Raw genomic sequence first — 56,239 nt, forward strand, 5'->3', positions numbered from 1 at the left:
GCATCTCGGCGAAAAGCCCGGAGCCGAGGCCGGTACGCTTGATTGTCTTGAGATAATCCTTCGGAATGATCATGTCGGTGTCGACATTGACGATCGGCAGCGGTGCCGCGACGCCGGTGAGGGTGGTGAATTTGTCCATGGTGATCTTCCGTAGCGCCAGCAATTTTTGCTGCGACCGCTTTACAGCAAGCGACGGGCGATTCAAAGCCTGTCGAGAAGGATCGACCAATTGCCGGTCCTAATCAGCCCACGCAGGGGAACGAACATGACCGCTCGCTATTTCTTTGCTCCGCAGGACACGGTCGGCGTCCCGGTCGTCGGCAGCGAAAAGCTCTATCCGGTCGGCCGCATCTTCTGCGTCGGCCGCAACTATGCGGAACACGCCAAGGAAATGGGCCACGAAGTCGACCGCGAGGCGCCTTTCTATTTCACCAAGCCTGCCAGCGCCATCGTTGCGAGCGGCGGGACAATTCCCTATCCGCCGGGCACCCAGAATTTCCATCATGAGATGGAATTCGTCGTGGCGCTGGGCGGCTCGGCCTTCCGCGTTGCTGAAGCGGAGGCGATGGGTGCCGTGTTCGGTTACGCTTGCGGGCTCGACCTGACGCGCCGCGACCTGCAGCAGGCGGCGAAGGACAAGGGCCGGCCCTGGGACCTCGCCAAAGCCTTCGAACATTCCGCCGTGATCAGCCCGATCACGCCCGCAAGTGCGTTTGGCGCCATCGGCGCGCAGCGCATCCATCTCTCTGTCAACGGTGAGATACGCCAGGATTCCCGGCTCTCCGACCTAATCTGGAGCGTGCCCTCGCTGATCAGCCACCTGTCACGGTACTATCACCTGCAAGCCGGCGACTTGATCTATACCGGCACGCCGGCCGGCGTTGGCAAGCTCGTAGCCGGCGACAGGCTGGAGGGCGGTATAAACGGACTGGGACCGATCGCGCTGACCATCGGCCCGGCGGAGTAGGGCGTCTTAGGAACCGCAGGCGCTCAGTCTGCCGTTGCGCGCGGGAAAAACGCCGTCGGTATCCGCACCGGTTCATGCGGCTGCGACATGGCCTGTGGGCGCATCAGCATCGTTGCAATCTCCTCGACATAGCGGGCCTTGTCGTAGCCGATCGAGGCGATAGGATATGCGTCGAAGCTGGTAAGCGAGAGGTTGTCGAAACCGTAGAGCCGGAAGCGTTCCGGCCGGTTGCCGGGAAAGTCGGCGCGCCGCGCGTCGAGCACGCCCATTGCCATGGCGTCGGAGGTGCAGAACAGTGCCTGCGGCGGGTTTTTGCATACCAGCGCCTCGGCCGCTGCGTGGCCGCTTTCGTAGGAATAGTCGCCCTGCGCCTCGCGCACGACCGAAATGCCGTGGCGTGCAAAACTCTTGCGATAGGCGGCGATACGGATGTGCTCGACTTCCGACGACGGCCGTCCGGTGAGCAGAGCAACCTTGCTGACGCCCTTGCCAGCGGCATCCGCGACAGCCGCCTCGATGCCGACCGCCTCGTCGGGGATGACCGCCGGCGACAGCCGGTCATGCCTGCCGTTGAGCATCACGACGTGGTCGGAGCGGAACATCTCGCGCATGGTCGCCGCATCGGCGAAGTCGGAAAACACGAGTGCGGCGTCGACGTGATAGGCGATGCCGCGCCGCAAAAACTCCTCGACCCGCGCTACCGAGCCGACGCGCAACAGGATCACCTGCTTGCCCGCCGCCTGGACGCGGTCGATCAGCCGGTCGAACAGGTCGAGGTCGGAGAGATCATGAATGTGATTGACCACCACGGCGACCAGATTGACCGATTTCGAGGTGAGGCTCTGCGCCAGGAAATTGGGCTTGAAGCCAAGCTCGGCGGCCGCCTTCAGCACGCGCTCGCGCTTGTCGGCAGACACCGGGCGCGGCTCCGGCGAAAGCGCTCGCGAGGCGACTGCGCGCGACACGCCGGCGCGCTCCGCCACATCGGCGATGGTCAGGGAGCGAGGCGGATCAGTGTTCATGTGGACGGCTCAACGCGACCGTGCCGCGGCAATGGTGGCGCGCACGCCCTCTTCCGAGGTGACGCTGTTGGTATATTCGCGCTCAAGGTCGGTGCCGCCCATGCCGATGGTCGGGTTGCGGAAACGCATGCCGCTGGGTTCGTCGCGCAGCGCGGCGAAATGCACTTCCTCGACGCCGGTGGTGTCGATGACGTGGGCGATGTTGCGTTCGTTGAGCCCGCCGCAGCCCATGACGACGATGCGCCCCGCGGCGGCCGTGACCGTCTCGGCCAGCACGTCGAGCCCTTCGATCGCGGTGTCGTGTCGTCCGGAGGTCAGCACCCGGTCAACGCCGGCCCGCACCAGCGCCTCGATCGCCTCTTTGTGGTCGCGGGTCATGTCGAAGGCGCGATGGCAGGTCACCTTCATCGGCCGGGCCGCATCGACCAGCGTCCCCATGCGCTGTTCGTCGATCGTGCCGTCGGGGTTCAGGCACCCGGCGACGACGCCCTGGACGCCGATGTCGCGAAACGCCTTCACGTCCTCGATCATCGAGCGGAACTCGATGTCGGAATAAAGAAAATCGCCGCCGCGCGGGCGGACCATGACGAAGAACGGAATTTTGGCGAGACGCTGGGCCTCGCGTACCACCCCGAAGCTGGGGGTGAGCCCACCTTCGAGCAGCGAGGCGCAAAGCTCGACACGGTCGGCGCCGGCGTTCTGGGCGGCAACGAGGCCGTCGGTGTTTTCCACGCAGATTTCGATGGCGCGGAGCGGATGAGCGGTCATGAACGAATCCTATGGATAAAACATGGCCCGGCGCCCCAATAAGCCGGGCCACGCAGGGTTAGTCTATTACCAGAGCGGGTTCAGAGCCGGCGGATTGGCCGTCTCACCCCACCACTTCTTGTAATTGGCTTCATAGGCGCCGGACTGGATGTAGTCGGAGACGAACATATCCAGCCAACGCACGAACTCCGGATCGCCCTTGGCCACCGCGATGCCGATCGGGTCGTTGGAGTATAGACCCTCGATCGTCACCAGCGACGGGTTTTTCGTCGCGAGATAGTCGAGCAGCGAGGAATCCTCGATCGCCGCGTCGACGCGCTTCTGCTGGAGTTGCAGAACGCCGTCCGGCGCGAACTGGTCGACATAGACGAGTTCGGCTTCGGGCACCGCCTTCTTGATGAAGGTTTCGCCGGTGGTGCCGCGGCCGACGACGATCTTCTTGCCGGCAAGATCCTTGAGCGTCTTGATGCCGGAATCGGCCTGGACGATGACACGCAGGCCGGCGCGGTTGTAGGGGATGGTGAAGTTGACGCTCTTCGCCCGCTCCAGCGTCGCCGAGGTGTTGGCGACGACGATGTCGAGCTGGCCTGAGACCAGCATTGAGATGCGGGCGTCGCCCGAGACGTCGGTGAACTCTACCGGCACGCCGAGCTTTTCGGCAAGCATGGTGGCGACATCGACGTCGTAGCCGACCGGATTGTTCTGCGGATCGCGAAAACCGATCGGCTCGCCGCCGAGCGACACGCCGATGCGCACCGTGCCGCGCGAGCGGATATCGTCGAGCATGCCGGCCAGCGCCGGAAGGGCCGTGCCGGCGACGAAGGCCAGCGCGGCAAGGGCAGTCAGAAGTCGTTTCATGGTGCAGTCCTCTCTGGATCAATATTGTTATGCGTCGCTCGCTGCCCGGAGTTCCGGCCCGGACATCGATTCCTCCCAGAGCCAGTAGCGGATCTCTCCTTGGCACCGGAAATTCACGACCTTGTAGTTGCCATGGGCGTCGACGGCGTGGATGACCACGCCTCCCAGGAAACCCTCGGTCAATTCGGCAAGCTCGTCGACGGCGAGTTTTATCGCGTCGCCCAGCGGCCGGCCTAGTTTCATGGCAAGTACGATCGAGCGCGCGGTGGCGCAGCGCATGGTCATCTCGCCGGTATGCGTGCAGGCGGCGGCGCCGTAGCGGCTGTCGGCGTAGAAGCCGGCGCCGGGGATCGGGCTGTCGCCCAACCGTCCCGGGTACTTCCACGCCCAGCCCGAGGTCGACGTCGCCGCGTGGATGCCGCGCTCGGCGTCGGCGCTGAGGAAGACGGTGGTGTCGCGCACCCGCTCGGGATCGGTGATCGCTGTGCTCAGCGGCGCCAGCGGGATGTTCGGGAATTTTTCCAGTTCGCCAGCCGAAAATTCCTTTTCCAGCCGTTCCCACCAGACCCGTTTGCTGTCTTCGAGCAGCATGTCAGTCAGCGGAAAACCGATCTCGGTGGCGAAGCGGCGCGCGCCGTCTCCGGTCAGCACCACATGCGGCAGGCGCTTCATCACCTCATGCGCCAGCGCGGTAACATGCAGCGTGTCCGGCACCGCGCCGACGGAACCGACGGCCCGCGTGTTGCCGTCCATCACCGCCCCGTCGCATTCCATGACGCCGAGCATATTCGGCCAGCCACCGTAACCGACGCTGCGCACCTTCGGTTCGGCCTCGACGCGGCCGATGCCGGCCACCATGGCGTCAAGGCTGGCGGCACCGGCCTTCAGCATGTCGATGGCGAGCGGAAAGCCCGGCCAGGCCTCGGCATTTGCAAGCAACAGCATTCAGTCTTTCCGCATTTTTGACAAGAACTGTGCGACGCGCGGCTGCGCCAGGCCGCCGGCCGGATCGAAAAAGTCCTTGGTTGGCAGGTCGACCAGCAGTGTCCCCTTTTCGAGGAAGACGACTCGGTTGGATATCTGCCGGGCAAACTCGACCTCGTGGGTGACGAAGACCATGGTCGTGCCTTCGGCCGCGAGCTTCGCCAGGATGGTGAGCACCTCGGCGGTCATTTCCGGGTCGAGCGCGCTGGTCACCTCGTCGAGCAGCAGGTAGCGCGGCTTCATGGCGAGCGCCCGGCAGATGCCGACACGCTGGCGCTGGCCGCCGGAAAGCTGCGCCGGATAGGCGTCGGCGCGGTCTCCGAGCCCGACCGAGGCGAGCAGCGCGCGACCGTCCACCTCCGCTTCGGCGCGCGGCCGCTTCAGCACCTCGACCGGCGCCAGCGTGATGTTCTGCAGCGCAGTCATATGCGGGTAGAGGTTGAAAAGCTGGAACACCGTGCCGGAGCGTTTGCGCGCCTCGGCGAGTTCCTTCGGCTTGCTCACGTCGAACTCGTCTACGGTGATGCGGCCGGCGTCGAGTTTTTCAAGGCCGTTGATGCAGCGGATCAGCGTCGACTTGCCGGAGCCCGACGATCCGAGGATCGACACGACCTCGCCGGGACGCACTGTGAGATTGACTCCGTTCAGCACCGTCGCCGCGCCGAAGGATTTCTTGACGTTTTCCACCTTCAGCATGTCAGAGACCTCTAAAGGCGCTGTGCGCCCTGAGCCGGTCCTCGAAGCGCGTGCCAAGCGTCGCGACGAGTTTTGCGGCCAGATAGTAGAGCAGCCCGACCACCGACCAGACGATGAAGGGTTTCAGCGTGCGCAGGTTGAGGATGTTGCCGATCTTGGTGAGGTCTACGACGCCGATCACCGAAATCAGCGAGGTGACCTGAAGCTGGTTGACCAGCAGTGCCACCAGCGGGCCGACCGAAAAGGCCGCGGCCTGCGGCGCGATCACATGGCGCAGCACCTGCCAGCGTGTCAGCCCGAACACACGCGCCGCCTCGACCTGCTCGCGGGCGATCGATTCGATCGCTGCCACGATGATGACATAGACGAAAGCGGCCGTGTTGGCGGACAGCGTTATGACCGCCGCCTCGACCGGCGTTACGTTGACCTTGAAGAAGGCGGGGAAGCCGAAAAAGACCAGGAACAACTGCACCAGCACCGGCGAGTTCTTAAGAATCTCGGCGAGAAAGCCGACGAGCTGCGTCAGAGCCGGTACGCGGTAGAAGCGGATCACCGCCCAAAGCGCGCCGATGACCAATCCGATCAGGGAGGTCGCCAGGAAAAGGCCGATGGTTGTGGCGAGGCCCTGCGCTAGCAGGACGAGGTCGTAGCTTGTGAAATCGCTGTAGCGCATCAACCGACGGGCTCCAGCATGTCGCGATTCAGCCGGCGGTGCAGCAGTCCGATGCCGATCGAGACGAGCCAGGTGAGCGCCGCATAGACGACGAGCAAAACGACATAGATCTCGAACGGCCGGAACGTGTCGGAGGCGACGATCTTGGCCGAGCCCGTGAGTTCATTCAGCGTGATGGTCGACAGGATCGACGAGGTGAGGATCATGTTGATCAGCACCGAGCCCAGCGGCCGCACCGAGGTGCGGAGCGCGATCGGCAGCACGATGCGGGTAAATGTGGTGCGCTTCGACAGTCCGCTGACCTCAGCGGCTTCGAGAATGCCGTTGTCGATGGCGAGGATGCCTGAGCGAATGACGTCGGACGCATAGGCGCCGCCGGCGATCGACAGGGCGATGACGCCGGTGGTGAAGGCGTCGATATAGATGCCGATCTCCGGCAGGCCGTAGTAGAAAAAGAACAACTGCACGATGAACGGGATGTTGCGGAACAGGTCGACATAGACGAAGGCCAGCCGCCGCACCCAGCCCGCCGCCGAGGTGCGGGCGATGGCGACCAGCATGCCGAGAATGACGCTGCCGATCAGCGACAGGATGCAGGCCTCGACCGTCAGCAGCGCGCCCTCGGCCAGGAAGCCGAGATGCGGGAGCAGGATAGTCAGGTCGAACCGCACGTGTCCCCGGATGTTCGAGTGAAACCGGTTTCAGTGTGCGTTTTTATCGAAATGCTGTCAATCCGCCACCAATCGATGCCAAGCCCGTTTGGTCAGATGACGTTCAGCTCGCGGAACGGCTTGTTGTCGCGGATTCGTTCGTAGCCGAAGGCGGAGGCGTCGGCCGTGCGATAGCCGCCATGGACGATGAATTCCGCGACCGCCTTTCCGACGGCCGGCGCCTGCTGCAGGCCATGGCCGGAAAAGCCGTTGGCGAAGAGGAAATTTTCGACCTCCGGGTGCGGGCCGATGACAGCGTTCTGGTCGAGCGTGTTGTAATCGTAATGGCCCGCCCAGGCGCGGGTGGCCTTGATCGCCTCGAAGGCCGGGATACGGGTCGCCAGCACCGGCCAGATGACCTCCTCGAAAAGCGGCCAGTCCGGGTCGAAATCGGTGGGATCGGCCGGCCCGTCCGTGTCCTCCGGCTCGGCGCCGCCGGTGATGTAGACCGAGCCTTCAGGCCGTACATAAATGCCCGAGGGGTCGACCAGCAGCGGCATGTCGTCGAAGCGATCCCGCGCCTCGAACACGAAGACGCTGCGCTTGCGCGGCTCGACCGGCAGGACGAGCCCAGCCAGCGCCGCCACCTTGCCGGCGTTGGGACCGGCGGCGTTGATGACGACGCCGGCCTCCAGCCGCTCGCCATTGTCGAGCGTCACGCCGGTAACGTGTGCGCCGTCGCGGTCGATGCCGGCGACGGCGGCTGTGATGAAGTCGATGCGCCTTGTCCGCAGGGCCTTGCGGAACAACATCAGCAGCGCGTGCGCGTCGAACCAGCCTTCGCCAGTCCGGCCCCAGGCGCCTGCGACGATGCCTTCCGGCGACAGCCAGCGAAAACGCCGCGCGAGGTCGCCGGCCCTTTCCAGCAGGATGTCGGCACCCTCGGCGGCCTGCGCCACGTGGTTGGCTTCCAGCACCGGAAGCCCTTCCTCGCTCGCCAGGATCAGATATCCGTTCTCGCGGAAGGTTATGTCGGCGTCCGCGCCGAACACCTGCTTCAGCCGGCGGAAGAGGCCCAGCGTGAACTGCGACAAGCGGATGTTTTCGGCAATGGAAAACTGCTGGCGGATCGAGGCCGCCGAAAGCGTCGTGGCGGAAAAGGTGAACTGAGGATCGCGCTCGACCAGCGCGATGGAGCCGGCAAAACCCTCCTCACGCAGATAGTAGGCGATCGAGCTGCCGACGATCGCGCCGCCAACGATGACGATATCGTACGCTGCCATGGTCTTCCAAAAATCCGTTCCGTTCGCTCTACCAAGCAGCAACGGCCCTGCGAGGCAAGCCCTTGCAAGGGCCAGCGTAGCGGGGCAAGAAGGCCAGATGTCCATGACCGCCGGCCGGCCCTTCCGCTCCGTTCTCTATATGCCCGCCAGCAACACCCGTGCACTGGCGAAGGCGGCCACGCTCGGTTGCGACGCGGTGATCGTCGATCTGGAGGATGCGGTCGCGCCTGGCGACAAGGATTTGGCGCGGCGCAATCTGAAGGACTGGTTTTCGGCGCGCGACGCGAAGCCGGCGGTCACGATCATCCGCATCAACGCGCTGTCCACCGAATTGGGTGCCGACGACCTTTCCCTGGCCCGCAGCCTGGAGCCGGAGGGGATCCTGCTGCCCAAGGTCGATACGCCTCGCGATATTCTCGAGGCCGGCGACGCGCTCGACGAGGAGGCAACGCCGGAGACGACGAAATTATGGGCGATGGTCGAGACGCCGAAGGCCATGCTCAATCTGGGCGCCATCGCGGAACTTGGACGCGACCCGGCCTCACGGCTGGCGGGTCTTGTCGCCGGCACCAACGACCTCGCAAAGGACACCGGCGTGCTAGTGACGCCGGACCGCCGCTATTTGCTGCCGTGGCTGATGCAGATCGTGCTGGCGGCCCGCGCCGGCGGGCTTGTTGCGTTGGACGGCGTAATGAACGAGTTCCGCGATCTCGACGCTTTCGGGCGCGAATGCACTGAGGCCGCCGCGATGGGCTTCGACGGCAAGACGCTGATCCATCCGGCGCAGATCGAGCCGGCCAACAAGGCTTTTTCGCCGTCGGATGCGGCGGTGGCCGAGGCGCAGGCGATCGTCGAGACATTCGCGCTGCCGGAAAATGCCGGCAAGGGCGTGATCTCTCTTGATGGCCGCATGGTCGAGCGGCTGCATCTTGCGCAGGCCGAACGCTTGCTGGCGCGTGCCGGGCGGGCTTGAATTCGGCGGCCCGGAGCGTAATTGATTACCTGACCCGTAGGAGAGGCACCGATGAAGCTCTATCGTTTCCTGACCGGACCGGACGATGCCAGCTTCTGCCACAAGGTGACGGCGGCGTTGAACAAGGGCTGGCACCTGTTCGGCTCGCCGACCTATTCCTTCGACGCCGAGACCAAGACGATGCGCTGCGGCCAGGCCGTGGTGAAGGACGTCGAGGGCCGGGACTACGAGCCGGGCATCAAGCTCGGCGATTTTTAGCCGGATAATATTTTGCGCGATCACCGTTCGCCGCGCAGGAAAGCTGCAAAAGCCTCGGCATAGTCGGGGTGCCAGCGCGACAGCGGCGGGCGGTTCTCGACGATGTCGCCGGCCGCCCAGCGGATGCGCTTCTCGTCCAGCGCGCGCGGCACGTCGTTGTCCGGGCACAGGATGTAGAAGTCGCCGCGCCCGAGGCTTTCGAGCAGGAAGTCGACCGTCTGCTCCGGCGTCCACGCACCCGCCGGCTTTTCGGTGCGGCCGCCGGCCGCCAGCGGCGTGAAGACGAAACCCGGAATGAACAGATGCGCGCTCACCGGGCAGTGTTTTGTGTTGCGCAACTCGTGCTGCAGCGCCTCGGTGAAGGTTTTCACGCCGGATTTGGAGACATTGTAGGCCGGGTCGCCGGGCGGCGTGGTGATGCCCTGCTTCGAGCCGGTGTTGATGATGAGGCCCGGTTTGCCGCGGGCGATCATGCCCGGCGCGAACACGCGGCTGCCATGGATGACACCCCACAGGTTCACCGCGATGACTCGCTCCCAGTTTTCGATCGGCCCGAACAGGGCGCTTCCGGGCTGGATGCCGGCGTTGTTCATCAGCACTTCGGCGCCGCCGAAGGTTTCGGCGACCCTGCGCTCCAGCGCCACGATGTCCTCGACGCGGCTGACGTCGGTCTCCACCGCCATTACGTCGTCCTTATTGGCGGCGGCCAGGATCACCTGCGCGCGCGCATCGGCGATCCGCTTGGCGCCGATGTCGGCGATGCAGACTTTCAGGCCTACGGCAGCGAATTTCTTCGCGGCCGCCAGTCCTATCCCGGAGGCGCCGCCGGTGATGACGGCGACCGCGCCGGGAACGATTGCGGGATGGGACATGGAAAATTCCTCGCGAAGGCTGGTCAATGGGAAATGTGCTGACAGTGTTTTGGCACGCCTGGGCAAACGGAAACAACAGGCAATCCGGAGACAGCATTCATCGTCGCCAGGCCGCGAAAATATTCGCGCGGGCTATTGATCCCTTTCTTGTCACGTCCTGCCGCGCGGTTTCAGGACGTGTCCGGAGACTGCAGTATCCAGCAGGCAAGCCCGTGAACGACGTCCAAGACTTCGTGAACGTCGTGGGTGGGTTTTTGGCGCCAGCCGGGCGGCCGGCCGGGTTTCAGCGGCTCTATCCGCTGAAACCGGGCCGTGACGCGATCTCGGTGAGGCCGAACGCCCGCTCCGTCGCGGCCTGCGGCCTGCGCGGTTGCGCCGCCGGCCGTGCTGTCTCGCGCAGTCGCGGCGTCGCGAGCTTCCCTCCTCCGCGCAAGCACGGCATCGCGCCGCGCCTTCCAGCGGGCAAAGCGTTTTGCCTGACCGGGCAGGTCGTCCAGCGCCCTGCCGAGCGCATCAAGGCGCAAGGCAAGGCGCGCCGCATTGACCGGGTCGTCGCGTGACGGCGCGGGAGGAAGGGAGAATGGCTCGGCGACGCCGTGAAACAGGATGCGCGGCGCGGCGTGCGCGGGCACATAGCGATGATATTGGCGGAACGGGTTTCGCAACGGATCGAGCAGCGGCAGGCTGAGCCTTTTCGGGCGGGCGGCACGGAGCGCGGCGGCGTGCCTTGCCGCGGCGGCGCGCCTGAGATCGTCCCGCGACAGGGTGACGGCGATGCCAAATCCGCGCAGCACCGGCTCCGCCGGTTTGGGTTTTGGTTTTCGCGGACGCAGCGGCGGCAAGGTGACCACGAGGTGACGCGCCGCCACGACGATCAACCTTCGCGCCGCCGCTTCCGCCGGATGCAGCAGCTTGCATATCGCGCGGTGGAGATGGCGGGGAAGGGTAAGTGCCGGGGACAGTTTACTTTTTTCGGCCCGTGCTGGCCTTGAAGCGACCGCGCCTTTCTGCCGAAACAAGGTAAACTGTCCCCCAGCGCCAACGCCCCCAGCGCCAGACCCGGCTGCAGCATCAGGCGTGACGACCGCGCGCAGCCCGGCCATGGCAACGAGCATGGCGAGGATTTTCTTGAGCGCTTCCCGGTTCTTCTCGATCGCCGCAGTCCAGTCCATCTTCAGCACAGCCGTTCCCTTTCCCGACACGGGCGGCGAGGATTATCGGCGAGGTCTGGCGGACGGGGATAACTTTCGAGGAAAATAATCCTGACCGATGCGCACGAGGGGAGGGCCGGGAAGCTGTTGGCTAATATTTCCCTAGCGATTTCAGTACCATGCCAAGGTCTGCCTGCTTACATTGTCCGTGCTGCCCTCATCTGTCCGTCGGCATCTTCTCCCCATATGGAGACGGGAGAAGGGCGCCGAGGGCACCGGTTTCGCCGATCTGGGAGGTGGACGATTGGCGAAATCCGGGCGGGCGAAGTCTCTCCGTCTACGGGGAAAGACGCCCGGCAGAGCTGTGCGGGGCGGCGCGGACGGGCCAGGGGGCCGACTACCATATCGCCCAGACATTCCACTCGGCCCATTGGTTGACTTACCCCGGCGGTTTGGCCCGGATTCGTGAGCCTTGACGATAACGTTGCCGTCGAACTGAAGCAGACGGGACGCGAGACTATTTCTCGACGCCGTCCAAGGCTGCCCGGAATTTTGTCAGTTCTTCGTCCGGGATTTTTGCCGTCTCGCCCTCGCCCGGAAAGCCGCCGGAAGCCACATCGGCGCGGAAACCCGAGAGTGCCTTCACCCGCTCGTCGCGCACCTGCTGATGCAGCGAGGCGAGGTTGCCCCAGGCGCGGGCATGGCGCGGCAGGCGTTTGGCTTCGCCGCAAATGTCGGAGGTAAAGAGAAAAATGACGTCGGCGTCGGGGCCAGAGCCGAGCGACACGGTGACCAGGCCGGTGCGGCGGTTGAGTTCGGCCATCACGGCCGCGGGGATGACCTCACATTCAACGGCGAAGGCGCCGGCGTCCTCCAGCCGGCGGAACCGGTCGAAGAGTTCCAGGGCTTCGCCTGTGGACTTGCCGACGGCGCGCACGCCGCCAACCCAGGTCGATTTGCGCGGTACGAAGCCGAGATGGCCCATCACCGGAATCTGCTCGGCCGCCAGCATTTTCACCGTGTCCCAGCCACGCCCGGTGATGACCGCGTCGGCGCCGGCGACGATGGCCGAAAAGGCGGTGCGTAAAACTTCCTCGGCCGTGATCGCGTCGGCGAAGCCGAGGGCGGCGGTGACGAAGATTTTTTTCGAGCCTTCGCGTACCTTCGCAATATTGGCCGCGCGGCAGACCACCATCTCGATGCCCGCGACCTCCGCGGCAGCAGCTTCGTCGGCGGTCTCGGCGGTGACCTGCGCGACGTGCCGGCCGCTGCCCTTAAGGGCGCGCAGGCTGGCGACGGTGACGCTGCGCTCGACCTCGCGGCCGCCGAAATCGAAGATGCGGGGCATTGCGATGATCCCTCTCGTTTCTTCCAACACCCCTCATCCGACCTCGCTTCGCTCGGCCACCTTCTCCCACAGGGGGAGAAGGTCGGTGCCTGGCACTTTCGGCTCCTCAAATCCCCAACGCCGGCGATTGGCAGTGGCGCCGATGCAGCGCATTCCCTTCTCCCCTTGTGGGAGAAGGTGGCCGAGCGAAGCGAGGTCGGATGAGGGGTGTTCCAGCCAGGCATCAACCCGGACAAGCGAATCGGAGCTTCAATCCGTTACTTCATCTTCTTCGCATAATAGTCGGGTGCCACCACGCCGGGCTTGGAAAACCATTTCGACACGTCGACGCCGGAATAGAGCAGGATGTTGCCCCACGGATCGAAGGCGCCGGTGCGCACGATGACTTTTGCCTTGGCCGCCATCTCGCCCAAAATCGTCTCGTGCTTGATCGGCGCGTGCTCGGCATCGGCGAACAGGCGTTTCACCTTTTCAAGCAGCGGCGCGTTGTGGACCGGCAACGTGTCGGCATAGGAGACCTTTTCGGCGATCAGGTTTTCGGCGATCGGCGTGAGCACCGTCTCCAGGTCCGGCACATCGGGCGAAATCGCGAGATCGATGCGCCAGGCGCTGGACGGGATCGGAAAACCGGCGTCGCAGATGATCATCAGGTCGCCATGGCCCATCGAGGCGATGGCGTGGGAAAGCTCGGCATTGAGCAGCTTGTTGCGGTTCACGGTTTCTCCTTCCATGTGGTTTCAAGCGCGCGGGCATACATGGCGTCGGCGCTGGCGCGGTCGGGCAGGCCGGGGATGACCCCGAGTTTGGTGCAGGCGATGCCGCCGCAGACGACGCCGAAGCGTACCGCATCGACAATATCGCGTCCTTCGGCAAGCGCGACGGCGAAGCCGGAATTGAAGGCATCGCCGGCGCCGGTGGTGTCGACCACCTCGACCGGCACGGCGGGAACCATGACGTCGAGATCGTCGGTGAGGATCAGAGCGCCGGCGCGGCCGAGCGTCACGACGACGTTTTTCACGCCGCGGCGGCGCAACTCGCCTGCCAGTTCGCGCGACGAGCGCGGATCGTCGGCGGGCAAGCCGAGCAGGATGCGCAACTCGCTCTCGTTGGGCGTCAGATAGTCGACGGATGCGAAGATGCTATTGGGCAGGGCGCGCGCGGGAGCTGGGTTGAGGATGGTCCTGGCCCCGTGTTTTCGACCGAGTTCCATGGCGCGCGAGGCGGCTTCTGTGGGCACTTCCAGCACGGTCATCACGACATCGCTGCCGGCGATCCGGCTTTCAGCAGCATCGACTGCCCCGGCGTCGAGCAGTTCGTTTGCACCCATGTCGAGAATGATGAAATTCTCGCCCTTGTCGTTGAGGATGATGAAGCCGACGCCTGTGGCGCGTTCGGTGCGCGTCAGCACGAATTTTGTGTCGACGCCCTCGGCGGCGTAGAGGTCGGTCGCGATGCCCGCGAGCTTGTCCGTGCCGATATAGGCGACGAGACCGGACGAGGCGCCGAGCCGAGCCGAGCCGACGGACTGGTTCGAGCCCTTGCCGCCCGGCCCCATGTCGAAGTCGGTGCCGAGCATGGTCTCTCCGAAGATCGGCAGTTTTGGCGCCCGCATGGTGAGGCCGACGGCAAAACTTCCGACGATGGTGATGTTGGGTTTGGTCATAATTCGCTCATCGCCAAAAAATGGGAATCATGTCGGCAAAGCTAGGAAATCTGGGGACAGTCTACTTAATTCCGCTTGCGTCAACCCAGAAGCGCCGCGTCCCTCCGCGGAATTAAGTAAACTGTCCCCAGCACTCACACCGCCTGGGCCGCGAACTTCCCGTACCGATTTCGGGTTTCCGAAGGAACTATCTAAAGCCGCCCCCGGATTTCTCATGACGCCATCGCCCGCGCCAGAATACCCTGCTCGTCGATGCCGGCGCCGGTCAGCTCGCCGGAGATGCGGCCGCCCCGCATCACCAGCACGCGCTCGGCATTCAGGATCAGCTCTGGTATCTCGGACGAAATCATGACCACGGCGACCCCCTCGCCGGCAATGCCGCGCAGGATCGAATAGATCTCCGCCTTGGCGCCGACATCGATGCCCCGCGTCGGCTCGTGCAGGACGAGCACGCGCGGGTTGGTGACGAGGCTGCGGCCGAGGATGATTTTCTGCTGGTTGCCACCGGACAGCGTCGCCAGCTTCTGGCCGAGATGCGAGATGCGCGCGTCGAGCCGCGCCACTTGGGCCCGGGCCTCGCGGCGGATCGCACCGCGACGCAGGAAACCCGACATGGAAAAGCGCGGCAGCGAGGCCGATACGACATTGTCGGCGACACTCATGGTGAGCAGGCCGCCGGCACCGCGCCGGTCAGCCGGCACGAAGGACATGCCACTGCTTATCGAGGCCAGCGGATCGGCGGGGCGCAGCTCGGCGCCGTCTATGGCGACGCGGCCCTGGCGCTCGACCAGCCCGAACAGGGCCTCACCCAGTCCGTCCTTGCCTGAATCCGGCAGGCCGCCGATGCCGAGGATTTCACCGGCTCGGACGCTGAAAGACACGCCATCGAGGCCGGGTGCGAAAAGGTCTTCCACTGCGAGCACCACGTCCGCGCCGTCGGAGCGGCCTCCGGCCTGCATCGACCACGGCACGGTGGCGCCGAGATCACGGCCGACCATGGCGCGAATCAGGCGGTCTTCGGAAACCTCGTCATTATCCATAGTCTCGATGGTTCGGCCGTCGCGCATGACGGTGATGCGGTCGGCGATGTCGATTACTTCGCTGAGGTGATGCGAGACGTAGATGACGGTGACACCGTCGCCACGAAGCTGGCGGACGACCTCGAAGAGGCGATCGCTTTCGCGTTTGGACAGCGCCGAATTGGGTTCGTCCAGCACCAGCAGCCGGGCGTTCTGGCGGATGGCGCGGGCAATCTCGACGAGCTGCATCTCGGCAACAGACAGCCGGCTAATTTTCGTGTCCGGATCGAGCGTGCCCATGCCCAGACGGGTGAGCGCGGCCCGCGCCTCGCGCCGCATTTTTTCACGCGGGACGAAAGACGTCACGGAGCGGGCGGCCATGTCCGACATCATGATGTTGTCGGCGATGGTGAGCGTCGGGCACAGCGCCAGTTCCTGATAGACCACGGTGATGCCGACGGCGCGGCTGACCAGCGGGGACGAAATCACGGTTGCCTTGCCGTCGACGAAAATCTCGCCGCCGTCCGGCTGATGGTCGCCGGCCAGAATGTTCATCAGGGTCGACTTGCCGGCGCCGTTCTCACCGATGACGGCATGCACCTCGCCGGGGCGGAAATCGATGAAGATGCGGTCAAGCGCCAGGACGCCGGGGAACCGCTTGGTTAGCCCGGCAATCCGGACAATCGCATCTTGGGAGGATGGATGGGGCATGGGCTTTCTGCGAGGGAGCGGCCGGCTTACCCTCCCCCTTGAGGGGAGGGTCGGCGAGCAAATGGAGCGAAGCGGAATGAGTGAACCGGGGTGGGGTCGCCTAAGGTTGGCGCACTGCCGCGCGTACCCCACCCGGCCGCTTCGCGGCCACCCTCCCCTCAAGGGGGAGGGAAATGCCGGCGCTTATTTCTTCGCCACCTCGCCAATATTCTCCTTGGTGTAGATGCCGACGCCGGTGTCGAGGTTGTCGATCGTCTCGCCCTTGATGAATTTCGCGAGCAGATCGACGGCGGCAAAACCCTGCTTCTCCGGCGCCTGGTCGATGGTCGCCTGGATGTTGCCGCTCTCGACGAGGCCGACAGTCTGGTCGAGCAGGTCGAAGCCGACCACCTTGACTGTGTCTGCCTTCTTGTTGCGCTCGACCCAGGTGCCGGCGGCTGGCGTCGAGCAGCATTCCAGCGACAGGATGCCGGTGACGGTCGGGTTGGCGAGCATGGCGTTCTCGATCGCCGAATAGATCTCTTGCGGGTCGGTGCCGGTGTTCAGCGTCTGGATGACCTCGATGCCGGGCTCGGCGGCCAGCGCCTCTCGCGCGCCCTTCTCGCGGTCGAGCGACCACTGCGCGGCGGCGTCGATGGTGGTGATCATCACCTTGCCCTTGCCGCCCAGCGTCGTCGCCATCAGCTTGCCGGCCTCGCGGCCCGACTGGACGAGATCCTGGCCGGCGAAGGCGAGGCGCTTGGAGTCGGGATTGTCGGTGTTGAAGGTAACGACCGGAATGCCGGCGGCGAGAACGCGGTCGATCAGCGGCGCCAGCGCGTCGGTGGAAACCGAGGAGATGGCGAGGCCGTCCATCTTGCCCATCAGCGTCTCGATCTCACTGATCTGGCCGTCGGCGTCCGCGCCGACCGGTCCGATGAAACTCGCGTTGACCTTGTCGGCCTCGGCCGCCTTGGCGACACCCGCCTTCATGAACGGCGCGAACTCGTTGGAGACGTCATGGTAGGAGACGTAGATGTCGAGAGGCGTGCCGGCCGCGGCCTTCGCCTTGATGCGCTCAGCCAGCGGGAAATCCGCAGGCTTGGATTCGGCATGGGCATATTGCAGCGGCAGCAGGCTGAGCGCCGCGGCCAGGATTGCGTGTCTTGCTTTCATGGGTAGTCCTCCCTTTTTGAAACAGATGATCGAGATCAGCCGCGCTTACGCATGGTCCATTTGTCGATGCCGACCGCGATGATGATGACGAGGCCGATCATCAGTTCCTGCACGAAGGGCGACACGCCCATCAGCACGAGGCCGTTGCGCATGACGCCGATGATCAGCACGCCGAGAATGGTTCCGAGGATGGTGCCCTCGCCGCCCGACAGTGAGGCGCCGCCGACGATGGTCGCGGCGATCACGTCGAGTTCCAGCCCAAGGCCTGTGCGGCCGGCCTGCCCACTGGGCAGGAAGGCGAGGGTCAATATGCCGGCGAAGGCGGCGAGCACGCCCATCAGCACGAAGGCCCAGATTTTTACCGTATTGACCGAGATGCCGGAAACCCGCGCCGCCTTGGCGCTGCCACCGACGGCGAAAACGCGAAAGCCGAAATTGGTATAGGACAAAATGATCCAGGCCAGCGCGGCGATGACGATGAAGAAAACGAGCTGCATCGGCACGACGCCGAACAGATAGCCCTGGCCCATATAACTGAAGGTTTCGAGCACGCCGGCGTCTGCGCCGTTACGAACGTTGACGGTGACCGGCTGGCCGTTGGTGAGGATGAGCGCCGCGCCGCGCACGATGGAAAGCATGCCGAGCGTGGCGATCAGCGATGGCAGGCGGCCATAGGTGGAGAGCACGCCGTTGATCAGTCCGATCACCACTCCGGTGAAAAGTCCGACGGCAAGCGCCGGCATCAGACCCCAGCCGGCAATGATCAACATGCCGGTGGCGAGGCCGGAGAACGCGTAGGTCGAACCGACAGAGAGGTCGACCTCGCCGGAGATCAGCACGAAAGTCATGCCGACAGCCATGATGCCGAGCAGGGAAACCTGCCGGCCGACATTCAGGAGATTGAGCGAGGTCAGGAATCCATCGGTGGCGACGGACAGGAAAAAGCACAGCACGAGCAGCGCGATGAACACGCCTGTCTCGCGTGCGCGCAAAAGCCTCGACAGCGAAAATCGGTCCATGGCAGGCGCACGCGCGCCGGTCCTGACGCATCGGCCATACGATATCCTCCCGTCGGGTCCGGCGGACGATCTTGGCGCGCCGCCGTGCCTTACTCACTCAGGTCGAAACGTCCGGACGAGCTCCAGTCCGGACCAACGTGCTTTAGCGCCGTTCAGGCGGCCTTTTCCGGCAGCATGCGGAACGTGCCGGCCGGCACCTTCTTCAAGGCCTCGTAATTTCCGTAGTCGCGCACCCGCTTGAACGGTGCATTCTCGACCGCGTTGTAGGAGCTGATGTAGCCCCAGCGGTATGTGTCTGAACGGTTGGCGTCCGAGCGGTGCAGCAGATTGCCGTCGAAGATCAGCGCGTCGCCGGCTTCCATCTCGACATAGATGTGTTCGTAGCGCTTCAGCGCGGCTTCCAGATGCTCCTGCTCGACATTGGTCTGGCCGTCCTCGCGGATGTGGTTGAGGCGGCCGAGCTTGTGCGTGCCCTTGAGCACCTGCAGGCAGCCGTTCTCCTTCGTCGCCTTGTCGAGCGCGACATAGATGCTCATCATTTCCGGCGCCAGGCAGCCGTAATTGTACCAGTATCCGAAATCCTGGTGCCATTCCCAGGCGCCGCCCTCGTTGGGCTGCTTCATCGTCATCTTGTGGCTGTAGAGATAGATCGGCTTGCCGACGGCGTCCTCGGCCAAATCGACGAGGCGTTCGTCGCGGGCGAGATATCCGTATTGATCGTCCTCGGCGGTGTTCCACATCTTCAGAAGGGTCGTCTTGCCCTCCTTGTCGCCCTTGTGCATGACGGCGCCGGATTTGTTCTCGGCCTCGAGCTGCGCGCGGGCCCGGTCGCGGAACAGATCGACTTCCTCACGGGACAGCAGCCCCTTGCGGATGATGTATCCGTCGCGAGCATAAAGCTCGGCTTCATTCTTGGTCATCGCAAGCATCGGACTTCTCCCTGGCATGCACGAATGCGTCGCCCATTGCGCGCTGACCCAGCCGCAAAAAGCTCGAAAAATCCGCTTTTCCGCCGGTCCGGAGAGTTTCCTCAAACTCTCCATGGTGAGATTACGTCCGCTTGCCGGCAGGGGAAATGGACAAACGGAACGCAATTTTTGTATAAAACGCGCATGGCCGCAAAAACCGCATTTGTGGAAAGCCTGCACTACGTTCCGGAGGCTGGATGGACGCGCTCGGCGCTTACCGTGCTGCGCGCCGGCAAGGTCGCGGCTGGCCCGGACTACCGTGTCGCCCGCACGGTTCATCAAGGCCAGGACATCGTCTATTGCCTGTCGGGCAACGGTTTTGTCGAAACGCTTGGTCAGCGCGTCGCAGTCGGGCCGGGCCAGCTTGCGTGGATCGCCAACGAAGCCCCGCACGCACATGAAGCCGATCCGGCGGCGCCTTGGACCGTGCTGTGGTTCCGTTTCGACGGGCCCGATCCCGTCGCCCTGCGCGAAAAGCTGTTTGGCGACGGTTTTCCACATGTCACCTTCGCCGAAGGCGTCCATCCGGGACCGTGGTTCGAAAAGCTGTTTCTGGCACTACGCCGGCGTGATCCGGGACTCGACTTGCGCCTCAACGCCCTGGTCGCCGATTTTTTGACGATGATCGACCACGCCGTGGCAGGAACGGCGGCGCATGACCTTCCGGCCCCGCTTGCCGCCGCGCTAGGCGCGATGCGCGCCAATCTCGGCCTGTCGTGGAGCGCGTCCGACCTGTCGGACGCGAGCGGTCTCGGCCATTCGCAAACCAGGCGGCTGTTCCGAAAACACCTGCGCACCAGCCCACGGCAATGGCTGATCCGCGAGCGGCTGATGCAGGCGCAATCGATGTTGCTGGAGAACGACGCGCCACTGGCCGAGATCGCAGACCTCTGCGGCTTCTGCGACGTCTATCATTTCGGCCGCGAGTTCAAGCGCTCGGTCGGCATCGCACCGGCGGCATGGCGCCGGTGCGAGCTGGGAGCGCGGCCCGTAGGCAAGGCCGTCGCCGAGGTCGCTTGAGATCCAGATTGGCGCGACTCTCCGGCAACAACCCCGCCGGTTGCAGCCGGCGATCCGGCCTGCCTGCCTCAAACGCTTCGACCGGCGGGCCGGCCTCACACGACGACAAAATCGGCGGCGGTCAGCAGCGGAGAGCCGGTGATGGTCGCGAAGCGGACGTTGGCGAAGGCGGTTCCGGAGCCGTCGGCGTCGTAGGCCAGCGCGCCGGTGTCCGAATTGTAGATGATGCGGTCGTCGGCGTCCTTCACGCCTGTCGCCGTGTCCTTGAACGCAGACACGTCAAGCGCGCCGAGCCCGCCCAGCGCCGCAAAGATCGCGTCGTCAAGATGGATCTTGTCGGTGCCCGCCTCATAATCGGCGACGCGGGCAATGTTGGCGGGGTCGAGCGCGCTGGAGAAGCGGAAATTATCCGCCCCTGCCATGCCGAAAAGCACGTCCTCGCCACCGCCGCCGTCCAGCGTGTTGGCGCCGTCATTGCCGCGCACAAGCTGCACCAACTCGTTGCCGGTGAGGCTTATCGCATAGGTCGACGCCAGCGCGGTGGTGTTGAGATATTCGACATGCGCGCCGGCCGTCAACACGAAGTCGACGGCGGCACTCACCCGGTCGGCGCCCTCGCCGTCGAGTTCGACGATCACGTCGCCGGAATTGTAGACTTGGAAGTCATCGTTGCCCTTGCCGCCGATCAACGTGTCGGCCGCGCCCGTACCGCCGTCGCTCAGCACATTGTCGCCGGCGTTGCCGCGGATGATCTGGGCGAAGGAATTGCCGGTCAGGTCGATGGCCAGCGTGCTGTTGACCGAGGAGGTGTTGAGCAGTTCGACATGCACGCCCTTGCCGAGCACGTAGTCGACGCCGGCCGAGACGCGGTCGTTGCCCTCGCCGGCAAGCTCGATGATGACGTCGCCGGAATTGTAGACCATGTAGGTGTCGTTGCCGTCATGACCCCGCATCGTGTCCGGGCCGCCCACCCCTCCGTCGTTCAGAACGTTCTTGCCGTCATTGCCGACAATGGCCTGCGACAGCGCGTTGCCCCTGAGGTCGATGGCCGCCTTGCCGGTGGACGAGTTGGTGGACAGGATCTCGATGTCGTCGTCGGCGGCCAGAGCGAAGCTGACGAACGCGGCGACGCGGTCGGCGGTGCCGTTGCCGGCTGTCTCGATGATGGTGTCGGTCGCATCGTCGACGAAATACAGGTCGCTGCCGATGCCGCCGGCGAAGATGTTGTTGATGCCCTTGGTGCCGCGCAGGATGTCGCCGTCGCTGTCGAGACCGGCGACGGTGACGGTCACCGTCGCGGTATCGCCATCGGCAAGCGTGTAGGTAAAACTGTCGTCGCGGATGATGTCGTTGGCGCCCGAGGCCGAATCCGCCAGGTCGTCGAAGGCGCCATTGGGGTCGTAGCTGAAGGTGCCGTTGGCGTTCAGCGTCAGGAGCGCGCCCGACGCCAGCGTGATCTGCTTGCCGACGTCCGTGGTAACACCGTTCACGGCGGCCACGGTCAGCGTCGAGTCCGGATCGGTGTCGGCGCCAGAGCCGTTGTTGGCAAAAACGTTGTCCGTTGTGATCGCCGAAGCCTCGTCGGTGATGAAGACGTCGTCTTGGGCAACGCCGGGATCGTCGACGTTGTTGACGGTGAAGTTGAAGGTCGAGGCGACCGGCACCGACGCGTCCTCGTTGCCATCCTCGACCGATACGCTGAAGGAAGCGGCGGGGCCTTCCGAGCCGTCATGCAGGAAACTGACCAGGCCGCCTGCGAGCTGCGCGCCGGTAAACGTCGTCGCGGCGATGCCGTTGACCAGCACCGTGCCATTCACCTGGTTCGACACGGTGAAGGTGACGCCCGCCGCGATGTCGTCCGGATCGGTGAAGTTCAGGTCCGTCGTGGTGATGGCGTAGCTCGCTCCCTCGCCCACGGTCGCGGAAAGATCGCCCGTCAAGACCGGCGCGTCATTGGTCGCGGTGAGGTGGATGGTCGCGGTCGCGGTGTTGCTGTTGACCTCGCCGTCATTGACCGTGACGGTGATGCTGCGGTCGGCCGTGTTCGGCGCGTCGGACGCATTGCTGAACACCACCTGCCGCAGCGCGGTCTGGTACTGGGCGAGCGTCGCCGAGCCGGTCAGGGTCAGAACCCCGGTGGCCGGATTGTAGGCGGAAGCGACGATGCCGCCGGGCAGCGCGCCGTTTATCGACAGGAGGTCGCTTGCCTGGTGGTTGGTGATGGTGACGGTGGCGGACGCCATGGTCGTGCCGTCGTCGACGATCGTCGTGTCGGTGTCGGCAACCGCCACGGCGGCCGCCCCTTCGGTGAAGGTCGCCTGATAGCCGCTGCCGGCGATGCCAGCGGAATTGTTGGCGTCGAGATCGAGCGTCGCCACGACGTTGCCGACGAACTCAATGCCGCCGATATTGCCGTTGTTGGAGCTGAACGGGACCGCGATGGTGTTGATCAGCGTTGCCGTCAAGCCGTCGGAACTCAATTGGAAGCGGTAGATGAGGTCGTTGGTGCCGGCGCTGTCGCTGCCCTCTTCCGACTCGACATAGAGCTGGTGCGTCGCCTGGTCGATGGTGAAGTCGCCGGGGATGAAATTCGGGCTCGCCACGCCGACGATCGTCACGGCGGTCGCGTTGGTGGCGCCGGTGGCGGTATCGGAAATCACCCAGAGCTTGTTGTCATTGGGGTCGCTCCCGGCGCCCGAAAAGGGCTGGGAGTAGGTGGTGAAGTAGACCTGGTTGTGGCTGGCATCGACATCGACGTCGACGATGAACCCGTTGCTGAAGTTGCCTGAGATGCCCGGAAATTGCGCTTGGTTGAGCAGGGTCGATATGTTGTTGCTGGCATCGACCCGGTAGATCATGTTGGTGCCGGCGCCGGCGGTCGCCTGCGCGAAATACAAGGTGCCGTCGCCGTCGTCGCGGGCGATGTCGGTGGTCAGGATGAAGCCCGAGGGAAGCGGGTCGGTCGTCTGCGTGACCAGGAAATTGTTGGTGTTGCTGACCGCGCCGGTCGCCGGATTGTAGTCGATCTGCAGGAGGCCGGTGGCCGCGTTGTTGATGTTCGTCTGTGTCGCGTCGAAGTCGAGCCGGCCGATGAACAGGCGGTGATTGACCGGATCGATCTCCAGCCCGCGCACAAGGTCCGTCGTTTCGAAAGTGAATGCGACAGTCGGCGCCGCCGAGCTGTTGAGCTGGCCGGTATAGAGGACGGCGTTGTCGTCGCTCTGGCTGTGCTGGAGGATGAAATAGCGGTTATTGGCCGCATCGATCACCGTCTCCTGCCACGGCGAGCCGGGCGTCGTGTCGGCGACCTGGCTGACCAGGTTGGTGCCGTTGACATTGACGGAGGTGAGAAACGTGTCGGTCGCGCCGGCCTGCGTCGTGAAGAATATCCTGCTGGGCATGTGAAACCTCCCCAATCAACAACCGGCGCGCGGCGGCGCGGTGACGCTGCTTCAACCGCGAAGGTGCAAGTGAACAATCCTACTTTATCGGCGGTCCAATTTTTGCACAAGCAAAAGTTGTTACCTCTTTAGATTGAACGGGAGTTCAGGATTCTTGCCTAATACTTGTAAAATACAAGTCCGATTGCTCCGCCGCCGGACGCCCGTGCGTTTGCGCGCGTCGACCAAATCCAGGAAAATCAGCCGCATACCAAATCATGACGTAAGGGAAGGAAAAATGCCCCAGCCAAAAACCGCGTGCGATAAAGCATTAGAAGCCGACAAATCGGCGAAAATGATATAGAATATAATCAATGGCACGACTCCAAAGTACATTTTAGATCATGTGCGCGGCATATATCGTAATATATCATCCATTATTTAATAAAACTCAAAACAATATATTCCTCAAAGAATTTCAATTACCCCGTTGATGATATCCAAACAATCGGCTAGCTTCCGGTTGCTGATGGTTGACATAAGAGGGCGGCGCCATGAGTGATCCCTTTCTGGGCGAGATTCGCATGTTTGGCGGCAGCTACGCGCCGGTGGGCTGGGCGATGTGCGCCGGGCAGTTGCTGTCCATTTCGCAGAACGACGCCTTGTACAATTTGATCGGCACGACCTATGGCGGCGACGGCGTGCAGACATTTGCCTTGCCCCAGCTCGGCGGCCGCGTCCCGATGCACAATGGAAACGGGATGGTCCAGGGACAGATGGCCGGATCGGAGAACGTGACGGTCACCTGGAACCAGATGGCCTCGCACAGCCACGTATTCACGTCGACCGGCGCGCCCGGCAACGTAGCCAGCCCAGCGAATACGATCATGGCCGACCAGGGACCGGCCGGCCTCACCGTGTTCGGATATATTCCTTACGATGGCTCCAACCCGGTGGTCATCAACGCCAACACGATCAGTTTCACCGGCGGCGGCCAGCCTCACCAGAACATGCAGCCCTTTCTGGCGGTCACATTCATCATCGCGCTGCAAGGCCTCTATCCGACCCAAGGCTGATTTCAGCGCACGACACCTGCCGGCAAGACACGCGGAGCAGTTTCCATGTCCGAACCCTATCTCGGCGAAATTCGCATCATGGGCTTCAACTTCCCGCCCCGCGGCTGGGCAACGTGCGACGGGCAGATAATGGCCATCGCCCAGAACACGGCGCTGTTTTCGCTGCTCGGTACGTATTACGGCGGCAACGGGCAGACGACCTTCGGGCTTCCCGACTTCCGCGGGCGGGTGCCGATCGCGACCGGCCAGAGTCCCGGCCTGTCGCCATACACGATCGGTGAGGCGAGCGGCTTCGAAAACGTGACGCTGACGCTACAGGAGCTTCCCGCTCACAATCACGGCCTCGCGGTGACGACCACCGTGGGCACGGCCCAGACATCGAGCGGCAACCAGCTCGCCAGAGCGCAAATCGGCAACGCGATCAGCGGTTTGACCCAGATCCGCGTCTACAGTTCGGGGCAGCCCAACGTGCCGATGTCGCCGAACGTCCTGCGCCCGACCGGCGGCAGCCAGCCGCACAACAACATGATGCCCTATCTGGGGCTCACCTTCTGCATAGCGCTAGCAGGTATTTTCCCGCCGCGCGGATAGGCCGACAGGCAGCGGTCCACGGGCGACAGAGGAGACGGAGATGGGCGAGCCCTACATCGGTGAATTGAAGATCGTGTCGTGGAACTTCGCCGCCAAGGGCTGGGCCCTGTGCAATGGACAGATCCTGGCGATCGCCCAGAACCAGGCGCTGTTCTCGCTGCTCGGCACCACTTTCGGCGGCAACGGCGTCACCACTTTCCAGCTTCCCGACCTGCGTGCCCGCGCTCCGGTGCATTCCGGCACGATGCCCGGCGGGGGAACGTACGTACCGGGACAGAGTGCGGGGGAGTCCTCACACACGCTGCTGGTCAGCGAGTTGCCGCTGCACCCTCACACCGCTTCCGGCAACAATACCGTGGATGCATCCGGCAATACCAACACCGCCACGAGCAGCAGCTCGCTCGGCCAGTCGATCGGCACACCGCCGACTGGTGCTGCCTTCACGGCAAATATGTATGGCAACGGGACGCCGACCGTGGCGCTGGCGCAGCAGACGATCGTACCGGCCGGCGGCAGCCAGCCGCACGACAACATGCAGCCCTATACGGTGCTCAACTACATGATCGCGCTGGTCGGGGTTTACCCCTCGCGCAACTGACGCTCAGTTGAAGAGAGCCTGATAGTCCTGCCGGTCGCTTGCCGCGGTGTGAATAGGCATGATGTAAAGGTTGAACCAAGGGCCATCATCGAGTTGCAGCGTATAGAACCCTTCGCGCATCACCTCCCGAGGCGGCCCGCGGAAGATCAGGGTGAATGGCTCCCGCCGCTCCGCGTCTGACTGCCCGCCTTTCCCGCCGCCGGATTCCACCGCGGTCAACGCCATTGGGTGCGGCCAGCCGGGAATGCGGAAATCCTTGTCGATGTGGGGCCGGAAATGGTCGGCGGTTACGTCTGCGGGCGATAGCGGTTCTGTCATGGTCCGGTTCTTCAACACAGTGCTGGCCGGTGCAGTATGATCGGAGCTGCCGCGGGTTGTAAACGTCCGCCTGCCCGGAGGCGCCACGCTTTCGGGGAATTCTTTGCATGGATCGCGTGATCGATTTCGCCTCTCCGCCGGGCCGGCTGCGACTGCGGCCCGAAACGGAAGCCGACCGGGATTTTCGCTTCGAATTGTTCTGTGCTTCGCGGTCGCCGGAATGGCAGATGGTGGCGCTCGAGCCGACCCTGTTCCGGCAGATCATGCTCCAGCAGTTTCAGGCACAGACGCAGAGCTACGGAACGCAGTTCCCGCTGGCGCGGTTCGACATCGTCGAACTCGATGGCGGAGCGGTGGGCCGCTTCGTCGTCGACCGCAGGGACACGTCGATCCATGTCGTCGACATTGCAATCCTTCCGGCCTTCAGACGGCGTGGCATAGGCACAGCCCTGATGACAGCCTTGATCGACCAGGCGTGCCGGACCGAAAAACCCGTTCGCCTCATGGTTGCGTCGAGCAACGATCCTTCAATGCAATTCTATCTGCGGCTCGGCTTCGCGGTCATCGAGACGTATCCGGCCTATCTCGAGATGGAATGGCGCAGGGAAACCAAACCGCTGCCCTGAACATGGTCTCCGTGACCCGGCATGACGCCGGAGAATTCAAAGTAGTTCGCCAGTGGCGCATACCGAAGACAGGTGCTGCGACGGCGGCGTCGGCCGTTCTTCGTAAGCTTCAATGCCTGGCTTCCAGATAAAATCGTATAGGATATAAGATTGACTGGTGGCGAGCATTCCGATAGCGATACTCATGTCAGGGGCAAATATGAACAGCCTGCTTACCGCAGAATTCCCGGAAGAGGTCCGTCAATCCGGCGCCGGGAAGGCTATCAACCGCCACAACGGCTTGGCGGACGAGGCTTATGAAGCGATTTTCGCCCAGCTCATGGCATTGAAGATCCCTCCGGGCTCGCGCATCACGGTGGACAATCTGGCGCGCGAGCTGAACGTCTCGCAAACCCCCATTCGGGAAGCGCTGGGACGGCTTGAGGGTGAGGGGCTGGTCATCAAGGCTCACCTGATCGGCTTCAGCGCCGCTCCGCAGATTTCGCGGCGTCGTTTCGAGGAACTCTACGATCTGCGCCTGCAGGTGGAGCCGGAGGCCGCGCGGCGCGCCGCTCAGCGCATGGACCAAGGCCGCCTCTCGGTGCTGCGAAATGTGGCAGGGATCATGTCGCGCGGCCAGGGTGCCGACGAGCGTCTGCGCTATTCCGCTTTCGCCCGGCAGGACGCGATTTTCCACGACCGCATCCTGGAATTCGCGGGCAACGAACTTATCCGCGAGACGCTTGCCCACCAGCATACGCATTTTCACATCTTTCGCCTCATGTTCCACAGCCGTGTCACCGAGGAGGCGCTGGACGAGCACGAAGCATTGCTCGTGGCGTTCGCGGCCGGGGATGGCGCGGCGGCAAAGCGCGCGATGTGCGATCATCTCGAGCGATCACGCAGCCGGCTGCTGCCGGCGTTCGAATGACAGTGCCTGGCAACAGAAGAATGGAATGGCGTCACCGCGGTCCGGTGACTCTATGGACAAAGTGTGGGCAATAAGCCCCTTAGCCAACGGAGGAATGAAATGGCCGGCAAGAAAATACTGATGCTCACCGGGGAATTCACCGAGGAATACGAAATCTTTGTGTTCCAGCAGGGAATGGAGGCCGTGGGGCACACCGTTCACGTGATCTGCCCCGACAAGAAGGCGGGCGACAAGATCCAGACTTCACTGCACGATTTTGAAGGCCACCAAACCTATATAGAGCGATACGGTCATCTGGCCGACATCAACAAGACGTTTTCCGAGGTGAGGCCAGAGGAATACGATGCCGTCTACTGCGCCGGCGGACGCGGGCCGGAATACATCCGCACCGACAAGCGCATCCAGGCGATCGTCAAGCATTTCCACGATGCGCAGAAGCCGATCTTCACCATCTGCCATGGCGTGCAGATATTGGTGGCGGTGGACGGTGTGGTGAAAGGCAAGAAGGTTGCTGCGCTCGGTGCCTGCGAGCCCGAGGTTAAGCTTGCCGGCGGCACCTATATCGACGTGAAGCCCACCGAGGCCTATGTCGACGGCACGATGGTTTCGGCCAAGGGCTGGACAGGCCTTGCTGCTTTCATGCGCGAATGCCTGAAGGTGCTCGGCACCGAAATCCGCCACGGTGCGACCCTTACCAACGAGAAAGCCGCGGCCTGACGGCCTGAAGCGATTCCTAGAGGTCGATCAGCCCGGCGGCTGCCCCGGAGCCGCACATCTGCGCGGGTCCGAACCCTGAACGCGGATGAAAATTGCGCGCGCCGGAGGTTCCGGCAGTGCGCTCCGCTGACACGAGCCCAGGAGCGCTGCCGCGATCGTCGCGCCGGCATCAGAGCAAGATGAGATGCTTCCCGGTCATTCTGCCGGGCCGGATTGGACAAATCGATCGGGCTTCGTCTTGGCCGGGCCACCAGCCCGACCCGCGACCAAACCCTCGACCTTGGTCCAATCCGTCCGGCAGAATGACCGGGAAGCATCTCATCTTGCTCCAAGGTAGCAGCCTTCAGCATAAGCCGTGGCGACCTCTCCCGCCTTTCCGGTCATAGGCGAGCCGGCGTCGGAAGACCGTCAGCGGCCTCGAAAGTTTCGCGGTGAATCAGCCGAAACGGCGGAGTGGGCGGCGCTCGGCTGTCCCCAATGCATCGCACCGCACCATTTAGCTCTTCGCATCTGCACAAAATTATGGCACACGCCGCCCGGCAAGCCGATAACGCTGGGGAAGGAGGATTCCTTTGAGCGCAGCCGCCGACACGAAGGCGATTACCCCGCCCGATATTCGCGCCCGCAAGAGCAAGGTGCCGCTCGTATGCCTGACGGCCTATACCACGCCGATGGCGAAGCTGGTGGACCGGCATTGCGACGTCGTTCTGGTTGGCGACAGCGTCGGCATGGTCCTGCACGGCCTGCCATCCACGCTCGGCGTCACGCTCGACATGATGATCATGCATGGCAAAGCCGTGCGGCGCGGGCTGGAGCGGGCACTGCTGGTCGTCGACATGCCCTTCGGCTCGTATGAGGAAGGGCCGGAGCAAGCCTTCCGCAATGCCGCGCGGCTGATGGCCGAGACCGATTGCGCGGCCGTCAAGCTGGAGGGCGGCGAGAGCATGGCCGCCACCATCCGCTTCCTTACCGGGCGAGGCATCCCGGTCATGGCGCATGTCGGCCTGACGCCGCAGGCCGTGAACATGTTTGGCGGTTATCGCGTGCAGGGGCGGGGAGAGGATGCCGACAGGATCAGGCGCGAGGCGGTGACGGTCGCCGACGCCGGGGCCTTTTCCGTCGTGCTGGAGAAAGTGCCGGAGCATCTCGCGCGGCAGATCACGGCAGAGATTGCCATTCCCACCATCGGTATCGGCGCATCGCCTGCCTGCGACGGCCAGATCCTGGTGATCGACGACATGCTGGGTCTGTTCAGTGCCTTCCGTCCAAAATTCGTCAAGCGCTACGCCGACCTTGGCGATCAGGCCGAGGCGGCAATCGCGGCCTATGCCGATGAGGTGCGGAAACGGCGCTTCCCCGCGGCGGAGCACGTGTTCGCCGATATTCCCCAAGCTGAGAGCGTCAAAGGCGGAGAAGCAGCGTGAGCGTACCGATCGTCGGGACCGTCGCCGAACTCCGCGCGACCGTGGCCGGCTGGCGCCGCGAGGCCGCCAGCATTGCCGTTGTGCCAACGATGGGCGCCCTGCATGAAGGGCACCTCAGCCTGGTGCGCGCGGCGCTGAAGAAAGCCGACCGGGTGATCGTGACGCTGTTCGTCAACCCGAAGCAATTCAACAGTGCCGCCGACCTTCAAGCCTATCCGCGCACCGAGGTGGCGGATGCGGCAAGACTCGCGCCGCTCGGCGCGCATCTGCTCTATGCGCCCGATGCCAGCGAGATTTACCCGGAGGGCTTTGCGACAACCGTTTCCGTAACCGGCGTCAGCGAGGGGCTGTGCGGAGCTTTCAGGCCGGGACACTTCGATGGCGTGGCGACCGTGGTGGCGAAGCTTTTCCTGCAGACGGGCGCCGATCTCGCATGCTTCGGCGAGAAGGATTTCCAGCAGTTGCGCGTGGTGCGGCGAATGGCGCGGGATCTCGATATTCCGATCATCATCTTCGGATGTCCGACGGTGCGCGAGACCGACGGGCTGGCGATGTCCTCGCGCAACGTCCGCCTCTCGCCGCCCGAACGCGAGATTGCGCCGAGGCTTGCGGCGATCCTGTTCGAGACGGCGGAGCGGATCGCAGGCGGAGGGCGTGTCGACGAGGCGCTTGCAAGGGCAAGGTCTCTGATTGTCGATGCCGGCTACACGCGCGTGGAATACCTCGAACTGCGCGGCGAGGAGGATCTGGCGCCGATGTCAAAACTCGACAGGCCGGCGCGTCTGCTGGCGGCTGCCTGGCTGGGGCAAACGCGGCTGATCGACAATGTCAGGGTCATGCGCGAGTGAGACTCCTGCGGGCGGGGGCCACTCCAGCCTATCCGCGTCAGCCGCTCGTTCAATCCCGTCAGGCCACCTGGCCGCGAACGCTCATGATTCTTCGGCCTCAAGGACGGTGTTGCGGGCGGCTTGCCCAATGGTGGGCGCCGGGCAGCGAAAGGCGTTGCGTTGCCGTTTCGCCTACTTCGCCTGCGCCGTGAGGATTTTAAGCGCGAAGGCCGAAAACACCCCCGCGAACAAATAGTCGACGATCCGCGTGACGCGCGGGCTTTTGCGCAGCAGGCCGGCGAAACGGTCGGCGGCAATCACCATCGGCGCGGTGATCGGGATGGAAAGCACGATGAACATCATGCCGAGGAAGAACAGTTTTCCTGGCGCGTGCGGATCGCTGGCCGAGACGAACTGCGGCAGGAAGGTCATGAAGAACAGGATGATCTTGGGGTTGAGCAGGTTGATGCCGACGCCGGTCATCCAGTTTTTGACCAGTGGGCGCGCCGGTCGGCGCGTGGCGTCCGGCGAGAAGGCGGAGCCCTTGGTGATTGCCTGCCAGGCCAGCCAGACCAGATAGCCGGCGCCGAAAATCTTCAAAGCCATGAAGGCTTGCGGCGACGCGACGATCAGCGCCGACAGGCCGAGCGCCACCAGTGTCGTGTGGATAAGGCATCCGGTCATCGCGCCGGACATGCAGGCGAACCCCGCCGCGCGGCCTTCGGAAAGCGCCCGGCCGACGAACAGCGTCATGTCGGGCCCCGGCGTGATCGCGATGATGAAGGTGGCGATCGCGAACTGGACGATCGTGGAAGCGTCGGGGATGAAGGTCATGAGGAAGTCCTCGCGAAGGTGCGCCCTGATTAGCGCCCGTCGCGGTTGCCCGCAATCCCGCGCGCGACAGCTCTTTCTTCATCGCCGCCGCCGGATGCAGCCTGAAGCGCGGATCCGTTCGCCAACAGAAGGCGCGGTGCTCAGGGAGTAAGCGCGCCGGTGCTCGTGAGGTCGTCGCCTGCGACCAGGGGATCGCGAAGCTCGTAGCGCGCGCCGTTCCATGTCCAGCGGATGGCTTCGACGCCGCCGTTGCGTTCCAGCGTGACAAGATCGGGCCAGCCGCCGTTCGACGCCTTCGGATCGATGTAAAGCGCCATACCCTCGCTGTTATAGGCCTCGCGCCATTCGTCGGCAGGGGTCGGCCGGACATAACCGAACAGCGAGCAGCCGCTGCGGCCGTAATACCAGGACGAGCCGCATAGCGTGGCGAACAGCATCTCGCGTCCCTCGCCGCGGTCGAGATGCGTGGCGGCAAGTTTTGGCGTTGCCGTCGTCGCTTCCCGGAACAGTTTGGTCTCGGCGGCAAGCAATGGCCGAGCCCTTTCGACGGCCGGGTCGGTCTCGGAAAGCGATACCTGCTCGAAAGCCGACATGTCGACCTGGCTGCAACGCGGCGTGATCGCCTCCAGCACTTTTCGCGAATTGCGCAGCGCGAAAGTGGCCGCCGGCGCCTGTTGCTCGCTGCCGAGGCTGATTGCCAGACCGGCGCCAGATTTCAGACCCTCGATCATCTCGCGGTCGATCGATACGGAGACAAGGCCCGGCCGCCGTTCGGCCATCACCGGAAAGGATTCTTCGTCGACCGTGAGTTTCGCCTGTACGAGGCCGGGCGATGCGTCGCGGTCCTCGCTGCGCAGCCGCAACGTCCAGCGCTGCTCGGCGCAGACCAGCGAACCGCCGGTAATCGCCGTCGCCTTGACCGGTACCGGCAGGATGGCGACCGCGCCGCTGCCGGCTTCCTCCCACCGATCGGAAGCGAGCGCCGGTGCGGACACGACCAGCAAAGAAGACAGCAAAAGGCCCGCGAGCAGGCCCCGCGGCCGCGTCAGGCATACAAGGCGAATTGTTTTTGCAACGGTCATCGGCACATACGAACTGTTCGGGGAGAATCATTAAGAGTTTATTGAAGCGTCTCATCCTCGCGAAGCGTTGTCCGGCGGCGCGGCAATGCCGGCTTCAGGCCAACCCTTGCCCGCCAAGGCATTCCTGCTATTAGTGCCGGCCGAAAGCAGGCCTCCCGGCCGCATCCGAAAATCCGGGGACATCATGTCGAAGTGGAAAGACGTCAAGAAGGTCGTGCTCGCCTATTCCGGAGGTCTCGACACATCGATCATCCTGAAATGGCTGCAGACGGAACTCGGGGCCGAGGTGGTGACCTTCACCGCCGATCTCGGCCAGGGCGGCGAACTCGAGCCGGCGCGCAAGAAGGCCGAGATGATGGGGATCAAGGACATTCGCATCGTCGACGTGCGGGAAGAGTTCGTTTCCGACTTCGTCTTTCCGATGTTCCGCGCCAACGCGCAATATGAAGGCCTCTATCTGCTCGGAACCTCGATCGCGCGCCCGCTGATCTCAAAACACCTCGTCGATATCGCCGCAGAGACCGGCGCCGACGCTGTGGCCCACGGCGCCACCGGCAAGGGCAATGACCAGGTGCGGTTCGAACTGTCGGCCTATGCACTGAACCCCGACATCAAGGTGATCGCGCCGTGGCGCGACTGGTCGTTCAAGTCGCGCACCGACCTGCTCGACTTTGCCGAAAAGCATCAGATCCAGGTCGCCAAGGACAAGAGGGGAGAGGCGCCGTTCTCGGTCGACGCCAACCTGCTGCACTCCTCGTCGGAGGGCAAGGTTCTGGAGGATCCGTGGGTCGAGCCGCCGGAATATGTCCACCAGCGCAGCGTGTCGCCGATGGACGCGCCGGACCAGGTGACCGAAATCGTGCTGACCTTCAAGAATGGCGACCCGGTCGCCCTCAACGGCGAGGCGATGTCGCCCGCCACGCTGCTTTCGGCGCTCAACGATCTCGGCCGCGACAATGGCATCGGCCGCCTGGACCTCGTCGAAAACCGCTTCGTCGGCATGAAAAGCCGCGGCGTCTACGAGACGCCGGGCGGCACCATCCTGCTCTTCGCCCACCGCGCGATCGAATCGATCACGCTCGACCGGGGCGCGGCGCATCTCAAGGACGAGATCATGCCGCGCTACGCGGAGTTGATCTACAACGGCTTCTGGTTCTCGCCCGAGCGCGAGATGCTGCAGGCCCTGATCGACAAGAGCCAGGAGAGGGTCGAGGGCGACGTCAGGATGAAGCTCTACAAGGGCAACGTCATCGTCACCGGCCGCCGCTCGTCGCAGTCGCTCTATTCGGACGCGCTGGTGACTTTCGAGGACGATCGCGGCGCCTACGACCAGAAGGACGCCGAAGGATTCATCCGGCTGAACGGCCTGCGGCTGAGGACGTTGGCGGCGCGCAACCGCAAAAGCTGATTTCGACGGCTTTCCGCACCGATCACCAGGGGCCACGCCGCTGACGGCGCGCATGCGGGTTGCCGTGCGCGTCAACCCGCTCCATTATCGTTTCCGTCGATGGCCACGGCGGAGGCAAGCGGTGCCACATCTCAGGATTTTCAACGATCGCGCGGGTTACGACGAGGACCGCTACACGCTGGTCATGTCGGTCAAGCGCAAGCCCACGATTTTTCATCTGGTCGCCGGTCCCGGCCTTGAAGTCAAGACGGACGAGAAGGACGGCAAATCGGTTGTCGAGGTCTCCTCCGAAGCGGGCGACGACGCGACCGTTCACAAGGACGGCCGCCTCACGGCTTGGGAAAAGGAGCAGACGATCCGCAAGATCACGCTCACAGCCAAGGAGGCCGGCAGCACGGTGCTGCGGGCGATCGGCGGAGGTGCCGACCAGATCAAGCCTTTGCCGATCACCGTGGTGTCGAACAACGAATGCAGGCAGGTCGGCAACGCGCTCGGCGAGATAACCAGCAAGTTACGCGAGGACGTCCAGAAACTGTCGCTGCGCGATGCGGTGATCGAGGTGGCGCGCGACCAGATGAACAGCGCCATATCGATCGGCCATTCCAAGAACGGATTCGGCGTCTACATGAAGAGCGAGACGCTGAACTGGTGCGGCGCCTTCGCCTACTGGTGCTGGGCTCAGGCCGCGTTCATCAAAGGGGAAAGCAATCCCTTCGCCAATGGCGGCGACGAGGTGCTGTGGTCGCCGCAGCGCGCCATCGAATGGGGGTACAAATCGAGCAGCCCCGTCAACATGTGGCGGGTCGACGCCAAGAACGAAGGCTACGATCCGACGAAGCTGGCGCGCGCCGATATCGTCCTGGTTCGGGCGAACACCAGCGAATGGAAGGGTGAGGACGAATCGAAGCGCCCCTCCGGCCCCTGGTACTGGAAGCATGTCTGCATGGTCTATTCGATCAGCGGCGATACGATCATGACCATGGATGGCAATCAGGGCTGGCCGCAAGCCATCAAGATCGTCCAGCGCAGCCTATCTGAGAAGGTCGACGGCGGGCCTTACAAACTGGCCTTCGTGCACCCCTTCATGGTGTAGCGAAAGACCCACAACCAACAGGCCGGCCGGCGGTACGAGGGTCAATTCTCGGGCGAGCGAAACGTCTCGTGGCAGCCGCTGCAGATTTTCCCGATCTGTTCAAAAGAAGCCGCGAGCGCTGTTCTGTCGCCGCGAGTCGCCGTCACAACAAAAGTCTCTGTCGCGCTGTGCAGCCGCTGCATTGCCTCCTGGAATGTCTCAGGCTTTTCCCATATCGCCGGCAAGGCTCTGCTGTGGTGATCGATACTGCCGGGCGGGAACAAGGTTGCGGTTCGGTGGCAATTTTCGTGGAGCGCGGCGGCGTGCTGAACGACAGCCTCCGCATCGAACGGCGCATTTCCAACGAGCATGTCTCCGATTGCCTTCAGCTCATTGCCCATGTTCTTCATCGCGGCCATGCGTTCGGCAACGATCCCCGTCGCTCCCTTGTGCGCCAGGGCCGCGCCCGCAACAATCACGGCTGCCAACGCTATGGCCGTTCGCTTGAACAATCGGATATTCCGTTCACGAGGGTGACCTGCCGCCGCGTCAAGACGGCAGGTCTTGCTTGGATTACTTCACCGGAATCATCAGGTGCGCATAGGGCGTGTCGGGGAACATGACATATGGCTGTGTCGGGTCCCATTCATGGGGATACAAGGCCATGATCTCCGGCGAATTCATGACCATTACGTGGGGACCGTCCTCAATCCATTTGGCCCCGGCCGGCGGCTCGGTTGCGAAGGGGTCGGTATTGCTGGCGCCACTGCCTCCCTTCAGCATATAGGCGAAAGCGACCTTGCCTTTCGGCGGCTCGCTCTTGGACATGATAGCGTGCATCCACGCCATTCCGTTCTCATCAGTGCACATTGGGTCGTCGGTGGGAGTAGCGGGGTCGTCCGGAATGCACGTGAAGCCGTTCGTGCCCTTTCTGAGCGACTTCATGTCCCAATTCACGACGGCAGCGTTTTTTCCCACAGTCTCCGGTGCTGCCGAAATCGCATTCTCGATGAGCTGTTCATCGCTCATATCGGCCGCAGGCGCGGCGTATGCCCAGGCGACGGCGGTAGCAGCTATAAATACACTTGAATAAATGCGCATTACCTCCTCCTTCGCGTCAGGTTTGCCGGCGCGTCGCAACGAACACAGCTCCCGCTCTTTCGGAGTTGGCCGTTTCCCTAAGGTCTAGAACGCGCCAAATATATCATACTCCTAATATTACGTTAGGTCATCCAGGCAAGTGACTCCGGTCCGGCTGGTGGCCTAAGCTTTTTTAACAGGGTGTAGCGCATAGCCGGTCATCGCTTGTCGACCGCAAAAGCGCGGTCGACCCCTTGTTGCCAAGTGCGGAGAGTAGGGGAACGCTATCAACCGCCGTCGATGGCGTCGGCCATGATGATAATGGCCTGCTGATAAACCGAAGCAGAATTCCACCCCGCGATGGCGCCGCGATTGGCGCTTGCCGGCCCGCCGCTGTAGCCGTGGGCGCGCAGGTAGTTCGCCGTCGAGGCGAGCGCGGTCGCCTTGTCCCTCAGGTTCCCGTTGCCGACGCCATACTTCAACGCGTTGCCTGGCAGGAATTGGGTGTGGCCCATCTCGCCATGCGCCGCGCCGACGGAATTCGAGCTCAGCACACCGCGATCGACCAGCTTCAGCGCGGCAATCGCATGCGGGGTGAAGAAGTCCGGACGGCGGCAGTCATAGGCTAGCGTCACGATCGCCGAGACCGTATTCTGGTTGCCCATTGCCGCGCCAAACCCGGTCTCCATGCCCCAGATGGCGAGAAGCGGACCTGCCGGGACGCCGTAGCGCTGTTCGATGGAAGCAAAGAGCGCGGCGTTCTGCTTCTTGAGCTGCCGGCCTTTCGAGATGATCGCCGCGCCGCCGCGTCGCTTCATGAAGGCTTCGACCGATCCGCTGAACGCCTTATGGATGGCGCGGTCGACCGAGATCGTCTTGGTGGCGTAGGAGGTCTTGGCCAGGGCCGCCAGCCCCTTCGACCCGACGCCGTTCGCCGCTGCCTCCTGCGCGAATTCCACCTTCCACGCCTCGAAGCCGCCGGCGTTCTTGCCGCACGAAGCGGCTTCGGCGCTCACGGCCGACACGCCGATCAAGGCCATGGCGGCGATAGCGAGGCTCAATCCCTTGGCAATCAATGCCATCCTCTTCTCCTGGTTGTCTGAAACTCGTTTTGCGGACATTGCCAGCGATTTGCCGTCCTGTCACCGCAGGTTGTGGCCGGAATCGGCCAAGCCGCTGGCCACCCTCGGGGAATTTCCCTACGATCAAGTATATAATGTGGCAAGAGGTGGAATAAGCCATGGAAGATGTGGACGTCGTGATCGTCGGCGCCGGTTCTTCCGGCCTGGCGGCGGCGAAAATTCTTCGCGCCGCCGGTTTGACCTTCAAGGTGTTCGAGGCGATGGGCCGCATCGGCGGCCGTGCCTACACCTCCGCTGAGCATTTCGGCATCCCATTCGACATCGGCTGCGCCTGGCTGCATGCCGCCGACCGCAATCCTTATTTCCCGGAAGCCCAGGTGGCGGGCTGGACGCTGCATTACCACGACATGAATGTCGACCATCTGTATTTCGGAAAGAAGAAGGCGTCAGAGGCCGACGAGGCCGACATGAAGCTTGCCGACCGGCAACTGGCGAGCCTGGTCGAGCAATGGGCGGGCACCGATGACCGGGTGTCGACGCTGCTCGCCTCCGGGCATGCGCCGCGCGCCGCCGCCACCTTCGCCGGCCCCATGGATTTCGGCAAGGATTTTGACGAGATCTCGATCGAGGATTTTCGCGCCGCCGCCGATCTCGATCCGAACTATTACAGTCTCGAGGGGTTTGGCGCGCTGGTGGCGCGCTTCGGCGAAGATGTTCCGGTCGAATTGTCGACGCCGGTGCGCAAGATTCTCTGGGACGTTCCGGGTGCCGCCTGCGTCACTGACCGGGGGACGATACGCGCCAGGGCGGTCATCGTCACGGCCTCGCCGGCGGTGCTCGCCTTCGACGAGATCGAGTTCCGTCCGGACCTGCCGCCGGCGCATCGCGAAGCCTTTTTCGATCTGCCGATGGGCATGCTGACCAAGCTGCCCATCGAGATCCGGGGCACGCGCCTTGGTTTGCAGCCTTTCGAGGACATGCTGATCGAGCGGCATGCCCGCCATGACATCTATTTCCTGTGCTTCCCTTTCGACACCGATCTGATGGTGGGTTTCGTCGGTGGCGACTTTGCCTGGGAGATGTCGGCTGCCGGCGAGGCGGCGGGAGTCGACTTCGTCACCGACCGGCTTTGCGGCATCTTCGGCAGCGATCTCAGGAAACATGTGGGCCGCGCCACCATGACCAATTGGGGCGGCGAACGCTTCGTGCGCGGCGCCTATGCAGCGGCCCGGCCGGGCAAATCCGCTGCCCGGGCGACGCTGATGCAGCCGGTGGGGGAACGCATCTTTTTTGCAGGCGAGCATCTTGCGGGGCCGCTGATCCAGACCTGCGGCGGGGCGCGGCTTTCCGGCGAGGCGGTGGCGCGCCAGGTCGTGGCGCAATTGACTGTGATGTGATGTGCCGGAACCATCGACGCCGCGTCGCGTTGAACGCCGCCCCAGCCTCGTCCGAAATGAACCTGCCATGAAGCTTTTCACTTGTCCGCAATGCGGCCAACGCCTGTATTTCGAGAACGCGCAATGCCTCGCTTGCGGTACCCCGGTGCTTTACAATCCAGAGCGCGCGGAATTCGAGATCGCGGGAGACGGCGGCGCCTTCCAGTGCGTCAACGCCACGGAATGCGACTGCAATTGGGTGGGACAGCCGGACCAGCCTTTCTGCCGCGCCTGCGCGCTCAACAAGATCATTCCCGACCTGTCGATCGACGGCAACCGGAGGCGCTGGACCCGTGTCGAGGCCGCTAAGAAGCGGGCTGTCTATACGCTGCTCGCCTTCGGCCTGCCGGTCGGGCCGAAACTCGATCCGGAGGACGAGATCGGACTTGCCTTCGACTTCCTGGCCGATCCCACGATCGGCGGCCCGGGCGGCGAGCGCATCCTCACGGGCCACGACAACGGGCTGATCACGCTCAACGTCGCGGAAGCCGATTCCGCCGAGCGCGAGAAGATGCGCGTCGAAATGCGGGAGCAATACCGCACTTTGCTCGGCCACTTCCGCCACGAACTCGGCCACTACTATTGGGACCGGCTGGTCCGCGACGATCCGGTGTGGCTCAATGCCTTCCGTGCCTTGTTCGGTGACGAGACTGCGGACTATGAGCAGGCGCTGCAGGCGCACTATGCCAATGGCGCGCCGCCCGATTGGCAGACGCGGCATATCTCCGCCTATGCCGCCAGCCATCCGTGGGAAGACTGGGCGGAGACCTGGGCGCATTATCTCCACATCAGCGACACGCTGGAAATGGTGCAGTCGCTCAACCTGCGTCTTGGCCAGTTGGAGACCGTCGACCAGCATGACCTCAGCAGTTCCGACACCGGCGGCGGAGCGGCGGCCGGCGGCGAGGCGCTGGGAACGGCAAGCTTCGACAAGGTGCTGGAGCGCTGGCTGGTGCTTTCGGAAGCGTCAAATTCCATAAACCGCTGCATGGGGCTGCCGGATCTCTACCCCTTCGTCATTTCGCCGCCGACCGCCGACAAGCTGCGCTTCGTGCATGAGCTGCTGGCCGGCAAGCGGCCCGTCGAAATGCAGACACCCGCCGCGGCGGCGTGATCCGGGTAACAAAACGTCATCGGACGCCGGCCGGCCGTCCGGAACCCCGAAACGGCGAACATCGTTGCAGCACCGAGGGAAGCTCAACGATGGAGAATCGTCATGAACAAGTTCACGATGCTTGCCGCGGCCGGTTCGCTGCTGGCGCTCGGCGGAACAGCGTTTGCCCAGACACCTGTACAGGCTACCACCGAACTCAACGTGCGCGCCGGTCCCGGCTCACAATATCCGGTCGTCGGCGTGCTCGCCGCCGGCCAGGACACCACTATCAAAGGATGTCTCGCTAACGGCAAATGGTGCTCGGTCGATGAAGGCTGGGTCTATTCCGACTATCTGAGCGGCGATTTCGGCGGCGGCAGGGTGGTGCTCAGCCAGCGGCCGGCCAATTCGAAAGTGGCAGTGGTCGAGCAGCCGGCAGACACCGGCTCGGCCGGCGCTGTCGTCGGCGGCACGACGGGCGCCGTGGGCGGTGCGATCGTCGGCGGGCCGGTGGGCGCGCTGATCGGCGGCGTTGCCGGCACGGCGATCGGCGGCACGCTGGGCGAGGTTGCCGAACCGCCCGCCAAGGTCCGCACCTACGTGACCGACAACCGCCTGGAGCCGGTTTATCTCGACGGTGAGGTGGTGGTCGGCGCCAAGGTTCCCGAGACGGTGCAGATCCGCGAAATCCCGGATTACAAATACCGTTACGTCAACGTCAACGGACAGGAAGTGCTGGTCGAGCCGGGCTCGCGCCAGATCGTCTACGTCATGCGTTGATCGCAGGTCCAACGCGCGGACGCGCCGGTTTGCAAACGCCCGGCGCGTTCCGGCTTCAAAGATATCCCCGTCATTTTACCGACCCTAGCGCGAAACGATTGCTTAACACAACGTAGACGTGTGATGCGTATTGCTCTTTTGCGCCGGCTATTTCGGCTGTAGCGGGGTCCGCCTCATATGCTCGACAGCAGACTACGCAGCTTTCGCGTCGGCCTCGCCCGAAGCCTGAGGTTGCGCGTGCTGCTGCTGGTGCTGGCGGCCTTCGTCGCGGTGGCGATCCCCGCGGCCCTCTCCTTCAACTGGCTGGTCAACTCCACCATCGTCAAGCTCGGCACGCTGTTTGCCGAAAAGCAGGTTCTCTACGACCGTTCGCGCGGCCTGGAAGCGCTGATGCGCGAGGTGGCGCTGGCGGAGACGCTGTCGCGTTCTCCCGCGATCCTAGCCTGGACGGCGGATGAGAACGACCCGGAAAAACGGGCGCGCGGGATCGCCGAGATGGAACATTTCCGCCTCGCGTTTCGCGACCGCAGCTATTTCCTCGCCATAGGCGGCTCGGGCAACTACTATTTCAACGACGCCAAAAACAGTTTCGCCGGCTCGCAGCTCCGCTATGCGCTCGAAGCCGACAATCCGCGCGACGGCTGGTACTACAAGACCGCGGCGCTGGGTGCGGGATGCCAGCTCAATGTCGACAATGACGACAATCTCAAGGTCACGAAGGTCTGGATCAACTGCGTCATCCGCGAGGACGGTCGAACGCTGGGCATCCTCGGCACCGGCATCGACCTCACCTCCTTCATCCAGGAAGTGGTGAACACCCATCAGGCCGGCGTCGACACCATGTTCGTCGACCGGTTTGGCGCCGTCCAGGCGGTGCGCGACGCCAGCAAGATCGATTTCCACAGCCTGACCAAGGAGGCCGGGAACAAGAAGACCGTGTTCCAGCTCGTCGACAGCGATGCCGACCGCGCGAGTCTTGCCGAGATGCTGCGCAACGTTTCCGAGAGGGACGGCAAGGTAGAGGCGCGTTTCGTCGAAGTCGGCGGCCACCGGATGCTGGTCGGCGTCGGCTATCTCGATCGGCTCGGCTGGTACAACGTCACCTTCATGGACGTCGACCAGATCATCGACCGGGGCCTTTTCGTGCCGATCGGCCTGCTGCTTGCGCTGGTCATGGTGGCCGCGGCGGGGCTGATCACGCTGCTGTTCAAGCGCGTCGTGCTCGACCGGCTGGAACGCGCCGAAGCAGCGCTGGCCGAGGTGGAGGCCGGCAACTTCACTGCCAAGGTCGACGATGGCGGCAAGGACGAGATCGGCCGGCTGGCCAATGCACTGACCCGCATGGCCGCGTCCGTTCGGGACAACACCGCGACCCTCGAAGCCGCGGTCGAGGAGCGGACGGAACAGTTGCGCCGCATCGCCTATCTCGACCCGATGACGGGTATCCTCAACCGCCGCGGTTTCGCCGAAGCGTTCGCGCCGAGAGCCGCGGAATGCGCCAAGCGCGGCGTACGGCTCGGCCTGCTGCTGCTCGACGTCGACCGGTTCAAGTCGATCAACGACGCTCGCGGCCACAGCATCGGCGACACGGTGATCCGCGAGGTCGCCCAAAGGTTGACGGTTGTCGTGCGCAAGCAGGATATCTGTGCGCGCTGGGGCGGCGACGAGTTCGTCGTGCTGGTTTCCGATTGCTCCGCCGACACGCTGGCCGATCTCTCGGCGCGTATCTTGGACACGTTGCGCGCACAGCCTGTGACAGTGCCCGATGGGACAAAACTGCGGATCACCACCAGCATCGGCGGGCATTTGCTTGGTAGCGAGGAAGACCTGGACGCCGCCGCCCACAAGGCCGACCTCGCGCTCTACGCGGCCAAGCGCGCAGGCCGCAACCGCACGGTGATGTATGACGCCGCGGCGCATGGCGCCGGGGGTGCGTCGCGGGTCGCTTAGCATGGCGCGGCGCGCTACCTGATCCGGCGGCCAACCAGCGCGTCGTGTCGACATCTTTGCGAAAATATCGACTATCGATACTCAACGCTACCTTTGTCGTATTCCCGCTACAGTTGTTGTTCTGATTGCCTGCTGCTAGGTTTAAGGCAGGCTTTGCGGGGGCGTCATGATTGTTGTCTCGGAAGACGAGCATACGTTCTCGCTGGATCTCAGCGGCGGTCAACTGACGGCCACGTTGGTTTATGACCCGAGTTCGGGAGATACGGACACCGATCTCACGATATCGATCGGCAGCGGCTCTACGTCCATTCACAGATTCGGGGCGCCCGCCCAGTTGAAGTTCGTTCAGACGCTTGCGCCGGGCGAAACTAAACCAGTCACATATGAAATAGACGACCAATATATCGGTGCTTTTTACAGCGATCAGTTCAACGTCGTGAACCTCGATACGGCGACCGTTTTTGTCGGGACGGGGGCCAACGATGTGGTTTTCGGGTCGTCCGGCGACGATGTTTTCCACGCCGGAGGCGGCACGAACGCCTTCGATGCCGGAGAAGGAAACGACACCTTTGTCAGCGGCGGGCTCGGACAGAACCGTATATATGGCCGGCTCGGCACGGATACCGTCGATTACAGCGGAATAAACTTCGGCAAGTCCTCGGGCATGTCCGTATCCCTCGCCACGGGAAGGGGCGAAGGCAGGTTTTTCGACGGCATCGACGACAGATACGCTTCGATCGAAAATGTCATCGGTACGAATTTCAACGACGTCCTGCAGGGCAGCGCCGATGCCAATGAATTGAGCGGAAACGACGGCAACGACCTCATTCGCGGCTTTAACGGCGAGGATGTTTTGCGCGGTGGCGCGGGCGACGACATGCTGGACGGCGGCGCGGATGCGGATGTTCTCGAGGGCGGCGCGGGCAGGGACGAACTTCGCGGCGAAGACGGAAATGACACACTGAACGGTGGCGCAGGCGCCGACTCGATCTGGGGTCTCGGTGGTGACGACGTCATTCTGATCTTGCCGGGAGACGATGCCGTCGGCGAGATTTATGACGGCGGGGAAGCCGGGACCGACACGCTGAGAGTGGTCGGCGTGGCCAAACTGACCGACGACATCATACAAAACATCGAAGAATTGGAACTGGCTGCCGGTGGCGAGGCAACCATCGGAATAGACCAACTCGGCTTGTTCCTCGACATCAGCACCGATGCAGCGAAAGACGCCACGAAGCTGACCGTCGTCATGGGTGCAACGTCGTATTTCGATTTTCGCACGATCACGGCCGATATTGATGCGGACATCGATTTCGTCATTCGGGGCGATGCCGCCGCCGAGACGATCGTCGGGACGGTGCATGGCGACGATATCGTCGGCGATGCCGGCATGGACCTGCTGTCGGGCTGGGATGGCGACGATTCGTTGTACGGGGGCACCGACAATGACGTGCTCACCGGTGGCCTGGGGGCCGACTATCTGAGCGGTGGCCTCGGCATTGACACCGCCGACTACTCGGCAGCGGCGACCGGCGTGACGCTGAGCCTCGCCAATATCGGCGCGGGCGCCGGCGAAGCGGCCGGTGATACGTTCAATTCGGTCGAGAACGTCATTGGTTCGCAATTCGGCGATTCGATCGAAGGATCGAATGCCATCAACAGCCTCTTCGGCGGCGGCGGAAACGACAAGCTCGGCGGCGGCGGCGGCGATGACATCCTGACTGGCGGCATCGGCGCGGACGCGCTTGTCGGTGGCGCCGGCATCGACACCGCCTCCTATGCGGCGGCCGCGGCAGGGATAACGGCGAGCCTGGCGAACGCGTCAGCCAACAAGGGCGATGCGGCAGGGGATACCTACACGTCGGTCGAGAATCTCGAAGGGACGGGTTTTGCCGACCAACTCACCGGCGATGCCGGCGACAATCTGCTCAAGGGCAATGCCGGCAACGACCGGTTGGATGGTGGTTTGGGCACGGACCGGCTCGAGGGCGGCGCGGGCGACGATATCTTTCTGGTGAGCGACGCTTCCGATGTCGTCGTGGAGGTGGCCGGCCAAGGTGCCGATCGGGTGATGGCGCGCGTCAGCTATGTGCTAGGCTCGGACAGCAATATCGAACTGCTGACTACCAACGGCGCCACGGGCACCGGCGCCATCAATCTCACCGGGAACGCGCAGCATCAGGAGATTATCGGCAATGCAGGCGCGAATGTGCTGAGCGACGGCAAGGGTGGCGCCGACGTCATGTACGGTCTTGGTGGCAATGACATTTTTGCCGTGTACGATGCGCTGGACGTCATCGTCGAGCGCATCGGCGAAGGCAGCCTGGATCGCGTGAGCGCCGCCGTCAGCTACACGCTTGGAAAAGGGGTCTATGTCGAGCAACTGACTACCACCTCGTCAGGTGGCATCAGCAAGATCGACCTGACCGGCAATGAGTTCGTCCAGGCAGTCATCGGCAACGCGGGCGCAAACCGCATCGACGGCAAGGGCGGCAGCGACACGCTGACGGGGTCGGGCGGGGCCGACACTTTTGTGTTCTCGACCAAGCTAGGGGCCGCCAACGTCGACAGGATCACCGATTTCAGCGCGTCGGAGGATACTGTCGCACTGGAGAATACCGTCTTCAACACCTTGACAGTGCCGGGCGGGCTGGCTGCGTCGGCGTTCCGCGCAAACGCCTCCGGACTTGCCGAGGACGCCAGCGACCGCATCATCTATGAGATCGACACGGGCAAACTCTGGTACGACGAGGACGGAACCGACGCTGAAGCTGCGATACATTTCGCTACGCTCAAGCCTGGTCTCACGCTGACCGCCGCCGATTTCGTGGTGATCTGACCGCTACGCGATCGGCATGGTTAAAGGCGCTTTAACCCTCCCCGCCTAGTCTCACGGTCGATTCTGCCGGCATCGCGTTCCGCGCCTGCCGGCCGCAAGGAAAACGACCGCGAGGATTTTTGCATGCGTTCTGGGGCTGCCGCGCCGCTCGCGCTTTCCGATACCGGCACCGGCATCGGCGCTTTCCTGCGCCGCCAGGTCGGCCGGCTGATCGGCATCGGCATCTTTGCCGGCATCGCCTTCGCGCTTGCCAGCCTGGGCACCTGGAACGTCGCCGACCCCAGCCTCAGCCACGCGACCGATAACCCGATCACCAACGCCATGGGATATGCGGGTGCGGCCTTCTCCGACCTTGCCATGCAGTTCTATGGGCTGTCGGCGGTGGCAGCACTGGCGCCCGCCGTCGTCTGGGCCATCCTCTTCCTCACCGCGCATGGCATCGACCGGAAACTCAAGCGCGCGGCAGCCTGGTTCGGAGCGTCGTTGCTGTTTGCCGGCGTCGCCGGCTGTGTCGTGCCCCCCGACACCTGGCCGCTGCCGTCCGGCCTTGGCGGCGTGTTCGGCGACATCGTGCTGAAGATTCCGGCGCTGATCATCGGCCACTATCCCAGCGGCCTGGTCGCCATGGGGCTGGCCGGCGCGCTGGCCTTGCCGGGGCTCGGCCTTGCTGCGTTCGGCTGCGGCCTGCTGTTCCGCCGGGCGATGCCGGCCGAGACCGAGCAGCGGCAGCGCGAGGAACCGCAACTGGACGACGCCAATTTCGAGGACGAGGACGAAAACGAAGGCATGTTGGCGCTCGGCGCGATTGCCCATTGGTGGCTGTCGGCACGCGCCTTCGTGCGTCGCCGGCTGGCCAGCCGCCAGACCCGTAAGGACGACGACGACTACGATATGCCGCCGGCGCCGTCGCGTGGATGGCGCGAGGCAGCGGAGCGCGTCGAATTCGCCGAGCGGGCCGAAGCCCGCGTCAGCCCGGCGGGGCGGGCCCGCGTCGAGCCGGAATTCTTCGCGGCGATGGTCGCCGCCGACAGCCGCGTCCCGCATGCGCAGCCGGCGGGCGATGACGAATTCGACGAGGAGGAAGAGGAACTCGAGCCCGCCCGCCCGGCGGCGCGGGTCCAGCCGACGCATGTTCAGCAATACCGGTCGAATCCATCCGGCGCACCGGTCGCGCCCACCATGCCGAGCCGCGTCGAAGCGCCTGCCCCACGCCCCGCGCCCGGCGCCCGCGTCCAGCGCGAGGCGCAGACCTCGATGATCGGCGCGGACACGTTCGAGATGCCCTCGCTCTTCTTCCTCTCCGAACCGAAAAGCGTGGCGCGCGACCCGACCCTTTCCAAGGACGCGCTGGAGCAGAACGCCCGCATGCTGGAAGGCGTGCTGGAGGATTTCGGCGTCAAGGGCGAGATTATCCATGTCCGCCCCGGCCCGGTCGTGACCCTCTACGAACTGGAGCCGGCGCCCGGCATCAAATCCTCCCGCGTCATCGGTCTTGCCGACGACATCGCCCGCTCGATGAGCGCCATAGCCTGCCGCGTCGCCGTGGTTCCCGGCCGCAACGCCATCGGCATCGAACTGCCCAACGCCAAGCGCGAGACCGTCTATCTGCGCGAGTTGCTGGCCAGCAAGGATTTCGAGACCAGCAAGGCCAAGCTGGCGCTGGCGCTGGGCAAGACCATCAATGGCGAGGCCGTCATAACCGATATCGCCAAGATGCCGCACGTGCTGGTGGCCGGCACCACCGGTTCCGGCAAGTCGGTGGCGATCAACACCATGGTGCTCTCGCTGCTCTACCGGCTGAAGCCGGAACAGTGCCGGCTGATCATGATCGATCCCAAGATGGTCGAACTCTCCGTCTATTCGGGCATCCCGCATCTGCTGACTCCGGTCGTCACCGATCCGAAGAAGGCGGTGGTGGCGCTGAAATGGACGGTGCGGGAGATGGAGGACCGCTACCGCAAGATGGCCAAGGTCGGCGTGCGCAACATCGACGGCTTCAACGCCCGCGTCGCCCAGTCGATGGAAAAGGGCGAGAAGATTTCGCGCACCGTGCAGACCGGTTTCGACCGCGAGACCGGCGAGGCGATCTACGAGACGGAAGAGTTGGATCTGGCGCCGCTGCCCTTCATCGTCGTCATCATCGACGAGGTGGCCGACCTGATGATGGTGGCCGGCAAGGACATCGAAGGTGCGGTGCAGCGGCTCGGCCAGATGGCCCGCGCCGCTGGCATCCACGTCATCATGGCGACGCAACGCCCGTCGGTCGACGTCATCACCGGCACAATCAAGGCCAACTTCCCGACCCGCATCTCGTTCCAGGTGACGTCCAAGATCGACAGCCGCACCATTTTGGGCGAGCAGGGTGCCGAACAACTGCTCGGCATGGGCGACATGCTCTACATGGCCGGCGGCGGCCGCATCCAGCGCGTCCACGGTCCCTTCGTCTCCGACGACGAGGTGGAGAAGGTGGTCAATCATCTGAAGCTGCAGGGCGTGCCGGAATATCTCGACGCTATCACCGAGGATGACGACGAGGACGGCGACGACGATGCGCCGCGCGGCGGCTCGGGCGGCGGGGGCGGCGGCAATTTCGAGGATTCGGACGATCCCTACGACCAGGCGGTGGCGATCGTGCTGCGCGACGGAAAAGCCTCGACCAGCTACATCCAGCGGCGTCTCGGCATCGGCTACAACCGCGCCGCCTCGATCATCGAGAAGATGGAAAAGGAAGGCATCGTCGGTCCCGCCAATCATGCCGGAAAACGCGAGATCCTGGTGCCGACGGAAGAGGACAAGATGTGACGGTTCGGCAGGGCCGCGGGTCCCGCGAATGTGAGGGGGCGGCCCTTGCCTCCGTCAAACTAAAGCCCAACTACGTTCATAGCTGAATTCAGACGCGAATCGGATATTGGGTTAGAAGGATGACGAACATGCCCGCTGACATCGGTCTTGGGGCGCGGACGCGCCGTGGTGTGATCGGCATGGCGCTCGGCCTCGCAACCTTGGCCGGCCTCTCTTTGCTCCCCGGCATGACGGCGCCCGCAGCCGCCGAAGCCTCCGCGACGGCGCAGAAGATCGCCGACCATTTCGCTTCGATCCGTTCGATGAGCGGCGAGTTTGTTCAGTTCGACGCACGCGGACGCCAGACCGGCGGTAAATTCTACATCCAGCGTCCGGGAAAGATCCGCTTCAACTACGACGGCAGTTCCGGCTTCAAGGTGATCTCCGACGGCGATTCGGTCGTGCTGGAGAACCCGAAGATGAAGACGATGGATCTTTATCCGCTGTCGAAGACACCGCTGAAGCTGCTGCTCGACGACCGCATCGATCTCTCGGGCAACAAGGTGCGCAGCGTCAAGGAAGAGTCGGACCAGACGGTCATCCAGCTTGTCGACAAATCGTCCTTTGGCAATTCCACGATCACCATGACGTTCGACGCTGCGAACTACCAGCTCAAGGAGTGGACGATCACCGACGCACAGGGCAAGAAAACGACGGTGATGATCTTCAACACCCAGCAGGACGTGAAGATCGACCCGAGCCTGTTCACCATCGACTACAAGAAGAACCTCGAGCTCAACAGCAAGAAGTCGAACCGGTAGGTTTTGCCGGGCGCCTGCCGCGCGGAACCTTGAGGTTCGTCCGCGCATTGTCCTGCCATTCGGCTAACCAACCCGGAGGGCTGCAATGACGCTGACGACCATCCTCATCATCATCCTGATCCTCATCCTCATCGGCGCCGTGCCGGCCTGGCCGCATTCGCGCGCCTGGGGTTATGGACCTTCCGGTATCGTCGGCGTGGTGCTGATCGTGCTGCTCATCCTGCTTTTGATGGGACGCATCTGACCGTTCGCCCGGCCGGCGCATTCCGTGAGGCATGCGCCGGCCGGAGCGCCTTCCCTTATCGCGTCGCCCTCGCTGTCGCGCTTGCCGTCTCGGTCGCATCCTGCCACCTTTCGCGCGTATTGATCGGGAGCGGGCGGATGAGCACTACGGACAAGGCGGCGGCGGCGCTGGAATCGGTCTACACGGCCGGCACGCCCGAGGCGCTCGCGCAAGCCTATGCCGCATGGGCCGCAACCTATGACGGCGAGACCGCGGCGCTGGGCTACCTGCTGCCCTTCCTCATCCCGGCCTGGGTGACGCGCTATGTGCCGATCGGCGATGGGCCGCTGCTCGATGCCGGCTGCGGCACCGGGCTTTCCGGTCCCCAGCTCAAGGCGCTCGGGTATCGCGACCTGGCCGGTCTCGACCTGTCGCCGGACATGCTGAGGATCGCCGGTTCCCGCGGCAGCTACGACGATCTGCGCGAGGCAGCGCTTGGCGGTCCCCTACCCTGGCCGGACGGCCATTTCCGCGCCTTCTTCTCCACGGGCGTGTTCACCATGGGGCATGCGCCGGCAACCGGACTGCACGAACTCGTCCGCATCACGAAAAAGGGTGGCCACGCGGTCTTCACCGTCCGCGACCAGGTGTTCGAGAAGGGCGGTTTTCGCGCCGTGTTCGACGAACTGGAACAGGGCGGCAAATGGCGGCCGGTCGAGGAAAGTCCGTGGTTCCGCTGCTATGCGATTGCCGAACCCGATGCGGTGGTCAAGGCCTTCGTGTTCGAGGTGATCTGATCCTTATGAGGGCCAGTGTCAGCCCGCTCCGACAAGACTGTGCCTCGCGCCCGGTGCCGCGCGACCTGCCACAAGTTGTTCCAGCGGCTCAGGCTTGTGCAACAGAAAGCCTTGGCCGTACTGAACGCCCATCTTGACGAGCAGCCTCAGCGTTTCCGGCTTCTCGATCTTCTCCGCAACGACCTTGTATCCAAGACTCCTGGCGATGCCGGCGATGGCGCCGACGATCTCGCGGTCGAACCTGCTGGTGGCCATGTGCTCGACGAACGACCCGTTTATCTTGATGGTATCGACGGGGAAGCGCCGCAGATATTCGAACGAGCTGAGCCCGGAGCCGAAATCGTCGAGGCTTACCTTGCAGCGGCGTTCGCGCGCGCTGTGCACGAAAAGTTCCGCGGCCTCGAAGCTGGTCACGGCAGCGGTTTCCGTGATCTCAAAGACGATGTTGGCAGGCGGCGCGCCGACCTCGGCGATGACGCTGTCGACGAAGGGCCACAATTGCGGATCGCTGATCGTCTGCGCCGACAGATTGAAGGCGAGCGTAAGGTCGCCCGACGCCATGGCGCGGCTGTATTTCGTCAGCGCTGTCCTGATGATCCAACGGTCGAGCTTGGACGCAACTCCGAACCGCTCGGCGGCCGGGATGAATTCAGAGGGCATATGCAGGATGCCGTCGCGGCCAACCACCCGGGAAAGCACTTCCACCGTGCTGGATCGACGCCACGGCTCTCCCAGCAGGTGGATTTCCTGACCGTAAAGCTCGAGCCGCCCCTCATCCAGCGCATCCATGGTGTCGGCGGCTATGCGCGCCGCGTTCAATCCGGCCGTGGCATTGTGTGAATCGGACGAAAACATGGAAAAGCGGTTTCGGCCGGAGGCCTTGGCCGCGTAGCAGGCATCGTCCGCGCAAGCCAGGGCGTCAGCGGCCGTGGCGACGTTTTCGCGGACGACGAAGATGCCGATGCTGGCCGACAATCGCCGAGACCCCGCGCTTGGGCCGAGATCGGCGTCGCGTGTCGCGGCAAGTATGTCGAGCGCCAGGCGCTCCACCTCTGGATTGTCTCGATAGGGCACCAGAAGCGCGAACTCGTCGCCGCCCAGACGGGCGGCAAAGCTTGCGGGCGGCAGGCATCTCTTGATTCCGGCCGCGATCCTTTGCAATGCCGTATCGCCGGCGGCATGGCCGGCGAAATCGTTCAATGCCTTGAAGTAGTCGAGGTCGACGTAGAAAACCGCGAGCGGCCGTTTGCCGGCCGACAAAATCTGTTCCGACAGCAGCTTGTCGAAGGCGATGCGGTTCAGCAGGCCGGTCAGCGAATCGTGACGGGCAGCGTAAGCCAGTTCCTCCTCCCGGATCTGGTCTTCCGTGATGTCCCTGACGGTGCCGAGAATCTGACCCTGCGAACTGACACTATCGACGAACCGCAACAGGGTCTCGAGATGGCGGATCTCTCCATCGCGCCGCACGATCCGGTAGCGAACCGCCGTGACCTCCTGCGAGCCCGGCGCCGGCTGATGTTCGCGCTCGGCCCGTTCCTTGTCCTCGGGATGCAGATAGCTGTGCCACAGGTCGCTCGATATTTCGTCGCTGTCGCTTTCAAATCCGAATATCTGCCTCGTCCTCGCGTCCCAGAAACTCTTCCTGGTCGCTATGTCGTAGTGCCATACGCCCGTTCCGCTGGCCGCCAGCGCCAGCCTGAAGCGGATATTGACCTGTCCGAGCTGATACTCCGCCTCTTTCTGCCTGCTTATGTCGGTCTGCACGCCGACCATGCGAACCGGCCTGCCCGTCTTGTCGCGCTCGATGACGCCGCCCCGGTCGAGGACCCAGACCCAATGGCCGTCCTTGTGCCTGAGGCGCAGTTCCGTCTCTATGATGTCGGTCAGGCCCGCCAGATGCCGGTCGCCGCTGGACACTGCCTGCTCACGGTCGTCGGGATGCGTCAGTTGCAGCCACAGATCGGCGGAATCCGGCAATTCGTGCTGCTCGTAACCCAGCATCCTGGCCCAGGTCGAAGAATAGAAGCAGTGGCCGCTCTGCAAATCCCAGTCCCACAGGCCAAGCTGCGCGCGGTCTAGCGCGCGCTCCCAGAACTCCTTTTGGAGATCGTCCTTGCCTGAAGGCATGTGTTCCTGCCCGTACTCATCGAAAGCTCTACTATATGCGGCAGGAGCCGACAAGAATCAGTTAAGCATTGACCTAGGGTAAGCGAGATATGCTGCATGCGGTGCCGACAGGCGCCAGTATTTTCCAGGTTTCGGCTTCGGAACAGTGACCTATTCTGCCGATCGCAGGCGCGGTCGCGCCGGTCGGATGTAACCTGAACCGGCAAATTCCCGTCACCCCTCTTTCGCCTTGGAACCTCGCCGATATGACCGCGTTAGCGGCCAACATTTGAAGGAGTTCCATGGAACAGCTCATCGAGGAATTCGGCCATCCAACCTATACGCCCTTTCCGGTCATCGCCGCGCGGCTGCTGCTGGCGGCGATCTTCGGCGCGGCCATCGGCTTCGAGCGCGAATGGCGCAACCGCCCGGCAGGGTTGCGCACCCACGTCCTCGTCTGCGTGGCGTCCGCGACCTTCGCCATCCTGACCATCGAGATCATCCACGCCCCGATGTTCACCACCGATGCGTTGAAGGATGCGGTGAAGGTCGACCCGATCCGCGTCGTCGAGGCCGTAACGGCCGGCGTCGCATTCCTCGCCGCCGGCGTGGTCATCTTTACCCGCGGACAGGTGCATGGGCTGACGACCGGCGCCGGCATGTGGCTGGCCGGCGCCATCGGTGTCGCCTGCGGCCTCGGCCTCTGGCAGATCGCGCTGTTCTCGACGCTGCTGGCCCTGGTGGTGCTGGTGCTGCTCTATGCCTTCGAAAGCAGCATGGACATGAACCAGGGCGAGGATTTCGAGCTGCCGGAGGAGGAGCGTCAGTCCGCGAAGCGCGCGATCAAGCCGAAAGAGGACGATCCGTCGAAGATGAAGCCCGCCAAACGGTGAGACTCGCCGGTCTGGATGACCGCTCAACGGCTCAAGATGAACTTGCTCCTCAGGGATGCGCCTTTTTCCAGTAGTCCGGATCGGCGGCTTTTTCCGCCAGCCAATCCGCATATTTCCCTCTTCCGTACGATCCGTCCCCAAATTCAAATCCCAACCCATTCGCGCATTTGATCATGGCGGCCATCAGAAACCATCCGGCGCGCCATGGCGTTAGGTCCGAGCGGAATGTCAGGCTCAGGACATAGTCACCGTCACCGAAGTCGGGATTGGCGACACCCAACTCTCTCAGGTCTGCATTAAGGTCTCTCGGCACGAAGTCTTGCATCCCGGTTGGTCGCGCCATGAAATGCTGCGTTCCATCCGGAAGTGTTTCCTGTTGTTTCAAGAGTTCGGGGTTGAGGGTAAACGCATAGGGAGAATCGGGACCCAGGCGCGTGACACCGCCTTCAAGCTCAACCGCCTTGTCTTCAAATGTAACAGTGAATCCGCCGATGGTTGGCGCTTCGGTCAATGGCTTGTCCATCGCAGCAGGCACGCCGGCGATCGCTATTGGATAGTGCAACTCGCCAATGCACCGGTTGATGGCCGCGGGCGTTGGCCAATCCGACGCATGAACCGCGACATAGTAGTCAACGCCCATTTTAATAGCCCTCAAGATGGCACGACTTTATGTCATCTCTCGGGAACCGTCGCAACGATGCCGAACCGCACCGCTGCGGGCATTTGGCGAATGAGCGACAATTGCCGCCGCGTCAAAAGATTGGTATGAGCGGCGCGATGGAAGAGCTTTTCGGAGATCCGAGCTACAAGGGCTTCGTGCTGCAGGATAAGAAGCGCCTGCCCGCGCGGTTCTTTGCGCGTATCTCGGGCGCGCTGCTTTCCCGATTTCGCTGAAGCCGACGGGCTTCCGGCTGTCGCCGGATTTTTCCTCCTTCTCATTCCTATCGACGGATAACGGCCATGAGCGCACCGCGCACCCTCTACGACAAGATTTTCGACGATCACGTTGTCGACCGCCAGGACGACGGCACCTGCCTTCTCTACATCGACCGCCACCTCGTGCATGAGGTGACCAGCCCGCAGGCCTTCGAGGGCTTGCGCATGACGGGGCGCACGGTGCGCCATCCCGAAAAGACGCTGGCCGTCGTCGACCACAACGTGCCGACCTCCGCCGACCGCAAGCTCGGCATCAACCGCAACGAGGAAAGCCGCATCCAGATCGCTGCTCTGGCGACCAACGCCAAGGATTTCGGCGTCGAATATTATTCGGAGAACGACGTCCGCCAGGGCATCGTCCACATCATCGGCCCGGAGCAGGGCTTTACGCTTCCCGGCATGACCATCGTCTGCGGCGACAGCCACACCTCGACGCATGGCGCGTTCGGCGCGCTGGCGCACGGCATCGGCACGTCGGAGGTCGAGCATGTGCTGGCCACCCAGACGCTGATCCAGCGCAAAGCAAAGAACATGCTGGTGCGCGTCGACGGGAAATTGCCGGAGGGCGTGACCGCCAAGGACATCATCCTTGCCATCATCGGCGAGATCGGCACGGCGGGCGGCACGGGATACGTCATCGAATATGCCGGCGAGGCGATCCGCGCGCTGTCGATGGAAGGCCGCATGACCATCTGCAACATGTCGATCGAGGGCGGTGCCCGGGCGGGCCTGATCGCGCCGGACGAGACGACTTTCGCCTACGTCAAGGACAAGCCGCGTGCGCCGAAGGGCGAGGCCTGGGACATGGCGCTGGACTACTGGAAGACGTTGAAGACCGACGAAGGCGCGCATTTTGACAAGGTCATCGTGCTCGATGCGGCCAAGCTGCCGCCGATCGTAACCTGGGGTTCGTCGCCCGAGGACGTCGTCTCGGTCAACGGCATCGTGCCGGACCCGGCGTCGATCGAGGACGAGAACAAACGCACCTCCAAGCAGCGCGCGCTCGATTATATGGGGCTGACGCCCGGAACGAAAATGACCGACGTCAAGCTCGACCGGGTCTTCATCGGCTCCTGCACCAACGGCCGCATCGAGGATCTGCGCGCCGTGGCGAAGGTGGTCGACGGCAAGAAGGTCGCCTCGACCGTCGATGCCATGATCGTGCCGGGCTCCGGCCTTGTGAAGGAGCAGGCGGAAGCCGAGGGGCTCGACAAGATCTTCATCGAGGCGGGTTTCGACTGGCGCGAGCCGGGCTGCTCCATGTGCCTCGCCATGAACGACGACCGGCTGAAGCCGCATGAGCGCTGCGCCTCGACCTCGAACCGCAATTTCGAGGGCCGTCAGGGTTTCAAGGGGCGCACCCATCTGGTGTCCCCGGCAATGGCGGCGGCGGCCGCGATCGCCGGGCATTTCGTCGACATCCGCGACTGGAACTGACGGCCAAGGCGGGACGCCCAGCGTTCCGTCTGACCTGGCAAGACAATCGCCCGTCTCGAGGCGACTGCCTTGCCGGCTTAACCTGTTGTTCGTGGGTTTCTTCTAACTCTTGACGCTGGGTAACCGCGGGCGGAGCGCGTTGGACCAGGGCCTGTTCATATCGCTGCTTAACCCGGCCGTGTCGGGTGTGCTTTCGTTTGCGTTCCTGGTGATCTGGGCAGGCAGGCGGGACCGTCGTCACATCCTGCTGCTCGGCCTCTGCTATTTCTGCGTGGGCGTGGGCTTCATCCTGCAGGGCTTCAACCTCGGATTGCCTTTCGAGGCAGCGAAGTTTCTTTCCAATCTGCTGTTCTTCGTTGCCGTTTCGTTGATGGCATGGGCGGTGACGGCCAGGCAGTTCTTGCGTGTGCCGATCCTCGCGCTTGCGGCGTGCACGGTTGCCGGCATGGCCGTGTTCAGCTGGTTCCTGTTCGTGCAGCCGGATTTCGTGGCCCGCGTTTTCGCTGTGAACTATGGGCTCGGCGCAATGTGCGTGATTATCGCGCTCAGTCTGCGGCAAGCCAGGAATATGGCCTTCGTGGACAGGCTGCTGATCTGGCTCGCTGCTTTGCGCGCGCTCGACTTCTTCATCCGGCCGCTCGTCGTAGCCCTATTCGAGAGCGGCCATGCGGAGCAGATGCCTTTCGTCGCCTCGGCCTACTGGCTGACGACCAGCCTGTCGGTGATCCTTTTCTCCGTGCTGATCGCTGTGACGTTGCTGACCACGGTCGCGTCCGACGCCATGCGGCAACTGCGGGTCGAGTCGCGCACGGACCCGCTGTCCGGCCTGCTCAACCGCCGCGGGTTCGAGGAAGAAGCCGCGCCCTTCTTCGATCGGGCCACGCGCCAGCCGGTGCCTCTCGGCTTCGTGCTTGCCGATCTCGATCACTTCAAGACGGTGAACGACCGCCACGGTCATGCCGTTGGCGACGCGGTCATCTCCGCCTTTGCCGCCCTGCTCCAGCGGACCGGCGCGGACAAGGCCATCATCGGGCGGATCGGCGGCGAGGAATTCGCGGTGATCA

General features: G+C 63.7%; 54 protein-coding genes (2 of these 54 running past the window's edge). 27 read left to right on the forward strand and 27 right to left on the reverse strand.

Annotated elements, in window-relative coordinates; all coding sequences use genetic code 11:
- Window positions 1-139, reverse strand: partial view of a 3-isopropylmalate dehydratase small subunit gene (gene leuD, locus ABMA59_RS09825; protein WP_349005153.1) — the start only. The gene continues 467 nt to the left of window position 1, outside the view; the window shows 139 of its 606 coding nt (coding positions 1-139); it begins with the start codon at window positions 137-139; its stop codon lies off the left edge, out of view.
- A 126-nt stretch (window positions 140-265) separates the two neighbouring features.
- Between leuD and ABMA59_RS09830 the strand changes: the two genes are divergently transcribed.
- Window positions 266-967 carry a fumarylacetoacetate hydrolase family protein gene (locus ABMA59_RS09830; RefSeq protein WP_349005154.1) on the forward strand — a complete coding sequence of 234 codons (702 nt, stop codon included), beginning with the start codon at window positions 266-268 and terminating at the stop codon, window positions 965-967.
- Window positions 968-990: 23 nt separating this feature from the next.
- Here the strand turns inward: ABMA59_RS09830 and ABMA59_RS09835 are convergent, their stop codons facing one another.
- The 8 genes from ABMA59_RS09835 to ABMA59_RS09870 form a co-directional block, all read right to left on the reverse strand.
- Window positions 991-1,989 (reverse strand): LacI family DNA-binding transcriptional regulator, encoded by a 999-nt coding sequence (locus tag ABMA59_RS09835; RefSeq protein ID WP_349005155.1) that lies wholly within the window; start codon window positions 1,987-1,989, stop codon window positions 991-993.
- A gap of 9 nt (window positions 1,990-1,998) precedes the next feature.
- Complete coding sequence (locus tag ABMA59_RS09840) at window positions 1,999-2,757, reverse strand: copper homeostasis protein CutC (RefSeq protein ID WP_349005156.1); 759 nt, start codon at window positions 2,755-2,757, stop codon at window positions 1,999-2,001.
- Between the two features lie 66 nt (window positions 2,758-2,823).
- Window positions 2,824-3,615 carry a transporter substrate-binding domain-containing protein gene (locus tag ABMA59_RS09845; protein WP_349005157.1) on the reverse strand — a complete coding sequence of 264 codons (792 nt, stop codon included), beginning with the start codon at window positions 3,613-3,615 and terminating at the stop codon, window positions 2,824-2,826.
- Window positions 3,616-3,642: 27 nt separating this feature from the next.
- Window positions 3,643-4,560, reverse strand: a complete 918-nt coding sequence (locus ABMA59_RS09850) for an isoaspartyl peptidase/L-asparaginase (protein WP_349005158.1) — start codon at window positions 4,558-4,560, stop codon at window positions 3,643-3,645.
- Complete coding sequence (locus ABMA59_RS09855) at window positions 4,561-5,295, reverse strand: amino acid ABC transporter ATP-binding protein (protein ID WP_349005159.1); 735 nt, start codon at window positions 5,293-5,295, stop codon at window positions 4,561-4,563.
- A 1-nt stretch (window position 5,296) separates the two neighbouring features.
- Window positions 5,297-5,968: an amino acid ABC transporter permease gene (locus tag ABMA59_RS09860; RefSeq protein ID WP_349005160.1), complete on the reverse strand. Its 672-nt coding sequence runs from the start codon at window positions 5,966-5,968 to the stop codon at window positions 5,297-5,299.
- Window positions 5,968-6,639 carry an amino acid ABC transporter permease gene (locus tag ABMA59_RS09865; protein ID WP_349005161.1) on the reverse strand — a complete coding sequence of 224 codons (672 nt, stop codon included), beginning with the start codon at window positions 6,637-6,639 and terminating at the stop codon, window positions 5,968-5,970. The genes ABMA59_RS09860 and ABMA59_RS09865 overlap by 1 nt, the downstream gene beginning before the upstream one ends.
- A gap of 92 nt (window positions 6,640-6,731) precedes the next feature.
- Window positions 6,732-7,901: an NAD(P)/FAD-dependent oxidoreductase gene (locus ABMA59_RS09870; protein WP_349005162.1), complete on the reverse strand. Its 1,170-nt coding sequence runs from the start codon at window positions 7,899-7,901 to the stop codon at window positions 6,732-6,734.
- 97 nt (window positions 7,902-7,998) lie between these two features.
- Here ABMA59_RS09870 and ABMA59_RS09875 point away from each other — a divergent pair, with 97 nt between their 5' ends.
- Together ABMA59_RS09875 and ABMA59_RS09880 are read left to right on the forward strand one after the other, a co-directional pair.
- A complete protein-coding gene (locus ABMA59_RS09875) occupies window positions 7,999-8,874 on the forward strand; it encodes an HpcH/HpaI aldolase/citrate lyase family protein (protein WP_425475882.1) in 876 nt (291 codons plus the stop codon).
- 51 nt (window positions 8,875-8,925) lie between these two features.
- On the forward strand, window positions 8,926-9,132 hold the full coding sequence (locus tag ABMA59_RS09880; protein ID WP_349005163.1) for a DUF1737 domain-containing protein: 207 nt from the start codon (window positions 8,926-8,928) through the stop codon (window positions 9,130-9,132).
- A 20-nt stretch (window positions 9,133-9,152) separates the two neighbouring features.
- Here ABMA59_RS09880 and ABMA59_RS09885 read toward each other — a convergent pair whose 3' ends face one another.
- The 9 genes from ABMA59_RS09885 to ABMA59_RS09925 all read right to left on the reverse strand — a co-directional run bounded on the left by ABMA59_RS09885 (window position 9,153) and on the right by ABMA59_RS09925 (window position 18,999).
- Window positions 9,153-10,004 carry an SDR family NAD(P)-dependent oxidoreductase gene (locus ABMA59_RS09885; protein ID WP_349005164.1) on the reverse strand — a complete coding sequence of 284 codons (852 nt, stop codon included), beginning with the start codon at window positions 10,002-10,004 and terminating at the stop codon, window positions 9,153-9,155.
- Window positions 10,005-10,174: 170 nt separating this feature from the next.
- Window positions 10,175-11,176, reverse strand: a complete 1,002-nt coding sequence (locus ABMA59_RS09890; protein WP_349005231.1) for a hypothetical protein — start codon at window positions 11,174-11,176, stop codon at window positions 10,175-10,177.
- A gap of 496 nt (window positions 11,177-11,672) precedes the next feature.
- The gene (locus ABMA59_RS09895; protein ID WP_349005165.1) at window positions 11,673-12,503 is read right to left on the reverse strand and encodes a 3-methyl-2-oxobutanoate hydroxymethyltransferase; all 831 of its coding nucleotides are present in this window, start codon (window positions 12,501-12,503) and stop codon (window positions 11,673-11,675) included.
- A 257-nt stretch (window positions 12,504-12,760) separates the two neighbouring features.
- Window positions 12,761-13,219 carry a D-ribose pyranase gene (rbsD, locus tag ABMA59_RS09900; protein ID WP_349005166.1) on the reverse strand — a complete coding sequence of 153 codons (459 nt, stop codon included), beginning with the start codon at window positions 13,217-13,219 and terminating at the stop codon, window positions 12,761-12,763.
- On the reverse strand, window positions 13,216-14,166 hold the full coding sequence (locus ABMA59_RS09905; RefSeq protein ID WP_349005167.1) for a ribokinase: 951 nt from the start codon (window positions 14,164-14,166) through the stop codon (window positions 13,216-13,218). Before ABMA59_RS09905 ends, rbsD begins: the two co-directional genes overlap by 4 nt.
- Before the next feature lie 212 nt (window positions 14,167-14,378).
- On the reverse strand, window positions 14,379-15,896 hold the full coding sequence (locus ABMA59_RS09910; RefSeq protein ID WP_349005168.1) for a sugar ABC transporter ATP-binding protein: 1,518 nt from the start codon (window positions 15,894-15,896) through the stop codon (window positions 14,379-14,381).
- A gap of 183 nt (window positions 15,897-16,079) precedes the next feature.
- The gene (locus tag ABMA59_RS09915; protein WP_349005169.1) at window positions 16,080-17,051 is read right to left on the reverse strand and encodes a sugar ABC transporter substrate-binding protein; all 972 of its coding nucleotides are present in this window, start codon (window positions 17,049-17,051) and stop codon (window positions 16,080-16,082) included.
- Window positions 17,052-17,086: 35 nt separating this feature from the next.
- Complete coding sequence (locus tag ABMA59_RS09920; RefSeq protein WP_349005170.1) at window positions 17,087-18,070, reverse strand: ABC transporter permease; 984 nt, start codon at window positions 18,068-18,070, stop codon at window positions 17,087-17,089.
- Window positions 18,071-18,222: 152 nt separating this feature from the next.
- Window positions 18,223-18,999 (reverse strand): phytanoyl-CoA dioxygenase family protein, encoded by a 777-nt coding sequence (locus ABMA59_RS09925; protein WP_349005171.1) that lies wholly within the window; start codon window positions 18,997-18,999, stop codon window positions 18,223-18,225.
- Window positions 19,000-19,182: 183 nt separating this feature from the next.
- Between ABMA59_RS09925 and ABMA59_RS09930 the strand changes: the two genes are divergently transcribed.
- Window positions 19,183-20,058, forward strand: a complete 876-nt coding sequence (locus tag ABMA59_RS09930; RefSeq protein WP_349005172.1) for an AraC family transcriptional regulator — start codon at window positions 19,183-19,185, stop codon at window positions 20,056-20,058.
- A 95-nt stretch (window positions 20,059-20,153) separates the two neighbouring features.
- Here the strand turns inward: ABMA59_RS09930 and ABMA59_RS09935 are convergent, their stop codons facing one another.
- On the reverse strand, window positions 20,154-23,459 hold the full coding sequence (locus tag ABMA59_RS09935) for a cadherin-like domain-containing protein (RefSeq protein WP_349005173.1): 3,306 nt from the start codon (window positions 23,457-23,459) through the stop codon (window positions 20,154-20,156).
- A 533-nt stretch (window positions 23,460-23,992) separates the two neighbouring features.
- Between ABMA59_RS09935 and ABMA59_RS09940 the strand changes: the two genes are divergently transcribed.
- Genes ABMA59_RS09940 through ABMA59_RS09950 form a run of 3 tightly spaced genes read left to right on the forward strand, consistent with a single transcriptional unit; the run spans window position 23,993 to window position 25,703 of the window.
- A complete protein-coding gene (locus tag ABMA59_RS09940) occupies window positions 23,993-24,514 on the forward strand; it encodes a phage tail protein (RefSeq protein WP_349005174.1) in 522 nt (173 codons plus the stop codon).
- A 45-nt stretch (window positions 24,515-24,559) separates the two neighbouring features.
- Window positions 24,560-25,105: a phage tail protein gene (locus ABMA59_RS09945; RefSeq protein ID WP_349005175.1), complete on the forward strand. Its 546-nt coding sequence runs from the start codon at window positions 24,560-24,562 to the stop codon at window positions 25,103-25,105.
- A 40-nt stretch (window positions 25,106-25,145) separates the two neighbouring features.
- Window positions 25,146-25,703 carry a phage tail protein gene (locus tag ABMA59_RS09950; RefSeq protein ID WP_349005176.1) on the forward strand — a complete coding sequence of 186 codons (558 nt, stop codon included), beginning with the start codon at window positions 25,146-25,148 and terminating at the stop codon, window positions 25,701-25,703.
- A gap of 3 nt (window positions 25,704-25,706) precedes the next feature.
- On the opposite strand, the gene ABMA59_RS09955 is transcribed toward ABMA59_RS09950, so the two are convergent.
- On the reverse strand, window positions 25,707-26,021 hold the full coding sequence (locus ABMA59_RS09955; protein WP_349005177.1) for a DUF6916 family protein: 315 nt from the start codon (window positions 26,019-26,021) through the stop codon (window positions 25,707-25,709).
- Between the two features lie 107 nt (window positions 26,022-26,128).
- Between ABMA59_RS09955 and ABMA59_RS09960 the strand changes: the two genes are divergently transcribed.
- The 5 genes from ABMA59_RS09960 to panC all read left to right on the forward strand — a co-directional run bounded on the left by ABMA59_RS09960 (window position 26,129) and on the right by panC (window position 30,546).
- Window positions 26,129-26,647: a GNAT family N-acetyltransferase gene (locus ABMA59_RS09960; RefSeq protein ID WP_349005178.1), complete on the forward strand. Its 519-nt coding sequence runs from the start codon at window positions 26,129-26,131 to the stop codon at window positions 26,645-26,647.
- A gap of 199 nt (window positions 26,648-26,846) precedes the next feature.
- Complete coding sequence (locus ABMA59_RS09965; RefSeq protein WP_349005179.1) at window positions 26,847-27,557, forward strand: GntR family transcriptional regulator; 711 nt, start codon at window positions 26,847-26,849, stop codon at window positions 27,555-27,557.
- A 99-nt stretch (window positions 27,558-27,656) separates the two neighbouring features.
- Window positions 27,657-28,274: a DJ-1/PfpI family protein gene (locus ABMA59_RS09970; RefSeq protein ID WP_349005180.1), complete on the forward strand. Its 618-nt coding sequence runs from the start codon at window positions 27,657-27,659 to the stop codon at window positions 28,272-28,274.
- Window positions 28,275-28,846: 572 nt separating this feature from the next.
- Window positions 28,847-29,698 carry a 3-methyl-2-oxobutanoate hydroxymethyltransferase gene (gene panB / locus ABMA59_RS09975; RefSeq protein ID WP_349005181.1) on the forward strand — a complete coding sequence of 284 codons (852 nt, stop codon included), beginning with the start codon at window positions 28,847-28,849 and terminating at the stop codon, window positions 29,696-29,698.
- Window positions 29,695-30,546 carry a pantoate--beta-alanine ligase gene (gene panC / locus ABMA59_RS09980; protein WP_349005182.1) on the forward strand — a complete coding sequence of 284 codons (852 nt, stop codon included), beginning with the start codon at window positions 29,695-29,697 and terminating at the stop codon, window positions 30,544-30,546. Before panB ends, panC begins: the two co-directional genes overlap by 4 nt.
- 171 nt (window positions 30,547-30,717) lie before the next feature.
- Here panC and ABMA59_RS09985 read toward each other — a convergent pair whose 3' ends face one another.
- Together ABMA59_RS09985 and ABMA59_RS09990 are read right to left on the reverse strand one after the other, a co-directional pair.
- Window positions 30,718-31,359, reverse strand: coding sequence for a LysE family translocator (locus ABMA59_RS09985; RefSeq protein WP_349005183.1), 642 nt, complete (start codon window positions 31,357-31,359; stop codon window positions 30,718-30,720).
- Between the two features lie 140 nt (window positions 31,360-31,499).
- The gene (locus tag ABMA59_RS09990; protein WP_349005184.1) at window positions 31,500-32,375 is read right to left on the reverse strand and encodes a hypothetical protein; all 876 of its coding nucleotides are present in this window, start codon (window positions 32,373-32,375) and stop codon (window positions 31,500-31,502) included.
- A 250-nt stretch (window positions 32,376-32,625) separates the two neighbouring features.
- Here ABMA59_RS09990 and ABMA59_RS09995 point away from each other — a divergent pair, with 250 nt between their 5' ends.
- Window positions 32,626-33,849, forward strand: coding sequence for an argininosuccinate synthase (locus tag ABMA59_RS09995; RefSeq protein ID WP_349005185.1), 1,224 nt, complete (start codon window positions 32,626-32,628; stop codon window positions 33,847-33,849).
- Between the two features lie 121 nt (window positions 33,850-33,970).
- Entirely contained in the window at window positions 33,971-34,942 is a 972-nt protein-coding gene (locus tag ABMA59_RS10000; protein ID WP_349005186.1) for a hypothetical protein, read from the forward strand.
- A gap of 41 nt (window positions 34,943-34,983) precedes the next feature.
- Here ABMA59_RS10000 and ABMA59_RS10005 read toward each other — a convergent pair whose 3' ends face one another.
- From ABMA59_RS10005 to ABMA59_RS10015, 3 genes are all read right to left on the reverse strand, one after another.
- Entirely contained in the window at window positions 34,984-35,433 is a 450-nt protein-coding gene (locus tag ABMA59_RS10005; protein ID WP_349005187.1) for a c-type cytochrome, read from the reverse strand.
- Window positions 35,434-35,494: 61 nt separating this feature from the next.
- Window positions 35,495-36,022 (reverse strand): hypothetical protein, encoded by a 528-nt coding sequence (locus tag ABMA59_RS10010; protein WP_349005188.1) that lies wholly within the window; start codon window positions 36,020-36,022, stop codon window positions 35,495-35,497.
- A gap of 266 nt (window positions 36,023-36,288) precedes the next feature.
- The gene (locus ABMA59_RS10015; protein ID WP_349005189.1) at window positions 36,289-37,083 is read right to left on the reverse strand and encodes a lytic murein transglycosylase; all 795 of its coding nucleotides are present in this window, start codon (window positions 37,081-37,083) and stop codon (window positions 36,289-36,291) included.
- Between the two features lie 158 nt (window positions 37,084-37,241).
- On the opposite strand from ABMA59_RS10015, the gene ABMA59_RS10020 reads away from it, so the two are divergent.
- The 9 genes from ABMA59_RS10020 to ABMA59_RS10060 all read left to right on the forward strand — a co-directional run bounded on the left by ABMA59_RS10020 (window position 37,242) and on the right by ABMA59_RS10060 (window position 49,803).
- Complete coding sequence (locus ABMA59_RS10020) at window positions 37,242-38,480, forward strand: flavin monoamine oxidase family protein (RefSeq protein ID WP_349005190.1); 1,239 nt, start codon at window positions 37,242-37,244, stop codon at window positions 38,478-38,480.
- A 67-nt stretch (window positions 38,481-38,547) separates the two neighbouring features.
- Entirely contained in the window at window positions 38,548-39,633 is a 1,086-nt protein-coding gene (locus tag ABMA59_RS10025) for a zinc-binding metallopeptidase family protein (protein ID WP_349005191.1), read from the forward strand.
- Between the two features lie 102 nt (window positions 39,634-39,735).
- The gene (locus ABMA59_RS10030) at window positions 39,736-40,392 is read left to right on the forward strand and encodes a DUF1236 domain-containing protein (RefSeq protein ID WP_349005192.1); all 657 of its coding nucleotides are present in this window, start codon (window positions 39,736-39,738) and stop codon (window positions 40,390-40,392) included.
- A gap of 177 nt (window positions 40,393-40,569) precedes the next feature.
- Window positions 40,570-42,342, forward strand: coding sequence for a GGDEF domain-containing protein (locus tag ABMA59_RS10035; RefSeq protein ID WP_349005193.1), 1,773 nt, complete (start codon window positions 40,570-40,572; stop codon window positions 42,340-42,342).
- A 166-nt stretch (window positions 42,343-42,508) separates the two neighbouring features.
- On the forward strand, window positions 42,509-45,181 hold the full coding sequence (locus tag ABMA59_RS10040) for a calcium-binding protein (RefSeq protein ID WP_349005194.1): 2,673 nt from the start codon (window positions 42,509-42,511) through the stop codon (window positions 45,179-45,181).
- A gap of 123 nt (window positions 45,182-45,304) precedes the next feature.
- Window positions 45,305-47,983, forward strand: a complete 2,679-nt coding sequence (locus tag ABMA59_RS10045) for an FtsK/SpoIIIE family DNA translocase (protein WP_349005195.1) — start codon at window positions 45,305-45,307, stop codon at window positions 47,981-47,983.
- Between the two features lie 119 nt (window positions 47,984-48,102).
- Complete coding sequence (locus ABMA59_RS10050; RefSeq protein WP_349005196.1) at window positions 48,103-48,783, forward strand: outer-membrane lipoprotein carrier protein LolA; 681 nt, start codon at window positions 48,103-48,105, stop codon at window positions 48,781-48,783.
- A gap of 85 nt (window positions 48,784-48,868) precedes the next feature.
- On the forward strand, window positions 48,869-49,027 hold the full coding sequence (locus ABMA59_RS10055) for a DUF3309 family protein (RefSeq protein ID WP_349005197.1): 159 nt from the start codon (window positions 48,869-48,871) through the stop codon (window positions 49,025-49,027).
- Window positions 49,028-49,164: 137 nt separating this feature from the next.
- Window positions 49,165-49,803 (forward strand): class I SAM-dependent DNA methyltransferase, encoded by a 639-nt coding sequence (locus tag ABMA59_RS10060; protein ID WP_349005198.1) that lies wholly within the window; start codon window positions 49,165-49,167, stop codon window positions 49,801-49,803.
- Between the two features lie 18 nt (window positions 49,804-49,821).
- Here ABMA59_RS10060 and ABMA59_RS10065 read toward each other — a convergent pair whose 3' ends face one another.
- Window positions 49,822-51,930, reverse strand: coding sequence for an EAL domain-containing protein (locus tag ABMA59_RS10065; protein WP_349005199.1), 2,109 nt, complete (start codon window positions 51,928-51,930; stop codon window positions 49,822-49,824).
- Window positions 51,931-52,211: 281 nt separating this feature from the next.
- Between ABMA59_RS10065 and ABMA59_RS10070 the strand changes: the two genes are divergently transcribed.
- Entirely contained in the window at window positions 52,212-52,802 is a 591-nt protein-coding gene (locus ABMA59_RS10070; protein WP_349005200.1) for an MgtC/SapB family protein, read from the forward strand.
- Window positions 52,803-52,851: 49 nt separating this feature from the next.
- Here the strand turns inward: ABMA59_RS10070 and ABMA59_RS10075 are convergent, their stop codons facing one another.
- Window positions 52,852-53,442 (reverse strand): hypothetical protein, encoded by a 591-nt coding sequence (locus tag ABMA59_RS10075; RefSeq protein WP_349005201.1) that lies wholly within the window; start codon window positions 53,440-53,442, stop codon window positions 52,852-52,854.
- Between the two features lie 125 nt (window positions 53,443-53,567).
- On the opposite strand from ABMA59_RS10075, the gene ABMA59_RS10080 reads away from it, so the two are divergent.
- The 3 genes from ABMA59_RS10080 to ABMA59_RS10090 all read left to right on the forward strand — a co-directional run.
- Window positions 53,568-53,696: a hypothetical protein gene (locus tag ABMA59_RS10080; RefSeq protein ID WP_349005232.1), complete on the forward strand. Its 129-nt coding sequence runs from the start codon at window positions 53,568-53,570 to the stop codon at window positions 53,694-53,696.
- 66 nt (window positions 53,697-53,762) lie between these two features.
- Window positions 53,763-55,175 (forward strand): 3-isopropylmalate dehydratase large subunit, encoded by a 1,413-nt coding sequence (leuC, locus tag ABMA59_RS10085; RefSeq protein ID WP_349005202.1) that lies wholly within the window; start codon window positions 53,763-53,765, stop codon window positions 55,173-55,175.
- 139 nt (window positions 55,176-55,314) lie between these two features.
- On the forward strand, window positions 55,315-56,239 hold the 5' portion of the coding sequence (locus ABMA59_RS10090) for a GGDEF domain-containing protein (protein ID WP_349005203.1). Its footprint extends 281 nt past the window's final position; only the first 925 of its 1,206 coding nucleotides appear in the window; it begins with the start codon at window positions 55,315-55,317; its stop codon lies off the right edge, out of view.

Origin of the sequence: Mesorhizobium yinganensis (genome assembly GCF_040081985.1) — a bacterium.
Taxonomy (GTDB): Bacteria; Pseudomonadota; Alphaproteobacteria; order Rhizobiales; family Rhizobiaceae; genus Kumtagia; species Kumtagia yinganensis.

Excerpts from the sequence above, each read along its gene's own strand:
- ABMA59_RS09830 (WP_349005154.1), top strand. The coding sequence starts at position 266 with ATGACCGCTCGCTATTTCTTTGCTCCGCAGGACACGGTCGGCGTCCCG.
- ABMA59_RS09835 (WP_349005155.1), bottom strand. The coding sequence starts at position 1,989 with ATGAACACTGATCCGCCTCGCTCCCTGACCATCGCCGATGTGGCGGAG.
- ABMA59_RS09840 (WP_349005156.1), bottom strand. The coding sequence starts at position 2,757 with ATGACCGCTCATCCGCTCCGCGCCATCGAAATCTGCGTGGAAAACACC.
- ABMA59_RS09845 (WP_349005157.1), bottom strand. The coding sequence starts at position 3,615 with ATGAAACGACTTCTGACTGCCCTTGCCGCGCTGGCCTTCGTCGCCGGC.
- ABMA59_RS09850 (WP_349005158.1), bottom strand. The coding sequence starts at position 4,560 with ATGCTGTTGCTTGCAAATGCCGAGGCCTGGCCGGGCTTTCCGCTCGCC.
- ABMA59_RS09855 (WP_349005159.1), bottom strand. The coding sequence starts at position 5,295 with ATGCTGAAGGTGGAAAACGTCAAGAAATCCTTCGGCGCGGCGACGGTG.
- ABMA59_RS09860 (WP_349005160.1), bottom strand. The coding sequence starts at position 5,968 with ATGCGCTACAGCGATTTCACAAGCTACGACCTCGTCCTGCTAGCGCAG.
- ABMA59_RS09870 (WP_349005162.1), bottom strand. The coding sequence starts at position 7,901 with ATGGCAGCGTACGATATCGTCATCGTTGGCGGCGCGATCGTCGGCAGC.
- ABMA59_RS09875 (WP_425475882.1), top strand. The coding sequence starts at position 7,999 with ATGTCCATGACCGCCGGCCGGCCCTTCCGCTCCGTTCTCTATATGCCC.
- ABMA59_RS09880 (WP_349005163.1), top strand. The coding sequence starts at position 8,926 with ATGAAGCTCTATCGTTTCCTGACCGGACCGGACGATGCCAGCTTCTGC.
- ABMA59_RS09885 (WP_349005164.1), bottom strand. The coding sequence starts at position 10,004 with ATGTCCCATCCCGCAATCGTTCCCGGCGCGGTCGCCGTCATCACCGGC.
- ABMA59_RS09890 (WP_349005231.1), bottom strand. The coding sequence starts at position 11,176 with ATGGACTGGACTGCGGCGATCGAGAAGAACCGGGAAGCGCTCAAGAAA.
- ABMA59_RS09895 (WP_349005165.1), bottom strand. The coding sequence starts at position 12,503 with ATGCCCCGCATCTTCGATTTCGGCGGCCGCGAGGTCGAGCGCAGCGTC.
- ABMA59_RS09905 (WP_349005167.1), bottom strand. The coding sequence starts at position 14,166 with ATGACCAAACCCAACATCACCATCGTCGGAAGTTTTGCCGTCGGCCTC.
- ABMA59_RS09910 (WP_349005168.1), bottom strand. The coding sequence starts at position 15,896 with ATGCCCCATCCATCCTCCCAAGATGCGATTGTCCGGATTGCCGGGCTA.
- ABMA59_RS09915 (WP_349005169.1), bottom strand. The coding sequence starts at position 17,051 with ATGAAAGCAAGACACGCAATCCTGGCCGCGGCGCTCAGCCTGCTGCCG.
- ABMA59_RS09920 (WP_349005170.1), bottom strand. The coding sequence starts at position 18,070 with ATGGACCGATTTTCGCTGTCGAGGCTTTTGCGCGCACGCGAGACAGGC.
- ABMA59_RS09925 (WP_349005171.1), bottom strand. The coding sequence starts at position 18,999 with ATGCTTGCGATGACCAAGAATGAAGCCGAGCTTTATGCTCGCGACGGA.
- ABMA59_RS09930 (WP_349005172.1), top strand. The coding sequence starts at position 19,183 with ATGGCCGCAAAAACCGCATTTGTGGAAAGCCTGCACTACGTTCCGGAG.
- ABMA59_RS09935 (WP_349005173.1), bottom strand. The coding sequence starts at position 23,459 with ATGCCCAGCAGGATATTCTTCACGACGCAGGCCGGCGCGACCGACACG.
- ABMA59_RS09940 (WP_349005174.1), top strand. The coding sequence starts at position 23,993 with ATGAGTGATCCCTTTCTGGGCGAGATTCGCATGTTTGGCGGCAGCTAC.
- ABMA59_RS09945 (WP_349005175.1), top strand. The coding sequence starts at position 24,560 with ATGTCCGAACCCTATCTCGGCGAAATTCGCATCATGGGCTTCAACTTC.
- ABMA59_RS09950 (WP_349005176.1), top strand. The coding sequence starts at position 25,146 with ATGGGCGAGCCCTACATCGGTGAATTGAAGATCGTGTCGTGGAACTTC.
- ABMA59_RS09955 (WP_349005177.1), bottom strand. The coding sequence starts at position 26,021 with ATGACAGAACCGCTATCGCCCGCAGACGTAACCGCCGACCATTTCCGG.
- ABMA59_RS09960 (WP_349005178.1), top strand. The coding sequence starts at position 26,129 with ATGGATCGCGTGATCGATTTCGCCTCTCCGCCGGGCCGGCTGCGACTG.
- ABMA59_RS09965 (WP_349005179.1), top strand. The coding sequence starts at position 26,847 with ATGAACAGCCTGCTTACCGCAGAATTCCCGGAAGAGGTCCGTCAATCC.
- ABMA59_RS09970 (WP_349005180.1), top strand. The coding sequence starts at position 27,657 with ATGGCCGGCAAGAAAATACTGATGCTCACCGGGGAATTCACCGAGGAA.
- ABMA59_RS09985 (WP_349005183.1), bottom strand. The coding sequence starts at position 31,359 with ATGACCTTCATCCCCGACGCTTCCACGATCGTCCAGTTCGCGATCGCC.
- ABMA59_RS09995 (WP_349005185.1), top strand. The coding sequence starts at position 32,626 with ATGTCGAAGTGGAAAGACGTCAAGAAGGTCGTGCTCGCCTATTCCGGA.
- ABMA59_RS10010 (WP_349005188.1), bottom strand. The coding sequence starts at position 36,022 with ATGCGCATTTATTCAAGTGTATTTATAGCTGCTACCGCCGTCGCCTGG.
- ABMA59_RS10015 (WP_349005189.1), bottom strand. The coding sequence starts at position 37,083 with ATGGCATTGATTGCCAAGGGATTGAGCCTCGCTATCGCCGCCATGGCC.
- ABMA59_RS10020 (WP_349005190.1), top strand. The coding sequence starts at position 37,242 with ATGGAAGATGTGGACGTCGTGATCGTCGGCGCCGGTTCTTCCGGCCTG.
- ABMA59_RS10025 (WP_349005191.1), top strand. The coding sequence starts at position 38,548 with ATGAAGCTTTTCACTTGTCCGCAATGCGGCCAACGCCTGTATTTCGAG.
- ABMA59_RS10030 (WP_349005192.1), top strand. The coding sequence starts at position 39,736 with ATGAACAAGTTCACGATGCTTGCCGCGGCCGGTTCGCTGCTGGCGCTC.
- ABMA59_RS10035 (WP_349005193.1), top strand. The coding sequence starts at position 40,570 with ATGCTCGACAGCAGACTACGCAGCTTTCGCGTCGGCCTCGCCCGAAGC.
- ABMA59_RS10040 (WP_349005194.1), top strand. The coding sequence starts at position 42,509 with ATGATTGTTGTCTCGGAAGACGAGCATACGTTCTCGCTGGATCTCAGC.
- ABMA59_RS10045 (WP_349005195.1), top strand. The coding sequence starts at position 45,305 with ATGCGTTCTGGGGCTGCCGCGCCGCTCGCGCTTTCCGATACCGGCACC.
- ABMA59_RS10050 (WP_349005196.1), top strand. The coding sequence starts at position 48,103 with ATGACGAACATGCCCGCTGACATCGGTCTTGGGGCGCGGACGCGCCGT.
- ABMA59_RS10055 (WP_349005197.1), top strand. The coding sequence starts at position 48,869 with ATGACGCTGACGACCATCCTCATCATCATCCTGATCCTCATCCTCATC.
- ABMA59_RS10060 (WP_349005198.1), top strand. The coding sequence starts at position 49,165 with ATGAGCACTACGGACAAGGCGGCGGCGGCGCTGGAATCGGTCTACACG.
- ABMA59_RS10065 (WP_349005199.1), bottom strand. The coding sequence starts at position 51,930 with ATGCCTTCAGGCAAGGACGATCTCCAAAAGGAGTTCTGGGAGCGCGCG.
- ABMA59_RS10070 (WP_349005200.1), top strand. The coding sequence starts at position 52,212 with ATGGAACAGCTCATCGAGGAATTCGGCCATCCAACCTATACGCCCTTT.
- ABMA59_RS10075 (WP_349005201.1), bottom strand. The coding sequence starts at position 53,442 with ATGGGCGTTGACTACTATGTCGCGGTTCATGCGTCGGATTGGCCAACG.
- ABMA59_RS10080 (WP_349005232.1), top strand. The coding sequence starts at position 53,568 with ATGAGCGGCGCGATGGAAGAGCTTTTCGGAGATCCGAGCTACAAGGGC.
- leuC (WP_349005202.1), top strand. The coding sequence starts at position 53,763 with ATGAGCGCACCGCGCACCCTCTACGACAAGATTTTCGACGATCACGTT.